The organism is Flexivirga sp., from assembly GCF_035551235.1.
Lineage (GTDB): Bacteria > Actinomycetota > Actinomycetes > Actinomycetales > Dermatophilaceae > Flexivirga.
Genome location: NZ_DASZNO010000021.1, coordinates 226338 through 284008 on the forward strand (window position 1 = coordinate 226338; position 57671 = coordinate 284008).

Annotated in this window: 52 protein-coding genes and 1 riboswitch (2 of these 53 cut by a window edge); of the genes, 12 read left to right on the forward strand and 40 right to left on the reverse strand. The window is 68.4% G+C overall.

Annotated features, from left to right (window positions below):
* The 14 genes from VG502_RS06310 to iolC form a co-directional block, all read right to left on the reverse strand.
* Positions 1-52, reverse strand: partial view of a hypothetical protein gene (locus VG502_RS06310; protein WP_325549175.1) — the beginning only. It extends 95 nt beyond the left edge of the window; the window shows 52 of its 147 coding nt (coding positions 1-52); it begins with the start codon at positions 50-52; the stop codon falls past the left edge of the window.
* A gap of 144 nt (positions 53-196) precedes the next feature.
* Positions 197-547, reverse strand: coding sequence for a DUF3817 domain-containing protein (locus tag VG502_RS06315; RefSeq protein WP_325549176.1), 351 nt, complete (start codon positions 545-547; stop codon positions 197-199).
* 64 nt (positions 548-611) lie between these two features.
* Positions 612-2732, reverse strand: a complete 2121-nt coding sequence (gene uvrB / locus VG502_RS06320) for an excinuclease ABC subunit UvrB (RefSeq protein ID WP_325549177.1) — start codon at positions 2730-2732, stop codon at positions 612-614.
* Positions 2733-2791: 59 nt separating this feature from the next.
* Complete coding sequence (locus VG502_RS06325; protein WP_325549178.1) at positions 2792-3802, reverse strand: sugar phosphate isomerase/epimerase family protein; 1011 nt, start codon at positions 3800-3802, stop codon at positions 2792-2794.
* 166 nt (positions 3803-3968) lie between these two features.
* On the reverse strand, positions 3969-4241 hold the full coding sequence (locus VG502_RS06330; RefSeq protein ID WP_325549179.1) for an acylphosphatase: 273 nt from the start codon (positions 4239-4241) through the stop codon (positions 3969-3971).
* Positions 4242-4309: 68 nt separating this feature from the next.
* Entirely contained in the window at positions 4310-5737 is a 1428-nt protein-coding gene (locus VG502_RS06335) for a sugar porter family MFS transporter (RefSeq protein WP_325549180.1), read from the reverse strand.
* 19 nt (positions 5738-5756) lie between these two features.
* Positions 5757-6119, reverse strand: a complete 363-nt coding sequence (locus tag VG502_RS06340; RefSeq protein WP_325549181.1) for a universal stress protein — start codon at positions 6117-6119, stop codon at positions 5757-5759.
* A gap of 177 nt (positions 6120-6296) precedes the next feature.
* Positions 6297-7304, reverse strand: coding sequence for a Gfo/Idh/MocA family protein (locus tag VG502_RS06345; protein WP_325549182.1), 1008 nt, complete (start codon positions 7302-7304; stop codon positions 6297-6299).
* An 11-nt stretch (positions 7305-7315) separates the two neighbouring features.
* Positions 7316-8320, reverse strand: coding sequence for a Gfo/Idh/MocA family protein (locus VG502_RS06350; protein WP_325549183.1), 1005 nt, complete (start codon positions 8318-8320; stop codon positions 7316-7318).
* Between the two features lie 22 nt (positions 8321-8342).
* Positions 8343-9290, reverse strand: coding sequence for a TIM barrel protein (locus VG502_RS06355; RefSeq protein ID WP_325549184.1), 948 nt, complete (start codon positions 9288-9290; stop codon positions 8343-8345).
* Between the two features lie 18 nt (positions 9291-9308).
* Positions 9309-10808 carry a CoA-acylating methylmalonate-semialdehyde dehydrogenase gene (locus tag VG502_RS06360; RefSeq protein ID WP_325549185.1) on the reverse strand — a complete coding sequence of 500 codons (1500 nt, stop codon included), beginning with the start codon at positions 10806-10808 and terminating at the stop codon, positions 9309-9311.
* Positions 10805-11746, reverse strand: coding sequence for a 5-deoxy-glucuronate isomerase (iolB, locus tag VG502_RS06365; protein ID WP_325549186.1), 942 nt, complete (start codon positions 11744-11746; stop codon positions 10805-10807). Before iolB ends, VG502_RS06360 begins: the two co-directional genes overlap by 4 nt.
* Positions 11743-12627 carry a Cgl0159 family (beta/alpha)8-fold protein gene (locus tag VG502_RS06370; RefSeq protein ID WP_325549340.1) on the reverse strand — a complete coding sequence of 295 codons (885 nt, stop codon included), beginning with the start codon at positions 12625-12627 and terminating at the stop codon, positions 11743-11745. The genes iolB and VG502_RS06370 overlap by 4 nt, the downstream gene beginning before the upstream one ends.
* The gene (iolC, locus tag VG502_RS06375) at positions 12627-13586 is read right to left on the reverse strand and encodes a 5-dehydro-2-deoxygluconokinase (protein ID WP_325549187.1); all 960 of its coding nucleotides are present in this window, start codon (positions 13584-13586) and stop codon (positions 12627-12629) included. Before iolC ends, VG502_RS06370 begins: the two co-directional genes overlap by 1 nt.
* Positions 13587-13753: 167 nt before the next feature.
* On the opposite strand from iolC, the gene VG502_RS06380 reads away from it, so the two are divergent.
* On the forward strand, positions 13754-14497 hold the full coding sequence (locus tag VG502_RS06380) for a GntR family transcriptional regulator (protein WP_325549188.1): 744 nt from the start codon (positions 13754-13756) through the stop codon (positions 14495-14497).
* Between the two features lie 19 nt (positions 14498-14516).
* Here VG502_RS06380 and VG502_RS06385 read toward each other — a convergent pair whose 3' ends face one another.
* From VG502_RS06385 to iolD, 3 genes are all read right to left on the reverse strand, one after another.
* Positions 14517-15386, reverse strand: a complete 870-nt coding sequence (locus tag VG502_RS06385; RefSeq protein WP_325549189.1) for a sugar phosphate isomerase/epimerase family protein — start codon at positions 15384-15386, stop codon at positions 14517-14519.
* 91 nt (positions 15387-15477) lie between these two features.
* On the reverse strand, positions 15478-16212 hold the full coding sequence (locus VG502_RS06390; RefSeq protein ID WP_325549190.1) for a sulfite exporter TauE/SafE family protein: 735 nt from the start codon (positions 16210-16212) through the stop codon (positions 15478-15480).
* 10 nt (positions 16213-16222) lie between these two features.
* Positions 16223-18160, reverse strand: a complete 1938-nt coding sequence (gene iolD / locus VG502_RS06395) for a 3D-(3,5/4)-trihydroxycyclohexane-1,2-dione acylhydrolase (decyclizing) (protein ID WP_325549191.1) — start codon at positions 18158-18160, stop codon at positions 16223-16225.
* 155 nt (positions 18161-18315) lie between these two features.
* Between iolD and VG502_RS06400 the strand changes: the two genes are divergently transcribed.
* From VG502_RS06400 to thiC, 8 genes are all read left to right on the forward strand, one after another.
* Positions 18316-19572, forward strand: coding sequence for a threonine/serine exporter family protein (locus VG502_RS06400; RefSeq protein WP_325549192.1), 1257 nt, complete (start codon positions 18316-18318; stop codon positions 19570-19572).
* Positions 19573-19597: 25 nt separating this feature from the next.
* Positions 19598-20350 (forward strand): SDR family NAD(P)-dependent oxidoreductase, encoded by a 753-nt coding sequence (locus tag VG502_RS06405; protein ID WP_325549193.1) that lies wholly within the window; start codon positions 19598-19600, stop codon positions 20348-20350.
* 84 nt (positions 20351-20434) lie between these two features.
* A complete protein-coding gene (locus VG502_RS06410) occupies positions 20435-21607 on the forward strand; it encodes a DUF418 domain-containing protein (RefSeq protein WP_325549194.1) in 1173 nt (390 codons plus the stop codon).
* Positions 21608-21698: 91 nt separating this feature from the next.
* Positions 21699-21811, forward strand: a riboswitch (TPP riboswitch).
* 36 nt (positions 21812-21847) lie between these two features.
* On the forward strand, positions 21848-22945 hold the full coding sequence (thiO, locus tag VG502_RS06415) for a glycine oxidase ThiO (protein WP_325549195.1): 1098 nt from the start codon (positions 21848-21850) through the stop codon (positions 22943-22945).
* Complete coding sequence (gene thiS, locus VG502_RS06420) at positions 22942-23148, forward strand: sulfur carrier protein ThiS (RefSeq protein ID WP_325549196.1); 207 nt, start codon at positions 22942-22944, stop codon at positions 23146-23148. Before thiO ends, thiS begins: the two co-directional genes overlap by 4 nt.
* A gap of 1 nt (position 23149) precedes the next feature.
* Complete coding sequence (thiG, locus tag VG502_RS06425; RefSeq protein WP_325549197.1) at positions 23150-23923, forward strand: thiazole synthase; 774 nt, start codon at positions 23150-23152, stop codon at positions 23921-23923.
* Positions 23920-24561 carry a thiamine phosphate synthase gene (locus tag VG502_RS06430; protein WP_325549198.1) on the forward strand — a complete coding sequence of 214 codons (642 nt, stop codon included), beginning with the start codon at positions 23920-23922 and terminating at the stop codon, positions 24559-24561. Before thiG ends, VG502_RS06430 begins: the two co-directional genes overlap by 4 nt.
* Complete coding sequence (gene thiC, locus VG502_RS06435) at positions 24558-26282, forward strand: phosphomethylpyrimidine synthase ThiC (protein ID WP_325549199.1); 1725 nt, start codon at positions 24558-24560, stop codon at positions 26280-26282. The genes VG502_RS06430 and thiC overlap by 4 nt, the downstream gene beginning before the upstream one ends.
* Positions 26283-26324: 42 nt before the next feature.
* Here the strand turns inward: thiC and VG502_RS06440 are convergent, their stop codons facing one another.
* The 9 genes from VG502_RS06440 to rpsA all read right to left on the reverse strand — a co-directional run bounded on the left by VG502_RS06440 (position 26325) and on the right by rpsA (position 36278).
* On the reverse strand, positions 26325-27374 hold the full coding sequence (locus VG502_RS06440; protein ID WP_325549200.1) for a lipoate-protein ligase LplAB: 1050 nt from the start codon (positions 27372-27374) through the stop codon (positions 26325-26327).
* 20 nt (positions 27375-27394) lie between these two features.
* Positions 27395-28819: an MFS transporter gene (locus VG502_RS06445; protein ID WP_325549201.1), complete on the reverse strand. Its 1425-nt coding sequence runs from the start codon at positions 28817-28819 to the stop codon at positions 27395-27397.
* Positions 28812-29267, reverse strand: a complete 456-nt coding sequence (locus tag VG502_RS06450; protein ID WP_325549202.1) for a MarR family winged helix-turn-helix transcriptional regulator — start codon at positions 29265-29267, stop codon at positions 28812-28814. Before VG502_RS06450 ends, VG502_RS06445 begins: the two co-directional genes overlap by 8 nt.
* Positions 29268-29332: 65 nt before the next feature.
* Positions 29333-30412, reverse strand: coding sequence for an ABC transporter ATP-binding protein (locus VG502_RS06455; protein ID WP_325549203.1), 1080 nt, complete (start codon positions 30410-30412; stop codon positions 29333-29335).
* A 3-nt stretch (positions 30413-30415) separates the two neighbouring features.
* The gene (locus VG502_RS06460) at positions 30416-31735 is read right to left on the reverse strand and encodes an ABC transporter substrate-binding protein (protein WP_325549204.1); all 1320 of its coding nucleotides are present in this window, start codon (positions 31733-31735) and stop codon (positions 30416-30418) included.
* A 23-nt stretch (positions 31736-31758) separates the two neighbouring features.
* Positions 31759-32661, reverse strand: coding sequence for a carbohydrate ABC transporter permease (locus VG502_RS06465; protein ID WP_325549205.1), 903 nt, complete (start codon positions 32659-32661; stop codon positions 31759-31761).
* Positions 32654-33613, reverse strand: coding sequence for a carbohydrate ABC transporter permease (locus tag VG502_RS06470; RefSeq protein WP_325549206.1), 960 nt, complete (start codon positions 33611-33613; stop codon positions 32654-32656). The genes VG502_RS06465 and VG502_RS06470 overlap by 8 nt, the downstream gene beginning before the upstream one ends.
* A 95-nt stretch (positions 33614-33708) precedes the next feature.
* Positions 33709-34650: a dephospho-CoA kinase gene (gene coaE / locus VG502_RS06475; RefSeq protein ID WP_325549207.1), complete on the reverse strand. Its 942-nt coding sequence runs from the start codon at positions 34648-34650 to the stop codon at positions 33709-33711.
* A 134-nt stretch (positions 34651-34784) separates the two neighbouring features.
* A complete protein-coding gene (gene rpsA, locus VG502_RS06480) occupies positions 34785-36278 on the reverse strand; it encodes a 30S ribosomal protein S1 (protein WP_325549208.1) in 1494 nt (497 codons plus the stop codon).
* A 226-nt stretch (positions 36279-36504) separates the two neighbouring features.
* Between rpsA and VG502_RS06485 the strand changes: the two genes are divergently transcribed.
* A complete protein-coding gene (locus VG502_RS06485; protein WP_325549209.1) occupies positions 36505-37311 on the forward strand; it encodes a class I SAM-dependent methyltransferase in 807 nt (268 codons plus the stop codon).
* A 49-nt stretch (positions 37312-37360) separates the two neighbouring features.
* Here VG502_RS06485 and VG502_RS06490 read toward each other — a convergent pair whose 3' ends face one another.
* The 6 genes from VG502_RS06490 to VG502_RS06515 all read right to left on the reverse strand — a co-directional run bounded on the left by VG502_RS06490 (position 37361) and on the right by VG502_RS06515 (position 42982).
* Positions 37361-38785 carry a GntP family permease gene (locus VG502_RS06490; protein WP_325549210.1) on the reverse strand — a complete coding sequence of 475 codons (1425 nt, stop codon included), beginning with the start codon at positions 38783-38785 and terminating at the stop codon, positions 37361-37363.
* A 96-nt stretch (positions 38786-38881) separates the two neighbouring features.
* Positions 38882-39394 carry a LacI family DNA-binding transcriptional regulator gene (locus VG502_RS06495; protein ID WP_325549211.1) on the reverse strand — a complete coding sequence of 171 codons (513 nt, stop codon included), beginning with the start codon at positions 39392-39394 and terminating at the stop codon, positions 38882-38884.
* Positions 39395-39579: 185 nt separating this feature from the next.
* The gene (gene pgfA, locus VG502_RS06500; protein ID WP_325549212.1) at positions 39580-40635 is read right to left on the reverse strand and encodes a cell envelope lipid trafficking protein PgfA; all 1056 of its coding nucleotides are present in this window, start codon (positions 40633-40635) and stop codon (positions 39580-39582) included.
* A 63-nt stretch (positions 40636-40698) separates the two neighbouring features.
* Positions 40699-41283, reverse strand: a complete 585-nt coding sequence (locus VG502_RS06505; RefSeq protein WP_325549213.1) for a D-glycero-alpha-D-manno-heptose-1,7-bisphosphate 7-phosphatase — start codon at positions 41281-41283, stop codon at positions 40699-40701.
* Entirely contained in the window at positions 41274-41897 is a 624-nt protein-coding gene (locus VG502_RS06510) for a D-sedoheptulose-7-phosphate isomerase (protein ID WP_325549214.1), read from the reverse strand. The genes VG502_RS06505 and VG502_RS06510 overlap by 10 nt, the downstream gene beginning before the upstream one ends.
* On the reverse strand, positions 41897-42982 hold the full coding sequence (locus VG502_RS06515) for a GHMP family kinase ATP-binding protein (protein WP_325549215.1): 1086 nt from the start codon (positions 42980-42982) through the stop codon (positions 41897-41899). The genes VG502_RS06510 and VG502_RS06515 overlap by 1 nt, the downstream gene beginning before the upstream one ends.
* A gap of 82 nt (positions 42983-43064) precedes the next feature.
* On the opposite strand from VG502_RS06515, the gene VG502_RS06520 reads away from it, so the two are divergent.
* Positions 43065-44219: an acyltransferase family protein gene (locus tag VG502_RS06520; RefSeq protein WP_325549216.1), complete on the forward strand. Its 1155-nt coding sequence runs from the start codon at positions 43065-43067 to the stop codon at positions 44217-44219.
* Here the strand turns inward: VG502_RS06520 and VG502_RS06525 are convergent.
* From VG502_RS06525 to VG502_RS06535, 3 genes are read right to left on the reverse strand one after another with little or no spacing between them, the layout of a single operon-like run.
* Positions 44113-47805, reverse strand: coding sequence for an alpha-(1->3)-arabinofuranosyltransferase domain-containing protein (locus VG502_RS06525; protein WP_325549217.1), 3693 nt, complete (start codon positions 47803-47805; stop codon positions 44113-44115). The two genes, VG502_RS06520 and VG502_RS06525, sit on opposite strands and share 107 nt — an antisense overlap.
* Complete coding sequence (locus VG502_RS06530; RefSeq protein WP_325549218.1) at positions 47802-48509, reverse strand: class I SAM-dependent methyltransferase; 708 nt, start codon at positions 48507-48509, stop codon at positions 47802-47804. Before VG502_RS06530 ends, VG502_RS06525 begins: the two co-directional genes overlap by 4 nt.
* Positions 48509-49372, reverse strand: a complete 864-nt coding sequence (locus tag VG502_RS06535) for a class I SAM-dependent methyltransferase (protein ID WP_325549219.1) — start codon at positions 49370-49372, stop codon at positions 48509-48511. Before VG502_RS06535 ends, VG502_RS06530 begins: the two co-directional genes overlap by 1 nt.
* A 99-nt stretch (positions 49373-49471) precedes the next feature.
* Here VG502_RS06535 and VG502_RS06540 point away from each other — a divergent pair, with 99 nt between their 5' ends.
* Positions 49472-50743, forward strand: a complete 1272-nt coding sequence (locus tag VG502_RS06540) for a glycosyltransferase family 4 protein (protein ID WP_325549220.1) — start codon at positions 49472-49474, stop codon at positions 50741-50743.
* Positions 50744-50849: 106 nt separating this feature from the next.
* Here the strand turns inward: VG502_RS06540 and VG502_RS06545 are convergent, their stop codons facing one another.
* From VG502_RS06545 to VG502_RS06565, 5 genes are all read right to left on the reverse strand, one after another.
* Complete coding sequence (locus VG502_RS06545; protein ID WP_325549221.1) at positions 50850-51002, reverse strand: hypothetical protein; 153 nt, start codon at positions 51000-51002, stop codon at positions 50850-50852.
* Between the two features lie 127 nt (positions 51003-51129).
* Positions 51130-52899 (reverse strand): MmpA family trehalose lipid delivery protein, encoded by a 1770-nt coding sequence (locus tag VG502_RS06550; protein WP_325549222.1) that lies wholly within the window; start codon positions 52897-52899, stop codon positions 51130-51132.
* On the reverse strand, positions 52899-53966 hold the full coding sequence (locus VG502_RS06555; protein ID WP_325549223.1) for a glycosyltransferase family 4 protein: 1068 nt from the start codon (positions 53964-53966) through the stop codon (positions 52899-52901). The genes VG502_RS06550 and VG502_RS06555 overlap by 1 nt, the downstream gene beginning before the upstream one ends.
* A gap of 68 nt (positions 53967-54034) precedes the next feature.
* Positions 54035-54868, reverse strand: a complete 834-nt coding sequence (locus tag VG502_RS06560; protein ID WP_325549224.1) for a glycosyltransferase family 2 protein — start codon at positions 54866-54868, stop codon at positions 54035-54037.
* Positions 54861-57671, reverse strand: partial view of an alpha-(1->3)-arabinofuranosyltransferase domain-containing protein gene (locus VG502_RS06565; protein WP_325549225.1) — the 3' portion only. 1578 nt of this gene lie beyond the right edge of the window; 2811 of the gene's 4389 nt are visible here — the last part of the coding sequence; its start codon lies off the right edge, out of view; the stop codon is at positions 54861-54863. Before VG502_RS06565 ends, VG502_RS06560 begins: the two co-directional genes overlap by 8 nt.

Below are 57671 nucleotides of genomic sequence, written 5' to 3' on the forward strand. Positions count from 1 at the left end.
GGCTGGAGACGAGCAGGCCCAAGATGATCAGCACAATTCCAAGGACAACCATGACGACTCCTTTGAGTGATGGAAAGGCGAGTATGGCGGCAAAGATGTCAGTCGTTCGACATTTTGCTCGCGATTCACATCACGTTTCAGTCACCCGTCCGAACATTCCTCGACCGGGAAGTGTGGACGGCGGAGCAGCCCGAGTTCAGCCCTGGCGCACGAGTGCACCGCGACGTTCGGCCCGGCGCTCGAACCACACGGTCATGAGCGGCGGGATGCTGCTGAACAGACCGAGCAGTGATTCCTTCGCGGACCACTTGTGGCTCACCGACACGGCGATGAGGCTGACGACATACAGGATGAAGATCGTGCCGTGGATGGGCCCGAAGATACGCACGCCGAGGTCGCCGGTCTGCAGGATCCACTTGAAGAACATGCCGATCAGCAGGCCGATCCAGGACACGGCTTCGGCGAATGCGGTGATCTTGAAGGCCAGGGCGGGCTTGCTGGTGGTGACGCTCGCGGCGGCGGCGTTCTCGTCGAGAGTGGTGACCATGGCGCACATGCTACGTGACGTAGTAGACCCGGCCGATCACCGCATCAGTGGGCCGCGGGAGTTGTCACTTCGTCGCGGCCTGCATCTGCCGTAGCTCCTTCTTGAGGTCGCCCAGCTCGTCGCGCAGCCGCGCCGCCAGCTCGAAGTGCAGGTCGGCAGCCGCCTGGTGCATCTGCTCGGTCAGCTCCTGGATCAGCCCCGCCAGGTCGGACGCGGGCAGACCGGAGATCCGGGCGGCGCCGGCGACCTCGGCATCGCCTGCGACCGCACCGCGCAGGCCGCGCTTGCCACGACCGTCGGACTTACCGCGGGACTGCGCCCGACCGCTGCCCATCAATGCGTCGGTGTCGGCATCCTCGCGCTGCAGCATGTCGGTGATGTCGGCGATCTTCTTGCGCAGCGGTGTCGGGTCGACTCCCGCTTCCTTGTTGTAGGCGATCTGCTTCTCCCGGCGACGCCCGGTCTCGTCGATCGCCTCCTGCATGGAGGGCGTGATCTTGTCGGCATACATGTGCACCTGGCCGGACACGTTGCGTGCCGCGCGACCGATGGTCTGGATGAGCGACCGCGCCGACCGCAGGAAGCCCTCCTTGTCGGCGTCCAGGATGCTGACGAGCGACACCTCGGGTAGGTCGAGGCCCTCACGCAGCAGGTTGATGCCAACGAGCACATCGAACTCGCCGAGTCGCAACTCACGCAGCAGCTCGACGCGGCGCAGGGTGTCGACCTCCGAATGCAGGTAACGGACGCGAACGCCCTTCTCCAGCAGGTAGTCGGTGAGGTCCTCGGCCATCTTCTTGGTGAGCGTGGTGACGAGGACCCGCTCGTCGCGCTCGGTGCGCTGGTTGATCTCGTGCAGCAGGTCGTCGATCTGACCCTTGGTCGGCTTCAGCACGATCTCCGGGTCGACCAGGCCGGTCGGTCGGATCACCTGCTCGACGAAACCGTCGGACTTGGCCAGCTCGTAGTCACCCGGGGTCGCCGACAGGTAGACCGTCTGGCCGATGCGCTCGAGGAACTCCTCCCACTTCAGCGGCCGGTTGTCCATGGCACTGGGCAGCCGGAAGCCGTGGTCGACCAGCATCCGCTTGCGGGACATGTCGCCTTCGTACATCGCACCGATCTGCGGCACCGTCTGGTGCGACTCGTCGATGACGAGCAGGAAGTCCTCGGGGAAGTAGTCGAGCAGGCAGTTGGGGGCCGTGCCCGGGCCGCGGCCGTCGATGTGCCGCGAGTAGTTCTCGATGCCGGAGCAGGCGCCCACCTGGCGCATCATCTCGATGTCGTAGGTCGTGCGCATCCGCAGCCGCTGGGCCTCCAGCAGCTTGCCCTGCTTCTCCAACGTGCCGAGTCGGTCTTCGAGCTCGGCCTCGATCGAGTTGATCGCCCGCTCCATCCGCTCGGGTCCGGCCACGTAGTGCGAGGCGGGGAAGACGTACATCTCCTGCTCCTCGCGCACGATCTCGCCGGTCAGCGGATGGAGGGTGTAGATGCGCTCGATCTCGTCACCGAAGAACTCGATGCGGATCGCCAGCTCCTCGTAGACCGGGATGATCTCGACGGTGTCGCCGCGCACGCGGAAGGTGCCGCGAGTGAAGGCCAGGTCGTTGCGGGTGTATTGCATCTGCACGAACTTGCGCAGCAGGTCGTCCCGATCGATCTGCGCACCGACCTTGAGCGCCTGCATGCGGTCGACGTACTCCTGGGGCGTGCCAAGGCCGTAGATGCACGACACCGAGGCGACCACGATGACGTCGCGGCGGGTCAGCAGCGAGTTGGTCGCACTGTGCCGCAGCCGCTCGACCTCGTCGTTGATCGACGAGTCCTTCTCGATGTAGGTGTCGGTCTGCGGGATGTAGGCCTCGGGCTGGTAGTAGTCGTAGTAGGAGACGAAGTACTCGACCGCGTTGTTGGGCAGCAGCTCCCGGAACTCGTTGGCCAGCTGCGCCGCCAGCGTCTTGTTGGGCGCCATCACCAGCGTGGGGCGCTGCACCTGCTCGATCAGCCATGCGGTCGTCGCGGACTTGCCGGTGCCGGTCGCACCGAGCAGCACGGTGTCCTTGTCCCCCGCCTTCACCCGGCGCGCCAGATCGGCGATGGCCGTGGGCTGGTCACCGCTCGGGGAGTACTCGGAAACGACCTCGAACGGCGCGACACGGCGCTGCAGGTCAGTTGTCGGACGCATACGTCAACGGTAAACGCCACCACCGACAGCGGTTGTTCCCGTGGCCGATCAGGCCCGAGTCAGCGAAGGGACGGTTGCAGTGCCGCGTCGGCGGCCTTGAGTACTTCGGCGGCGACGGCGACGCCCTCGACCCGGTCGAGTTCGGTGTCCTCGTGCTCGATGTTCACCCACATGTCCGGGTCGACGTCATACAGGGCACGCAGGAACCCGGTCCAGTAGCCGACATCGTGACCCTTGCCCAGCGCCACGAAGTCCCAGGCCGACGGCTTCGGCCACTCGTTCGCCCATTCGTCGCCGCCGAGGTTGGTCCGTGGCTCGTCCGGCGAGAGCCGACGGAAGCTGTTGTCCAGGACGCCGTTCAGCGCGACGGTGTCCGGGTTGATCCGGACGTCCTTGGCCGCCGCATGGAAGACGAGCTCGCCGAGCTCCCGCACGACCTGCACGGGGTCCATCTGCTGCCAGAAGAGGTGGGACGCGTCGAGCTCCACACCCACGTTCGTCGCGTGCGTCAGCTCGATCAGCTGGTGGACACTGGCGCAGTTGAAGACGACGTTCTGCGGATGCAGCTCCAGGGCGACCTTGACGCCGTGGGCACGAGCCAGACGGTCGGTCTCCCGCCAGAAGTCGGCAACGATCTGCCACTGGTGGTCGAGGACGTCCAACGCGGCCGAATTCCACGCGTTGACGATCCAGTTCGGCGTCATCGAGCTCGCGGAGTCGCCGGGATTGCCGGACATCGCGACGACCCGGTCCTGGCCCAGGCGTTCGGCGAGCCGGATCGAGCGCCGGACGTCCTCGGCATGCTTGAGACCGATGACCGGGTTCGGGTGGAGTGGGTTGCCGTTGCAGTTGAGACCGGCGATCTGGACGCCCGTGCCCTCGAACACGCCCAGGAAGTCGTCGCGCGCGGCATCACTGACGAGGATCTGGTCGATGTCCGGTACATGTACGGGTGGGAGGAATCCGCCGGTGTTGAGCTCGATGCCGGTCAGTCCGAGATCGGCGATCACGCCGATGGCGTCGGCCAGCGGCCGGTCGTGCAGGATGGCGTTGTAGAGACCGAGCTTCACGAAGTTCTCCTTGTATGTCGTGGGGTTGGATCAGAGCGTCACGGTTGTCGGCGATCATCACCAGACGGCCACCCTGATCTCAGATGTCATCCGCCGGCAGCACTGAGTTGCATTAATGTCTTGTCGATCGAATGTCCGGCAATTCCAGAATCAGTACGTTCCGACGTCAACGGACATCGAAACCCTCGCAGTGCTGTATGGCGCCCTCGCGCACATCGACGTCATCGACGCGGGCATGCCGAGGGCCCTCGTGGCACCAGTCGATCAGTGCGACGACGGCATCGGCGTCACCTTCGAAGTGACCGATGACCTTCCCGTCCGGGGCGTTGCGCACCCAGCCGGCCACCGAAAGGCGCCGGGCCTCCTGCACGCAGGAGGCCCGGAAGAAGACGCCTTGAACGCGCCCACTGATGGTGACGTCGACGGCTCGCGCAGTCATGTCTTCAGGATGCTGCACGAAGCGCCTCCGCGCACAATGACGCCGCACGATGACGGCGCGCTGTGCGGTCAGCGGAAGTCGCCGGCCGAGAACGCCTCCTCGAGTGACTCCAACGAGCGATCGCTGGTGTTGGGCAGGAACTTGCGCAGGAAGGCGATCGCGACAAGGCCGAGCGCGAAGAAGATGAGGAACATGCCCTGTATGCCGGCGGCGCTCACGATGACCGGGAAGAGGAACGTGATGATCGCGTTCACGATCCACAGCACGAGCACGCTGACACCCATCCCGAAACCACGTATGGCGAGCGGGAACAGCTCGGACAGGCACACCCAGACGGGTACGTTGAGTGCGGTCTGCATGAAGAAGACGAACGTCACGCAGAGGACCAGGATCACGTAGGCCTTGGCGGTGCCGTGCGGCAGCACGGTCGCCGCGATCGTGATCAGACCGTGCACGGTCGTGGTCGCCACGAAGCCGAAGATGATCAGCTTGCGGCGCGGCACCCGGTCGATGACCACGAACAGGCACAACGCCGAGCCGACCACCGCGAGCACGCCATTGGCTATGTTGGCGATGATCGCAGCCCGCGACGAGAAGCCTGCGTCCTGCAGCAATTGCGTGCCGTAGTACATGACCGAGTTGATGCCGGTCAGCTGCTGCGCGGCGGCCAGCCCGCATCCGACCAGGACGATGCGTCGGATCCAGGGAACCCCGAGGTCGCTCCAGCCACCTGTCTGGGCGGCCTCCTCCTCCTCCGCGAGGATCTCCACCTCCCGCATCTCCGCTGCGGCCCGGTCCTCGGTGCGCACCTGCATGAGCACGGCCAGTGCGTCATCGGTCCGCCCCTTCGAGATCAGCCACCGGGGCGACTCCGGCATACGGAGCATCCCGACGAAAAGGCAGACGGCGGGTATGGCGCAGACGAGCAGCATGTACCGCCATACACCGTGGTGCTCGCCCCAGAGGTTCGCGATGATCGCGTTGACCACGAACGCGAGCAACTGACCGACGACGATCGCGAGCTCGTTGCGTCCACTGAGCGTGCCGCGCCGCTCGGTCGGCGCCAGCTCGGACAGGTAGACCGGCACGGTCACCGACGCAGCGCCGACCGCCAGGCCGAGCACGAACCGCGACGTCAGCAGCACCGCAAGACCCGGCGCCAACACGCAGCCCAGGGTGCCGACGAAGAACACCACCGCGACCATGGTGAGCGTCCGCTTGCGACCCTGGCGGTCGTTCAGCCGGCCGCCGAGCATCGCTCCGAGGGCGGCTCCGATCAGCAGCGATGCCGTCACCAGCCCTTCGGTGACCGAGGTCAGTCCGAGGTCCTTCTTCATCGGATCCAGCGCGCCGTTGATGACGCCGGTGTCGTACCCGAAGAGCAGCCCACCGAAGGTTGCGACGATGGCGATCAGATCGAGTCGGCGCTGGTGGGGCCCGGGGCGCAAGGCGGGCAGCTCCGGCGCGGTCGGCAGTTGGGCGGGTCTATTGGTCATCGTGCGGTCCTTCACGGGTTCAGGCGTTGGGTCGTTTGACGGCGAGCACGGGCACCTCGGCCTCGAGAATGAGGCGCTGACTGGTGCTGCCGAGGATGAATTTGCCGACCGGGCTGCGACGCGCTACGCCGATGACCAGCCGATCGACGTCGGGACGCGCTCGAAGTGCCTGCAGCACCGTGTCCGCCGGATCGCGATCACCGCGACCCTTGCGCCCGACGACTTCGCAGCTCATGCCCTCCGGGACGACGCCCAGGTCGACCGCACCGAGGGTCAGGTTGACGACGACGAGGCCGGTCTTCCGCTCGGCCGCCTCGCGGACCGCGGCGTCGAACGCACGCGCTCCCTCTTCACTGTCGGGGACGGCAACCATGACTGTCATCAGCGCTCCTCACTGCAGATGCCGGCGCCGCCGCCGGCGTGATGCAGCCCACACAACCGCATGGCTCACCACCATGTCAATAGGTTGTCCGAATGTTCGTACATAACTTCAACGGCGTTCGGGGCATGACGAAGCGCCCCAACCCGTCTGATGAAACAGGTTGGGGCGCAACAGTTCTCAGCCGACGTTGGCGATCTCCACAAGATCGACAGGACGCCGCTCGCGACGCGAGATGTCGCAGGCTTCCGCGATCCGCGCTGCCTGCAGTGCATCCGCGATGGTGCACGGCGACTCCGCCCGACCGCGCGCCACGTCCACGAACCTCGTCAGCTCCGCGCGGTATGCCGGCAGGAAACGTTCCATGAAGGACCATTTCTGCGGTCCGGCCGGCCAGGCGACGCCCGCTTCCGCCGAACGCATCGCCAGGCTGTCGTCGACGCCGACACCGACCGTGCCCGCGCTACCCATGACCTCCATCCGGACGTCATGCCCGCCGCCGTTGTAACGGGTCGCCGACGCGACCACGAGCGTGTCGTCGTCGAGGGTCAGCACCGCCGCGGCGGTGTCGACGTCGTCGGCATCGGTGAAGAAGTCGGCACCCTTGTTGGCGCCGACGCCATACACCCGCGTCACCTCGCCACCGGTGACGAATCGCAAGATGTCGAAGTCGTGCACCGAGCAGTCGCGGAACAGGCCACCCGAGGTCGGCAGGTAGGCAGCCGGCGGGGGCGACTGGTCGTGGGTGTTGACGCGCACGGTATGGACGAAGCCGAGCTCGCCCGCGTCGACCGCTCGCTTCGCCTCCCGGTAACCGGCGTCGAACCTGCGCTGGAAGCCGATCTGAGCGGGCGCGTCGACCGCCCGCTCGAGGCGCACCAGGTCGATCGACTCCTCCAGCGTGCCGGCGACCGGCTTCTCGCAGAAGGTCGGCAGATCGGCCCGGAGCGCCGCGCGCAGCAGCGTCGCGTGGGCCGAGGTCGCAGCCGTGATGACCAGCCCGTCGATTCCGGACGCGATCAGCTCATCCACCGAATCGACTGCGCGCACGTCGAGTTCGGCCGCCACCTGCCGTGCCGTGTCCGGGTGCGCGTCGGCGAGCACGACCTCGTCGACCGCATCCAGCCCGGCGAGGGTGGCGGCGTGGAAGGCACCGATCCGGCCGCTGCCGGCAACACCGATCCGCATGTGTGCTCCTCTCAGCTGTAGAACGCCGGCTGCTCGATCAGGTCGACGGCGATCGGGCCGTCGTCGGTCAGGGCGCGGACCGCCGCGTCGCACACGCAGGCGGCCGCATAGCCGTCCCAACTGGTCGACCCGGTGTGCTCGCCCCGTGCCACCGCCGAGATCCACTCCTGGACCTCGGTGACGAACGCCGCGCCGAATCGCTCGTTGTGATCCATCGTGAGCAGGTGCGAACGACCGATCGCGCCGGTCCGCTCGACCAGCTGTTGATCCGACAGCCGTACCGTGCCGCTCTCGGACACGACCTCGCACTGGATGTCGTACGCGTGCTGGTTGTTGACGAAGATCTCGACGTCGATCCAGACGCCGGACGCACTGCTGAGGATCAGCACCAGCGGGTCCTGCAGGTGCGGGAAGCGGTGGCGGGTCCGCTTCGGCTTGTCCACCCGCACGGAGGCGATCTCCTCGCCGAGCAGCCAACGCATCGTGTCGATGTCATGGATGCCGGTGTCGTTGATCGCCATGTCCCAGGTGTAGCGCTCGGGCACCGTCGGGTTGCGGTGCCGGCTGTGCATGATGAGGGGCTCGCCGATCTCACCGGAGTCGACGATCGCCTTCAGCTGCCGGTATGACGGATCGAACCGGCGCATGAAGCCCACCGTCACCAGCCGGCGACCGGCCTCCTGCTCCGCCTGCAGGATCTCCAGGCACTCCGACGCCGTCGGGGCCAGCGGCTTTTCGCAGAAGACCGGCTTACCGGCCCGGATCGCGGCGAGCACGTCGTCCCGGTGTGCGGGGCCGTAGCTGCAGATCATCACGGCGTCGACCGCGTCCGACGCAATCAGTTCGGCCGAGGACGCGAAGACCTTCGCGCCGATTCCCTCGGCCACACGCTGCGCGTTGCCCGGGTCGATGTCGCTCACCGCGACCACCTCGCCGCTGGCGATCACCGTGCGAATCCGTTCGATGTGCGCCCGGCCCATGCCGCCGGGGCCGATCATGCCGATACGAACAGTCATTTCCATTGTCTCCGTTCGGGATTCAGAGTTGTCCGAGGCCGTGCTGGGCGAGGAACTCGCGGGTGCGGATCGCGTTGGGCAGCGGGTAGGACGGGTCACAGGGGTACATGTCCTCCTCGCAGATGCAGTAGAGCGGCTTGTCGAGATCCGCGAGCGCCCCGATCACCGTCGGCATGTCCGGTTCACCTGCCGGAGGCGCCACCGACGCCTTCTTGCCCACCGCCTCGCCGAAGCTCCAGTCCTCTTCGTGTGCCGCGCGCACGATCGCCGGATCCATCGCCTTGATGTGGACGTACGAGATCCGGTCCGGGTACGTGCGGATCAGGTCGACGTTGTCCCCACCGCCGTAGACGATGTGCCCGGTGTCCAGGCAGAAGCCGACGTATGCCGGGTCGGTCGCCCGGAAGATCCGGTCGATGTCCTCGCGCGTCTCGATGTGGGAGTCGCCGTGCGGGTGCAACACCATCTGCAGCCCGTAGTCCTCTTTCATGATCCGGCCGAGCCGGTTGGCGTTGGCGATGTAGAGATCCCACGCCGCGCCGGTCAGCGTCCGCTCGTCGGTGAATTCGCCGGTGTGCTCGTCACGGAACATCGGCGGCAGGTGGACGACGTACTCCGCACCGACTGCCGCGTGGGTCTCGCCGATCGCGCGGAACGTGCGCTCGGTGTCGGCCCAGGCGTCCTGCTTGTGCAGGATGCCCCACCCGGTGCCGGCGACCACGCGCATTCCGCGCGCATCCATCTCGGCCCGCAGTTGCTTCGGGTCGGTCGGGAAGTAACCGAACGGCCCGGTCTCGAGGACCGAGAAACCGGCCTCGGCCATCTCGTCCAGCGCCGTCTGCCACGGGATCTGCTTCGGGTCGTCCGGGAACCAGACGCCCCACTGGTCGGGGCAGACACCGACGGTCAGCTTGCGGTAGCGCGGGTCCGGGTTCACGGACTTGTCGGTCGCGGAGGGAGAAGTGGTCATGAGTGTGGTCCTTCGAGGTCAGTCGTTCTGGGGGAAGCCGAGGTTGAGCCCGCCGTGGCTGGGGTCGAGCCAACGGGCGGTCACGGCCTTGGTCTTGGTGAAGAAGTGGACGCCGTGCATGCCGTGCGCATGGGTGTCGCCGAACAGGCTGCTCTTCCAGCCCCCGAAGGAGTGGTAGGCCATCGGCGTCGGGATGGGTACGTTGATGCCGACCATGCCGACCTGCACCTCGCTCTGGAAGCGGCGAGCCGCTCCCCCGTCGTTGGTGAAGATCGTCGTGCCGTTGCCGAACGGGTTGTCGTTGATCAGCTGCAGCGCGGCGTCGAAGCCCGGCACTCGCAGCACCGAGAGCACCGGCCCGAAGATCTCGTCCCGGTAGATCGACATCTCAGGTGTGACCTTGTCGAAAAGGGTTGGCAACAGGAAGAATCCGTCGCTGCTGCCGCCGACCCACTCACCGTTTCGGCCGTCCACGACGAGTTCGGCACCGGCCGCCTCCCCCGCCGCGACATACCCGGTGACCTTGTCGAGGTGGTCCTTGGTGACCAGCGGGCCCATGTCGACGCCGTCCTGATTGCCCTCACCGGTGGTGAGCCGCGCCATCCGCTCGGTGATCTTGCCCACCAGTTCGTCGGCGATCGCATCCACCGCCAGCACGGCCGAGATCGCCATACAGCGTTCGCCGGCGGCGCCGAAACCGGCGTTCACGGCGGCGTCCGCCGCGAGGTCGAGGTCCGCGTCGGGAAGGACGAGCATGTGGTTCTTCGCGCCACCCAGTGCCTGCACCCGCTTGCCGGCCTGCACGCCGCGCTCGTAGACGTACCGCGCGATGGGCGTCGAGCCGACGAACGACACCGAGGCGACCTTGGGGTTGTCGAGCAGGGCGTCAACTGCTTCCTTGTCGCCATGGACGACGTTGATGACGCCGTCCGGCAGGCCGGCCTCGGACCACAGCTCGGCGATCTGGTTGACGGCGGTGGGGTCCTTCTCGCTGGGCTTGATGACGACGGCGTTGCCGGTGGCGATGGCGACCGGCACGAACCACAGCGGCACCATGGCCGGGAAGTTGAACGGACTGATGACCGCGGCGACACCCAATGGCTGGCGCAAGGAGTACGCGTCGACCTCGGTGGAGACGTTCTCGTTGAAGCCGCCCTGGGTGATACTGCCGATGCCGCAAGCGAATTCGACGACTTCGAGACCGCGGTTGATCTCGCCGACGGCGTCCGCGAAGGTCTTGCCGTGCTCGGCGACGATGGTGCGCGCGATGTCCTCCTTGTGCGCGTCGAGCAGCTCGCGGAAGCGGAAGAGGATCTTGGTGCGCTTGGCGATGGAGAGGCGGCCCCACTCCTTCGCTGCGGTGGCGGCGGTCTCGACGACTTCGTCGACCAGCTGCTTGTCGGCCAGGTCGAGGGCGCCCGTGACCTCGCCGGTGGCCGGGTTGTAGATCTCGGAGGTGCGGTCGGCGACACCGTCCCAGGGCTTGTTCCCGATCAGGTGGGTGATGCGTGTGGTCATGTCCGTGGGGTTCCTTCGTGGTGGTCGATGGTCTGATGGTCTTCGGAGGGGAACGGCAGCCGTGGGTCCAGCGGCTCGTTCTCCCAGGTATGGCGCACCCAGCCGTGCGCCGGGTCGTCGCAGATGAGCCAGACCCGTTCGGCGCCGGGGCCGGCCATGACATTGAGGTAGTAGAGGTGGTACCCGGGCGGTGCCATCGCCGGGCCGTGCCAGCCGTGTGGCACCAGCACGACGTCCCCACTGCGCACCTGGGCGCGCACGTCGATCGGGCGTGCGTCGGTGCCGGAGATGCAGCAGTAGCCCATCGCGTCGGCGCCCTCGGGCGCACCGGGCACGGGCTCCAGTTCGAAGTAGTAGATCTCCTCCAGCTCCGACTCGACACCGGGCCGGTGCTCGTCGTGCTTGTGCGGAGGGTACGAGCTCCAGTTGCCCGCCGGCGTGATGACTTCGCAGGCGATGATCGAGCTCGCCTGCAACGCGTCCGGTGTGCCGAAGTTCTGCACCTGGCGTGAGCACTGCCCGGCTCCGCGCAGTTCGACCGGCACGTCGGCCGCCCGGACGACGGAGAACGGGACGTCCGCCGTTGCCGGCGCGAAGCACAGCGCGACCCGCACCGTACCGGTGGCACGCACGGTGAGCGTGGTGTTGCGCGGCACGTAGGCGCAGTCCGCCGCACCGGCGAAGACCGAGGCCCGGCCGGTGAGTGTCCCGGCGTCGTTGCCTGCGGTCACCTCGACCGACCCGCCCCCGGACAGCGGCAGCACGATGTACTCGTCCGATCCCGTGTCGACAGTGCGGGATTCGCCCGCGGCGAGTTCTGCGACGAGGAGCCCGGTGTGTCGCCACCTGTCGCCGTCCGGACGGATCGCGACATCGTATTCGTTGTCGGTGGCGGTCCCGGCCGGCCGGACCCAGTCGGCGTCGTCGGAAGCCGTCATGAGCGGATTCCTCCATGCACCAGCTCGGCCGCAACATCCACGGCCCCCGCCACATCGCCGTCCGGCGGGTAGAGCAACGCTCGTCCGATGACCAACCCGGCCGCGGTCGGTGCCTTGAGCGCACGCCCCCAAGTCGCATAGACGTCCTGCGGGTTGCCCGTGGGGTCTCCGCCGAGCAGCAGCACCGGCAGCGTCGTCGATTCGAGCACGCGGTCCATGTCGTCGACGACGGGCACCTTCAGCCAGGTGTATGCCGAGGTCGCGCCGAGCCCGGAGGCCACCTGCATCGACCGGATCACCGAGTCGGGGTCCAGCTGGTTACGCACCCGGCCGTCGACACCGACGGACCAGAACGGCTCCACCATCGCCATCGTCTCGTGCGCGGCGAGCTCGGTGACGTTGCGGGCGCACTGTTCGAGGGTGGCGACCGTGCCCGGGTCGTCCAGGCAGATGCGGGTGAGCATCTTGCCGCCGTCCAGTCCGCGATCGGCGATGTCCTGCGCCGTGTATGCCGTCAGGCGGTCGTCGAGCTCGAACGTCGCACCCTGGAGGCCGCCGCGGTTCATCGAGCCGATGACCAGCTTCTCCTCGAGGAGGCCGGCGAGCAGCAGATCCTCCAGGACGTCGGGAGTCCCGAGCACACCGTCGACCCCCGGACGGGCCAAGGCGATGGCGAGACGTTCGAGCACGTCGGGACGCGATGACATCGCAGTCGGCTCGTCCCGCACGCCGAGCGCGCCACGAGCCATGTGGTCCGCCGCGACGATGAGAATCTTGTCGTCACCGTCCAGCAGGGGCCGCCGTCGGCGCGTCGCCCAGGCGGCTGCGACCGCCGAGGGGTCACGGCGCCGCACGTCGGCGAGATGTGCAGTGTCGATCATCATGAGGCACTCCTGGTGACGAGGAAGTCGTTGAGTTCATTGGGGGTCGGCATCGCCGAGCTGCACTCCAGCCGAGCGGCGACGATGGCGCCCGCGGCATTCGCGCGACTGACGGTTTCGGCGAGCGGGCGGCCTTCGAGCAGGCCGGCACAGAAGGCACCACCGAACGCGTCGCCGGCGCCCAGCCCGTTGACGACGTCGACGGGCGTCGGTGGGATCACGTGGGATTCGTCGGCCGTCGCCACGAGCACGCCCTTCGGACCCTGCTTGACGACCGCGACGCGGATACCGCGCTCGAGCAGTGCGCGTGCGGCGCGCTCCGGCTCGGTCTCTCCGACGGCGACCTCGCACTCCTCCCGGTTGCCGATCGCGATGGTGCACTGCGCCAGGGCCTCCTCGGCCGCCTTCCGTGCGGTCGTCGGTGAGTCCCAGAACATCGCGCGGTAGTCGAGATCGATGACGGTGTGGTCGGCCCGTCCACGCACTTCCCAGGCCCGCAGATGTGCGTCCCTGCTGGGCTGCGTCGACAGGCCGGTGAGGGTGGACCAGTAGATGCGCGCATCACGGACGGCGTCCACGGGAATCTCGTCCGCTTCGATGCACAGATCGGGTGCGACCGGGAATCGGTAGAAGTAGAGCGGAAACTCGTCCGGCGGGAACATCTCGCAGAACGTGACCGGCGTTGGCAACCCCGGCACCGCAGTGACATAGGAGTCGTCGACGCCGAAGCCCTGCAGGCTCCGGTGCACGAACCGGCCGAACGGATCGTCGCCGGTTCGGGTGATCACGGCCGAACGCCATCCCAGTCGCGATGCCGCGACGGCGACGTTGGTCGCGCTGCCACCGAGGAACTTGCCGAAGGTCTCGACGTCCTCGAGGCCGACGCCCACCTGGTGTGGGTAGATGTCGACGCCCACGCGTCCGATGGTCAACACATCGGGGGTTTCGCTCGCGGACATACGTTGTGACCCTTCTCTGAAAGCGGTTGAGGACGTGGTCGGGAACCGATCCGGGGAACGTGTGGACGTTCGCATCGATCCAACCGCGCCGGCATGCATCACGTCAAGTATTTGTCCTGACATTCTTACGTTCGAATTATCGATGAATCGTCCAGTAGGCTGCGCATATGTCAGCTCAACTGTCGATCCAGATCGACCGCAGCAGTCCCGTGCCGCTCTATTACCAACTGGCCGAACAGCTGACCGCGGCGATCGACTCGCAGGTGCTCAAGCCCGGTGACGCCCTCGAGAACGAACTCTCCCTCGCGGAGCGTCTCAACCTGTCACGCCCGACGGTGCGCCGCGCCATCGCCGAGCTCGTCGAGCGCGGGCAACTCGCTCGCCGGCGCGGCATCGGCACCACGGTGGCCAGCCCGATCGTGCATCGGCGCGATGAGCTGACCAGCCTGCACGACGATCTGCAGCGTGCCGGCCGCGATCCCCGCACCGACGTGCTGACGCTCGACACCGCCGCACACGACGAGGAAGTGGCCCAGATCCTGGGCCTGGACGCCGAGACGCCACTGGTCTTCATCGAGCGGCTGCGGTATGCCGGCAACGAGCCGCTCGCGGTGCTGCACAACTGGCTGCAGCCCGCGTTCGCCGACCTCACCGAGGATCAGCTGAAGAGCGACGGCCTCTACGAGATCCTGCGGCATCGCGGGGTGCGCCCGGCCGTGGCGCAGCAGACCATCGGCGCGCGCAGCGCCCGGGCCACGGAGCGCCGCTTGCTCGGCATACCCAAGACGTTGCCCGTGCTGACCATGACGCGCCGCGCGTATGACGCGGACGGCAAGCCGGTGGAGTACGGCGACCACTGCTACCGCGCCGACAGTTACGCCTTTGACATCACCGTGCACGAGCGGCACTGACACCACCGACCCCCAGGAGTCAGCGGCGCGCGATGCGCTCCTGCATGGTCGCGAGCTGGTACTTGCTCACGGCGCGGTTGTCCTCGTCCTCGGCGAACACGCTGCTCACCATGACCGTGTCGTCGCGGTCGTAGAAACCGATCTCCCGCAGACCGTCGAAGAAGTCGTCCCAGTCGACATCCCCGTCGCCGATCTTCAGATGCTGATGCACCCGGGCGGGGCTACCCGGCGGGTTCGTGATGTAGCGCAGGCCGTGGCTGCGGCGGTGATCCATCGAGTCGGCCACGTGCACGAGCCGGAGGCGGTCGCCGGCCGCACGCATGATCTCCCGGAGGTTGCCGCCCATGTGGAAGGTGTGGCAGGCGACATACACCATCCCGATGCGGTCGCTGTTCAGCCCGCGAATCACCCGCAGCGCTTCCAGGCCGTCCTCGACGAAGTCGTCCGGATGCGGATCGATGCGGACATCCAGTCCCTCGCGCTCGATGATCGGCAACAGCTCCTCCATCGAGCGGTAGAAGGCAGCCTCGCTCTCCTCCGCCCGCTCCGGCCGCCCGGAGAACTCCGTATTGATCACCTGGCAGCCGAGATCGACGGTCACCTGGATGATGCGCTTCCAGTTGCGCACCGCAGCCTCGCGCTGCGGCTCGTCCGGCCATGACCAGCGCTGCACCGGAAGCACCGACGCGATGCCGACCCCCGCGTCATCGCACGCCTTGCGCAGCTGTCGGATGAGCGCGTCGTCGGCCTTGGGGTGCCGGAAGAACGGGATCAGGTCGGGGTGTGGGGTCAGCTGGATGTGCTCGTAGCCGCATTCGGCGACGATGCGGGGAAAGTCCAGCAGCCCGGCGTCGTGATGGAACGGCGTCGGGTCGAGCGCGATCTTCATCGGGATGTCCCTTTCGTATGGCGTGCCGACAAGTCTTCCCGCGCGGCTGGTCGACGTCAAGCAATTGTCCGCACATTCATACATATGCCCATCATGCGAACAGCAGGTACGCCCCGGACAGGCCGGCGACGACGAGAACCACACTCTCGAAGAGCGCCTGCGAGATCCGGGACAGCGTCCACCGGCCGACCAACGCACCGACGACGACCGCTGGAATCAGCATGAGACACAGGAGGATTCGCTGCGGCCGAAGCAGCCCGAGGCCAATGCTGATCGGCAGCTTCGTGGCGTTGACACAGGCGAAGAACCACGCGGTGGTGCCGACGAACCGCGCGACCTCGAGGCGGGACCGCAGCAGGTACAGCGACATCACCGGACCGCCCGCGTTGGCCACCATCGTGGTGAATCCGGCGAGCGAACCGAAGCCGACGGCGGCCGGGCGACCGCCGTTCACGGCGTCCCCGCTGCCCGGAGCGAAACGCCGACGCACCTGCAGGAGCGTCATCGCGACGACGACCAGACCGATCAGCGGGCGGAGCCAGTCGGTGGGCGCGAGCGCCAGGAAGGCTGCCCCAGCGCCGATGCCGACCGTGACCGGCAGCAGCAGGCCGCGCAGCGTGGCCCAGTCCGCGTGCCGCCGGTAGATGCACACGGCGAGCACATCGCCGGCCATGAGCAGCACGAGCAGCACACCGATGGACTCACGGACCGGAAGCACCACGGCGTACAGCACGACCGCAAGGGTCGACACACCGGACACGGCCGTCTTGGAGAAGCCGACGATCGCTGCGCCGAGCACCAGGGCGAGAAGTTCGGCGGCGCTCATCGCGGCCCGGTCACAGGTGGTACCGCTGGCCCGTCTTCTCGGTCACGTACTCCGAGCGTGCGGTTTGCGTGCTCTCGAGTGAGCTCACCTCGGCGACCGGCACGTCCCACCAGGCGGTCCCGGGTGGGTTCGGGCCGTAGAGGTCGGTTTCGATGTAGAGCACCGTCGGACCGTCGAGCTCGGTCGCCTTCTCGTAGTTGGTACGAAATTCGTCGATCCCGTTGCACCGCAATACATTCGCACCCCAACTGGCGGCGTTCGCGGCAAGGTCGAACGGCACTTCTTCCCCGTCCAGACGCCCGCTGGCAGCGTTGCGCATCCGGTAACGGGTGCCGAACCGCTGGCTCCCCCGCGACTCACTCAGCGCGCCGATCGAGGCGTACCCGTGGTTCTGCAACAGCACGATGATGACCTTGAGTCGTTCCGCGACGATGGTCGCCAACTCCATCGGCAGCATCTGGTACGTGCCGTCGCCGACGATCGCCACCACCTGTCCCTGGTCGCCCTTCGCCATACGCACACCCATCGCGGCGGGGATCTCGTATCCCATGCAGGAGAAGGCATATTCGAGGTGATACTGCTCGGGCGTGGCGGCCCGCCAGAGGCACTGCAGGTCGCCGGGCATCGAGCCGGCCGCATTGATGACGACGTCGGTCGGCGCCAGCAGTTCGTTGAGCGCACCGAACACCTCGGTCTGCGCAGGCAGTGGCCCATGGCCGAGGTGGTAGCAGTGGTCGACGACCTTCTGCCACTCGGCGTCCCGGCGGCCGACCTCATCACGATAGGCGGCATCGACGGCATACCCGGACAGCGCCGATCCCAGTGCGGTGAGTGCCTCGCGGGCGTCGGCGACCACCAGCTCCGCCGAGTTCTTGGCCGCGTCGAAGCCGAGCACGTTGACGTTGACGAACCGGACCTGCGGATCGGCGAAGATCGTGTGGCTCGCAGTGGTGAAGTCGCTGTAGCGGGTGCCGACACCGATGATCAGGTCGGCGCGCCGGGCGAGTTCGTTGGCCGCGCCGCTGCCGGTCGAACCGACACCACCGACGGCACACTCGTGGTCCCAGTTGATCGCGCCCTTCCCTGCTTGCGTGTCGGCGACGGGAATGCCTGTCGCGGAGGCGAATTCGCGTAGCACCTCGGAGGCTCCCGAGTAGATGACACCGCCACCGGCGACGACGAGCGGACGTCGCGCTGCCCGTATGGCGGCGACCGCGCGCTCCAGCGCTGCGGGCTCCGGCACCGGACGCGCGACATGCCAGGTGCGCTCGGCGAAGAACTCCACCGGCCAGTCGTGGGCCTCCGCCTGCACGTCCTGCGGCAGGCAGAGCACGACCGCACCGGTCTCCGCCGGATCGGTGAGCACCCGCATCGCCGCGAGGGCACTCGGGATGAGCTGCTCGGGACGGTTGATGCGGTCCCAGAACCGCGCCACCGGCTTGAACGCGTCGTTCACCGAGACATCGAGGCTGCGCGGGTCCTCCAGCTGCTGGAGCACCGGATCCGGCCGGCGCGTCGCGAAGATGTCCGACGGCAGCAGCAGGACCGGCAGCCGGTTGGTGGTCGCCAATGCGGCGCCGGTGATCATGTTGGTCGAGCCGGGCCCGATGGAGGCGGTGATTGCCAGCGCCTGCAGTCGGTTCGCCGTCTTGGCGAAGGCCGCCGCCGCGTTCACCGCGCCCTGCTCGTTGCGGGCCATGTAATAGGGCATCTCCCCCGGCGCGGGCTCGGTGTGCGAGGCGCCCAACGGCGCACCCGTCTCCTCCGCCTCGACCTGCGCCTGCAGGAGCGCCTGACCGATGCCGGCTACGTTGCCGTGGCCGAAGATGCCGAATGCTCCTGGGATCAGGCGACGTCGTACGCCGTCGCGCTCGCTGTACTGCGCGGCCAGGAAGCGCACGAGCGCCTGCCCGACCGTCAGGCGCACCGTCTCGCCGGGGCTTGCCATGCTGTGCTCCTCATCCGTCGTCTCACGTGTGCCCATTCAAGCCAGTCACGTTCCGACTGTCAATCAAATGTCTTTACAAATTACGGTTCGGTGATGGATGCGCGGCAGTGGAGCGTATCGGGACCACCGACAGGCGGCCGGGCATCATGGGTCCCATGAGTGCAGCCACGACACGTGAGGTGCTGCTGCGGATGGGCAGCGCACTGCTCGCCGGTGGCGCTCCGGTGCCGGACGTCGAGTGGCAGGTGACACTCCTCGCGCGGCGGTTGGGCGCGCCCGGCGTACGCGTTGCCGCGACGCCGACCGGGATCTTCGCCGGTCTCGGTGTCGACGACGCGGTGGGTTTCGAGCCGGTCACCGGTTCCCTCCGCCTGGAGCAGGTGACCCGCGTGCAGGCCGTCTACGAGCAGCTGATGGGCGGTGCGGTAGGTCCCGATGCGGCGGTGCGCGAGCTCGACGACATCGAGCGGATGCCATCCTCGCGGCCGGTCTGGCTGAGCGATCTGGCACTCGTGCCGATCGGCACCGGTATCTGCGCGATCCTGCAACCGACTTGGCGGGATCTGGTGACCGCGGCCGCGAGCTCGCTCGTGGTGATGGTCCTGATGATCGTCAGTCGGCGGTTCGCGCTGGTCCGGACGCTGCTGCCGCTGCTCGCGTCGTTCGCGGTCGCGGTGCTGGTGCTGCTGGTCGCGCAGCACTGGCCGTTGGAGGGAACGTTGCGCACCATGGTCGCGTCCTTCGCGGTGCTGCTGCCCGGGTCGGTGATCGTCACGGGTATGTCGGAGATCGCCTCGGGGGCTGCGGTGGCCGGCAGCTCGCGACTCGTCTCCGGAATGATGCAACTCGTCCTCTTCGCGGTCGGGCTCTTCTCGGCCGTGTCGGTCACCGGACTGCAGTTGGACGCACTGACCAATGTGCGTGCGCAGGACCTGGGGCCCCTTGCGCCATACATCGGCGTGCTGGTGATCGGGTGCGGCATCGTCATCAATGTCGCGGCATCCCGTGCCGCCATACCGTGGATCCTGCTGGTGCTCGCGCTGACCTTCGCGACGCAGTCCGCGGTGCAGGCGCTGTCCGGGCTGGTCCTCGGCGCGCTCGCCGGTGCGACCGTCGCCGGCCTCGCCGCGGCCGTCGTCCACCGGCTGTCCGGCCGGCCGCTGCGGTTGGTGGTCTTCCTACCCGCATTCTGGCTGCTCGTGCCTGGCAGTCTCGGGCTGCTCAGCACGACCGAGATCGCCACCGGACACGGCGGACTCGACGCGGTGACCGTCGCCATCGGGTCGGTCGTCGCGGTCGCCGCCGGCACCCTGATCGGCAGCGCCGCCGGCCGCGCCATCGACCGGTTCCTGGACCCGGAAGAAGCACCGGACATCGAGCCGATCGAACTCACCGACGTCGACCGGCTCTGATCATCGGGGCATTAGCGTGGGTCACATGACACGACGCATCCTCATCACCGGTGGCGGCACCGGCATCGGCAAGGCCATCGCGCACCGCATGCTCGTCGAGGATCCGGAGCTGATCCTGGTCGGTCGTCGCACTCAGGTCCTCACGGCCGCCGCCGACGAACTGCGCGAGGTGGACGAGCTGGCGAACGTCACGACGCACAGTTGCGATCTCACCGACGTCGAGGCGGTCCGATCCCTCGCCGACGAGATCGCCGCGGGCGGCAGCCTCGACGTGCTGGTGGCCAACGCGGGCGGCAACTACGGAGTCGGCGGTGGCGACGACCTCGAGGACGTCGCGCGATCGTGGCGCGCGGACTTCGACGGGAACGTGCTGTCCACGGTCCTGCTCGCCCACGCGCTCCTGCCGCATCTCTCCCGCCCCGGCGGTCGCATCGTCGCCATGAGTTCGATCGCCGCCCTCCGGGGCTCCGGTTCGTATGGCGCAGCCAAGGCCGCCGTCAACGCGTGGATGCTGGACCTGGCGAATTCCGTTGCAGCAGAAGGCATCACCGTCAACACCGTCGCACCTGGATTTGTCCCGGACACCGAGTTCTGGGCCGAGCGTCTCGCCGCGAACCCGGAGCTCGCGGCGAGCCGCACGTCCGTCATACCGGCCGGTCGTCCCGGCACACCGGACGAGATCGCCGAAGCCGTTGCCTACCTCGCGTCACCGGAAGCCGGCTGGACGACGGGTCAGATCCTCCAGGTCAACGGTGGAACGTTGCTCGGTCGCGGGTGACCGCCGCGGGGGTGGAGTTACCTCCACCCCACCAGTCGGGTTGGCACCATTGGGGACTCGACCGGCCGGCCCGAGCCTGGAGGCATGAACTCATCAACCGTCACCTCCACCACTCGAACGGCCGCCCCCGTCGCTCGCTCCGAGCGCAGCCTGGCCCCGGATCTCGCCCGGGGTTTCATGTTGCTGTTCATCGCCCTTGCGAATGCTGGCAATTGGGCGTTCGCCGGAAGTCCCGGACTTGATCCGGATCCCACGGGATGGTTCGCGAAGGTCTGGAATTTCGTCGACCTTCTGCTGATCGATGCCCGCGCCTACCCCGTCTTCGCGCTGATGTTCGGCTATGGCCTGGTCCAGCTCGCCCACCGCCAACGCGGCCGGGGCGCCGACCCACGCCGGATCCTCGTCCGCCGCAATGCCGCTCTGGTCGTGCTCGGCGCCGTCCACGGGACGTTGCTCTACTTCGGCGACTTCCTCGGTGCCTACGGCATCGTCGGTCTCGTCGCCACCTTCCTGTTGGTCCGTCGGTCCGAGCGGTTCCATCGGATCGTGTTGGTGCTGTGGGGAATCCAACTTGTCAGCGTTGCCTGGTTCGCGTTCCGTGCCGTGACCGGAAACGGTGGCTCGGCGGGCTTCGTGAACTCCCCCACGGACTCCCTGGCCGCGTCGTCATACGGCTCGTCCCTGATGCACCGGCTCGCGGAATGGCCCGCCCACACGCTCCAGGTCCTGCCGTTCATCGTCATCGTCTGGCTCGGCATGTGGGCCGCCAGCAAGGGCATCCTCGAGCACCCCGAACGGCACCGGAAACTGCTGCGCCTGACCGCCGCCGGTGGTCTCGGGATCGCGGTCGCGGCGGGTCTGCCCTACGCGCTCGCCGGCGCCGGCGTCCTGCACGCCTCACCCGACACCATCGACCGGTTCGCCGCCCTGACGAACATCGCCGGCGAGTATGCCGGTCCCGGGTATGTCGCACTCTTCGGGCTACTCGCGATCCGGCTGCGCCGGTCGCAGCCGGTGACCGGTGCGATCGCGGCGCTCGGACAGCGATCACTGTCCGGCTACCTCTTCCAATCAGTCTGCTGGATGGCGGTTTTCGCTCCGTTCGCCCTCGACTGGGGACACTCGGACGCACACGCGGTGCTGGTCGCGTTGACCGTGTGGCTGGTCTCGGTCGCTGCCGCCGCGATCATGCAACGACGTCGCTATGCGGGCCCGGCTGAGCGCCTGTTGCGCAAGTTCGTCTACGGATCCGTGTAGCGGGTGCCGGTCGCTCAGCCGCGACACCCGGATGCATCCCGGAGGGGAGCGTGCAGGGGTTGTGCGATCGGGAGATCGTGCTACGGTCTCCACCGTCCTTCGCGGGAGTCCGGGGTACCGGGCTGAGAGGGGGCTGACACCGCCCCGACCGTCACCAGACTTGATCCGGATCATGCCGGCGCAAGGAGAAGCCATGGTCGCATTTCCCCCGTTGTCCCTTCGGACTCGATACACCCTTCCGTGACCCGGGTCGCCGTCCTCGGTGGCGGCATCGTGGGTCTCGGCGTTGCCTGGTCCCTGGCCCGGCGCGGCCTGCACGTCGTTCTCGTCGACACCGAGTTACCCGGCCGCAGCTCGACGGTCGCGGCCGGGATGATCTCGGCTGCGGCCGAACTCGACCACGGCGAGCCCGACCTCTGGGAGCTGACCTCCCGGTCGCAGGGCCGGTGGCCCGAATTCGCCGCCGAACTGGAGCGTTGCAGCGGTGCACCCGTGCACCTGCGTCGGACCGGGACCCTCCTCGTGGCCATGGACCACGACGAGGAAGCCCGACTGGACCGCCGGCTGAGCCTGCTGGCCGACGCCGGAGTGGCCGCGGAACTCCTCGATCGCGCCGAGCTGCGGCGCCGCGAGCCCGCGCTCGCAACCACCGTCCACAGCGCCGCGTGGCTACCGAACGACTTCTGTGTCGAACGCAACCGTGTCCTGGGTGCATTGCGCACCGCGGCGGCACGAGCGGGTGTCGAGATCGTGCAGGCTGTCGGGCGGCTGCAACACGTCGACGGACGTGTCGCCGGCATCGACGTTCCGGGCAGGGCGATCTCGGCGGATCACACCGTGCTCAGCGCCGGCTGGCGAACTGCAGCCGCCGGTCCGGGAGTGCTTCCTGACACCCTGAGCGGCCCGGACGGCGTCCGACCGGTGAAGGGCGAACTGCTCGATCTCGAGGTCGCCGTGCCTGCGATCAGCGCCACGATCCGCACTCGTGTCGATCGGGTTCCGGTCTATCTCGTGCCCCACGACGACCATCACCTGACAGTGGGCGCCACCTCCGAGGAGGTGGGCGCGGACACCACCGCGACCGTGCGCGCAGCGCACGATCTGCTCGTTGCGGCGACCACGGTCGTCCCCGAGTTGCGCGATGCTGCGATCGTCGCCCACCGGGTCGGCCTGCGCCCGGCACTGGCCGACAACCGCCCCCTACTGGGCGACTCACCCCTGCCCGGACTCACCGTCGCCACCGGGCACTACCGGCACGGCTTCCTACTGGCTCCCCTCACCGCCGAGATCGTCGGCGACAACGTGGTCCACGCCCTCTCTCAAGGAGAACTGTCATGACACAGACATATCGATTGAACGGCGACACCCGGTCCTGGCAACCCGAGATCACGGTCCGGCAGGCGGTCACCGCCGCGGGACTCGAGGGCACCTGGTTCGCGGTCGCCCTCAACGGCGCAGTGGTGCCTGCCTCGCAGTGGGCCGGGACGGAGATCCCGCTCAACGGCGAACTCGACATCATCCAACCCTGTCAGGGAGGCTGAAATGCCAAGCACCACATGGGAACTCGCCGGTCGTGAGCTGACCAGTCGCCTGCTGCTGGGGTCTGGTGGCATCTCGACGGCACGTACCTTCGCCGACTGCATCGAAGCCACGGGCACGCAGATCGTCACCGTTTCGATGAGGCGGTCCGGAGCTGCGGTCGTCAGCGGACTGTTGCCGACCATCCAGGCATCCGGGGTGCACGTGCTGCCCAACACCGCCGGATGCCGCACCGCGCGCGAAGCGGTGCTGACGGCCCAGCTCGCCCGTGAGGCCCTGCAGACCGACTGGGTCAAGCTCGAGGTGATCGCGGACGACCGGACGCTGCTGCCCGACTGTGTCGAGCTCCTCGATGCGGCGGCGCAGCTCGTTCGCGACGGCTTCCGGGTTCTGCCCTACACCTCGGACGATCTCGTCGTCGCCCGTCGGCTGGCCGATCTCGGCTGCGCGGCAGTGATGCCACTGGGATCACCGATCGGCTCCGGTCTCGGCATCCGCAACCCGCACGCGATCGAACTCATCTGCGACGAGATCGGCGTACCCGTCCTGCTCGATGCTGGCATCGGCACGGCGTCCGATGCGGCACTCGCCATGGAGCTCGGCTGCTCGGCCGTCCTGCTGGCGACGGCGGTGACCAGAGCCGAGCAACCCGCCCTCATGGCTGCGGCGATGCGTGATGCGGTGGCCGCCGGATACGCCGCACGGTGCGCCGGCCGGATCCCGAAAAGCACTCTGGCGCGGGCGTCCTCACCGTCCGTCGGCATGGTCGGGCAATGACTGCGCTGATCGCGCCGCCTCCGGTGCCCCGGCTGCTGCTGATCACCGATCGGACGCAGACCGGTGGCCGGCCGCTCGAGGACGTCGTCGCGGCGTGTGTCTCGGCCGGCATCTCGCACGTGCTGTTGCGTGAGCGCGACCTGTCACCGGCAGCGTATGACGACCTGCTCGACCGTCTGCGCGCAAATGTCGACGACGACACCGTCATCCTCACCCGCACCCCGCGACCGGACAGTGTCGGCTGCCACCTCGCGCAGGACACACCGTGGCCCGCTCGGCCCGGCGCGCTGACCGGCCGATCCGTGCACGATGCGGGCGCCGTCCGCCGGGCCCGGGCCGAAGGAGCCGCCTTCGCGATCGTCGGCCCCTACGCACCCACGGCCTCCAAACCCGGATACGGCCCGGCGCTCGGCACGGACGGGGTTCGTGCTCTGGCAGTGCACGCCGGCGGACTCCCGCTGCTCGCGGTCGGCGGGGTCCGGCCGGCCGACCTCGACCTGCTGGCCACGGCCGGAGCCTTCGGTGCAGCTGTCATGGGCGCCCTGATGCGCGCGCCGAACCCGCACTCGCTGGCACGCGAATACCTTTCCGCCGCAAGCACATTCATGACCTCAACCAACCTCAAGGAGGAACAATGACCCAGGAACCAGGACGTCGCAAGGTCCATCAGGAGATCGGATCCGACATCCGCGTCCCCTTCACCGAAGTCACCCTCAGCCCCACTCCCAGCACGGGCGAGCCGAACCCGCCGTTCCGGCTCTACGACACCTCCGGCCCGGGCAGCGATCCGCAGCACGGGCTGCCCCCGCTACGCGCCGGATGGATCGACGATCGCGGCGACACGACCACGTACCAGGCCCGGGCCCGGTCACTTGCGGACGACGGACGCGCAGCACTCCGACGTGGCGAGTCCTCGCAGGAGTGGCTGGGCGCACGTCGCGAGCCGCGGCGTGCGACCTCCGGGCGGACGGTGACCCAGCTGCACTACGCACGAGCGGGTCAGGTCACCGCCGAGATGCGCTTCGTCGCCGCGCGGGAGGGCTGCGACGTCGAGTTGGTGCGCAGCGAGATCGCCGCGGGACGCGCGATCATCCCGGCGAACGTGAACCACCCGGAGAGCGAGCCGATGATCATCGGCCGCAGCTTCCTGGTCAAGGTGAACGCCAACATCGGCAACTCCGCCGTGACCAGTTCCATCGCCGAGGAGGTCGAGAAGCTCACCTGGGCGACCAAGTGGGGCGCCGACACGGTGATGGACCTGTCGACCGGCGACGACATACACACCACCCGCGAGTGGATCATGCGCAACTCGCCGGTGCCGATCGGCACCGTCCCGATCTATCAGGCGCTGGAGAAGGTCGACGGCCGCGCGGAAGCGCTCACCTGGGAGATCTTCCGCGACACCGTGATCGAGCAGTGCGAGCAGGGCGTCGACTACATGACCATCCACGCCGGTGTGCTGCTGCGCTACGTCCCGCTCACCGCCGAGCGCATCACCGGCATCGTCTCCCGCGGCGGCTCGATCATGGCTGGCTGGTGCCTGGCCGGGCACCGGGAGAACTTCCTCTACGAGCACTTCGACGACCTCTGCGAGATCTTCGCGCAGTACGACGTGGCCTTCAGCCTGGGCGACGGGCTCCGGCCGGGCTGCACCGCCGACGCCAACGACGAGGCGCAGCTCAGCGAGTTGCGTACCCTCGCCGAACTGACCGAGCGCGCGTGGGAGCACGACGTGCAGGTGATGGTCGAGGGCCCCGGCCACGTCCCGCTGCACTTGGTCGCCGAAAACGTGCGGTTGCAACAGGATTGGTGCCACGGTGCGCCGTTCTACACGCTCGGCCCGCTCACCACGGACATCGCGCCGGGCTACGACCACATCACGTCGGCGATCGGCGCGGCGACCATCGGCGCCCACGGCACCGCCATGCTCTGCTACGTCACGCCGAAGGAGCATCTCGGGCTGCCGAATCGTGATGACGTGAAGACGGGGGTCATCACCTACAAGCTCGCCGCACACGCCGCCGACATCGCCAAGGGTCACCCGAACGCGCGGGACTGGGACGACGCGTTGTCCAAGGCACGCTTCGAGTTCCGCTGGGTGGATCAGTTCAACCTGTCCCTCGACCCGGACACGGCTCGCGCGTTCCACGACGAGTCGCTCCCGGCCGACGCCGCGAAGACCTCGCACTTCTGCTCGATGTGCGGGCCGAAGTTCTGCTCGATGCGGATCAGCCAGGACATCCGCGACCGGGAGGCGGCGAAGGCCGGCATGGACGAGATGTCCCGCACCTTCGTCGAACTGGGCTCGTCGGTCTATGTGGAGCCGGCAGCGGTTGCCGACCGACCCGCCCTCCGGTGACCCGGTGGCGGCGCGCATCACGGCTGCGGCCCGTGCGCGCCGTCACGGCACCCGGTGGGTCCACTCCGGGGTGCCGAACTTCTCGTCCACCAGGCGACGTGCTTCGACCAGCTCGGCATCGGTGTATGACGACAGGCTGCTGCGGTAGCGGGCCAGGAACGACTTCGTGAACGTGTCCAGGATCTGCTGCCGCGGCAGGCCGGTCTGCGAACGCATCGGATCGACACGCTTGTTCGCGCTCTTGGTGCCCTTGTCGGACATCTTCTCCCGGCCGATGCGCAACACCTCGAGCATCTTGTCGGCGTCGATGTCATAGGCCATCGTGACGTGGTGCAGCACGGCTCCGTCGGCGAAGCGCTTCTGGGCGGCACCGGCGATCTTGCCCTTGTCGGAGGCGATGTCGTTCAGCGGCACGTAGTGCGCGTTGATGCCGACCTCGGCCAGCGCACCCATCACCCACTCGTCCAGGAAGGCGTACGACCGCTCGAAGCTCAGGCCCTCGACCATGGACGTCGGGACCACGAGCGAGTAGGTGATGCAGTTGCCCGGCTCCATGAACATCGCGCCGCCGCCGGAGATGCGGCGTACGACGTCGATGCCGTGCCTCGTCGCGCCGTCGGCGTCGATCTCGTTGCGGTAGCTCTGGAACGACCCGATCACCACCAGCGGTGAGTCCCAGTCCCAGAAGCGCAGGGTGGGCGGCCGAGTGCCGGCCGCGACCTCGTGCGCGATGACCTCGTCGAGGGCGACGTGCTCGACCGGCGGCAGCACCGTCGCAGGTATGACGTCGAACGTGTGGTCATCCCACCCGGTCGCCTTGCCCAACGCCCGGCGAACGGCCACACCGACCGCGTCGGCGTTGAACCCGATGAGGCTCACCTGCGGATCCAGGGCGCCGTTGATCGCTCCGGCCAGCTGGTCGACGGAGGCCTCAGCCGGCATACCCGTCAGTGCGGCGTCGATGTCCTCCAGTGCATCGTCCGGCTCGAGGAAGAAGTCGCCGGAGACGGAAACCTTTGCCAACCGGCCAGATTCGACTTCGACGTCGACCGCCACGAGCTTGCCGCCAGGGACCTTGTATTCACCGCGCATGTCTCCACACTAGAACGCGGTCAGGAACCGCCCAGCTCGGCCGCGACGCGGTCGCCCGATCGCAGCGCGACTCCCCCGGTGACCACGAAGGCGAGCACCACGAGCAGCGCGGCGCAGCCGGCCATCACCGCCCACGACGGATGGGTCGCCCCGGCGAAGCCGTGCGCCATCGAGCCGTTCAGCCGCCCGTAAGCGATCGCGGGCAGGACCGCGACACCGAGCGAACCCCCGACCTGCCGACTGGTCGACGCGATGGCCGCGGCCACGCCCGCCTGAGCACGCGGCATACCGGACATGGCCGCATTGGTGATCGGTGCGTTGAGCATCCCGAAGCCGATGCCGAAGAACATGTAGGCGACGCCGAGGTAGACCAGGCTGGTGTCGTTGCCCAGCGACAGCAGCAGGATCGCACTCAGCCCGATACCGAGGCCGGCGACGGCCATCGGCACGCGTGCTCCGTGGTCGCCGACGATCCGACCGGAGACCGGCCCGAACAGCGCGACAGGCACGGCCATCGGCAAAGTCATCAATCCGGCCTGCAGCGCGGACAACCCCCGAACCTCCTGCAAGTACAGGGTATTCAGGAAGAGGAAGCCTGCCATCGCGCAGAATCCGACCACTGCCGCGAGCACGGCACCGCTGAACGGGATGCTGCGGAAGAAGCGCGGGTCGAGCAGTGGCTCGTCCCGGCGCAGCTCCCAGCCGACGAGCGCGGCCGTCGCCACCACCGACACGGCGAAGCAGCCGAGCACCGCGACCGACGTCCAGCCGAGGGACTCGCCCTCGATGATCGCGAACGTCACGCTCACCAGCATCACGACGACGAGCAGTTGCGCAACCGGGTCGAGCCGGCGCACCTGCTCGGCCCGCGACTCGGGCACATAGCGCCCTGCGAGTATGACGGCCGCCAGCACCACGGGGACGTTCAACCAGAAGATGGCTCGCCACCCGACACCCTCGACGAGGGCGCCGCCGATGACCGGACCCAGCGCCATACTCAGTCCGATCACGCCGCCCCACATGCCGATGGCCTGTGCGCGTTCGCGCGGATCACGAAAAGTGTTGGTGATGATGGACATTGCGACCGGATTCAGCATCGAGCCGCCGATCGCCTGCAGGCTGCGCGCGCCGATCAGGAAGCCGGGATCGGGTGCGAGCGAGCAGCAGATCGACCCCAGGCCGAACAGGAGGAGCCCGGTCCGGAAGACGCGGCGACGACCCAGCCGGTCGCCCATCGAACCCGAGAGCATCAGCAGGCTGGCGAGGATCAGGGTGTAGGCGTCGACCACCCACTGCAGTTGCGACCCGCTGGCGCCCAGCTCACGGTTGATCGAGGGCAGGGCGAGATTGACCGCGGTGGAGTCGATCGCCACGATGAACAGGCTCATGCAGCAGATCGCCAGCACGGCGCGCCGGCGCCCGAGGCTCAGGACGGCGTCACTCATGACGGGACGCTCCGCCACGGTCGCTCGACGCCCGCATCTTGTCGATCAGCCGGGTCAGCTCCCGCAGCTCCGCGGCCGTCAGCGACGCAACCGGAGGCGGCACCACGTCGGTCACCGAGCGCAAGCCCTCCAGCACCGCGCGGCCGCTGTCGGTGATGCCGACCAGCTTGCGCCGGCCATCGGTGGGATCGGCGGTGCGGTCGACGTACTTGCGCGCGACCAGGTCACCGACGAGGCCGGACACCGCCGGTGCGTCGATGCCCATCAGCTCGGCGATCTCACCCTGCGACCGCGGCCCGTCCTCGACACGTCGCAGCACGCGGTAGCCACTCCACGGCATGCCGTCGGTGCGGTCGTGCAGGAGGTCCCGGGACAACCACTTGTGGTCCATCACCAGGGCGTGCAGGTTGAGCCACACTGCCACTGGTGTCGTTTTCGTTGTCGTCATACAACTATTGTAAACATACAATGGTTGTCATTGCACAACTAATTTTCGGGTGTCGGTGCGGAGAGTCAGAGCCGCTCGCCGGATTCCGCGTCGAAGACGTGGACCTCCTCCACGGCCGGCGTCACGCGCACGACGTCACCCTCGGCCGGCCGGTGCTTCTTGTCGGTGCGCACGGTGAGTCGGAGGCCGCCGGCATCGACGCCCTCCGGCCTGCCGTAGACGAAGACCTCGGCACCGAGCGACTCCACCAGCTCCACCTTCAGCGGTATGCCGTCCTTGCCCAGCGCGTCCCCGATCGTCCACGACTCCGGACGTATGCCGACGGTGACGCGCTTCGCCGAACCCCCGCGGTCGCGCTCCAACGGCACTGTCGCACCATGGAATTCGGCTCGCCCATCGCGCACCGTCGCGTCGATCAGATTGATCGCCGGTGACCCGATGAAGCCGGCGACGAAGGTGTTGACCGGATGGTCGTAGAGCGCCTCCGGCGTGTCCACCTGCTGCAGCACTCCGTCGCGCAGCACCGCCACCCGGTGGCCCATCGTCATGGCTTCGGTCTGGTCGTGCGTGACGTAGACCGTCGTGACTCCGAGTCGCCGCTGCAACGCGGCGATCTGCGCGCGGGTCGAGACACGCAGTTTGGCGTCGAGGTTGGACAGTGGCTCGTCCATGCAGAAGACCTTCGGGTTCCGCACGATCGCCCGACCCATCGCCACCCGCTGCCGCTGGCCGCCGGACAGTTGACCCGGCTTGCGGTCCAGCAACTTCTCCAGCTCGAGGATCTGGGCGGCTTCCAGCACGCGTGCATGCGCATCGGCCTTGCTCACGCCGGCGTTGCGCAGGGCGAACGCCATGTTCTCCTCCGCCGACATGTTCGGGTAGAGCGCGTAGCTCTGGAAGACCATCGCGACGTCCCGGTCCCGAGGACGGACGCCCTTCTGGTCGTGACCGTCGATGAGGATCCGGCCGCCGTCGACCGGCTCGAGGCCGGCGAGCATCCGCAGGGTCGTCGATTTCCCACAGCCGGACGGCCCGACGAGCACCAGGAATTCGCCGTCGTCGATGTCCAGCGTGACGCCGTCCACCGAGGGCTGCGTGTTGCCCTTGTGACGCCGGGTCGCGGCGTCGAAATATACCGAAGCCATCTCTCAGGCCTTGAGCTTCGGCTTCACCTGCGTCTCGTACGCCTTGGTGATGGTCTTGTCCAGACCCGCCATGGTCGTCTTGACGTCCGAACCCGCGATGATCTTGTCCAGCGCCGCGCCGATCGTCGCACCGCCGTTCGGCACGAACACGCGGGCGTTGTCCTGCGGCCGGGTTCTGGGCAACTGGTCGACGGCGACCTTGAAGTTCGGGTTCTTCTTCAGGTAGGCCACCTCCTCGGGCAGCTTCAGCGCCGACTTGCGCACCGGCATGTAGCCGGTCGCCTGGGTGAAGGTCACGGTGCTCTTGGCGTTGGTCAGGAACTCCAGGAACTTCGCCGCGTTCGCCTTGCGCGCCGCGGAGATGCCCTCCGGGATCGCCAGGCCGGCGCCGCCCGTCGGGCAGCATTTGACCCCGCCCGGAGCCGGGACGAAGCCCACGCCCAGCTCGAAGGGCAGGTCCTTGAAGCCGCCGAGGTCACCGGTGGATTCCAACAGCACGCCGCCGAGGCCGGCGCCGAAGTCGCTCGCGGAGTCGGCCGACGTCTTCACCCAGCCCTTCTTGCCCCAGTCGGACAGCACGGTCGCGGCCTTGAGCGTCTTCGGGTCGCTGAAGGTGGTCTTCCAGCCCTTGGAGTAGCCCCCGCCGTACGACCAGGCGATGGACTGGAAGGTCCAGTCCAGGTAGTCCGCGCCGTCGTCGAGGATCAGCGCATGCTTGCCGCCGCCCAGCGCCGCCTGCAGCTTCGGCGCCCACTGGGTGAACTCGTCCCAGGACCTCGGCGAACGGTCCGGCAGGCCGGCCTTCTTGAAGGCGTCCTTGTTGTAGTAGAAGAGCACCGTCGAGCGCGCATAGGGAATCGCGTAGTGCTTGCCGAGGTACTTGTAGTCGCCATACAGACCCTCGACGTAGTCGTCGGTCGACAGGCCCTCCTTCTTGAAGAGCGCGTCGATGTCGGTGAAGCGGTTGTTGATCGCGAAGTTGAACCAGGTGACGTCGGAGGCCACGATCACGTCCGGCAGGTTGCCACCGGCGAGTGCGGCGTTGAACTTCTGCCCGACCTCCTCATAGTCCTTGCCGGCGTCGGTCAGCTTGACCTTGAGCTTGGGGTTGGCCTTCTCGAACTCCGCGATGATCTTCTTCTCGGTGTCGGTCGAGGTCCCCGGGTGATTGCTCCAGAAGTCGATCGTGTTGGAGTCTCCGCCGCCGCCCTTGCCGCTCTTCCCGGAGGACTCCGAGCCGGTCCCGGCACAGGCTGCCAGGCCGGTGGCGGCTACGGCGCCACCTGCTGCACCGAAAAATCCGCGGCGAGTCAAACCAGACATGTGATGCTCCTTCGTGTGAAGTTTCAGCCCTTAACCGCACCCGCGGTGAGGCCCTTGATCATGTGACGTTGCAACGCGAGGAAGACGATGAGCACCGGCAGCATGGCCAGCACGGTGGCCGCCATCACCGGCCCCCACTGGGTGATGCCGTCGTTGTTCTGCAGGTGGGTCAGTCCGATGGGGAGCGTGCCGCTGCGGCTGTCGTCGGACATCAGGAACGGCCAGAGGTATTCGTTCCACTCGTTGACCACGGTGATGATCGAGAAGGCGATCAGCGTCGGCCAGGACATCGGCAGGACGACCCGCCAGAGCAGCTTCAGCGGCCCGGCACCGTCGAGTCGGGCCGCCTCGATGATCTCGCCGGGCACCGACAGGAACTGGTTGCGCATCAGGAACGTGCCGAAGGCGACGCCCGCGAGCGGGATGATGATGCCCTGGTAGGTGTTGCGCCAGCCGAGCTGGCTGACCAGTGCGTAGTTGGAGATCACGGTGATCTGGTTGGGCACCATCAGCGCCGCGATGATGATCACGAACAGCAGGTTGCGCCCCGGGAAACGCAACAGCGACAACGCATACGCGCTGAGCACGCCGAGCACGATCTTCGCGATCGACAGGATCGCAGTGATGATCACCGAGTTGCGGAAGTAGTCCCAGAACGGGATCGAGGTCGTGGCCGAGTGGTAGCCGTCCGACGTCGGATGCGCCGGCCACCACTGCGCCGGCTGGGTGTAGATGTCCGGTCGCTGCTTGAACGACGTGACCACGATCCAGAAGAGCGGTGCGGCGACCAGCAGGAAGACCAGCACGATGCCGATGTAGCCACCGACCTTCATGCCGAGGCCGCCGAAGCCGGCCGCCTCCGCGTTGTGTGCGCCGGTCGGCTTCTCGTCGGTGTCGACCCCGGTCAGCGCGGTGGTGTCAGTCACGGTGCATCCCCCGATCCATGACTCGGACCTGGATCACCGTGATGATCAACAGGATCACGAACATGATGGTCGCGATCGTCGCGCCATACCCGGCCTTGCTGTTGACGAAGGTCTCCCGATAGACCTGGTAGACCAACGTCGTCGTGCCGTAACCCTGCGGGCCTCCCCTGGTCTCCACGTTGATGATGTCGAAGACCTGGACCGAGTTGAGCAGCACCGTGATCGACAGGAAGAACGTCGTCGGCCGCAGCTGCGGCAACAGCACCTTGTAGAACCGTCGCCACGCCGACGCGCCGTCGATCTCGGCGGCCTCGTCGAGATCGGCGCGTCGCCCCTGGAGCGCGGCGAGATAGATGACGAAGGTGTAGCCGAGGTTCTTCCACACATAGGTCGTGGTGACCATGACCAGGGCCCAGCCGGGCCGCTGGTAGAAGTCCGGCACCTGGATCCCGACCCGATGGAACAGGTCGCGCAGCATGCCGAAGTTCGGGTCGAACACGAACTGGAAGGCGATGCCGACCGCGGCTCCGGAGATGACGAACGGCGCGAAGATCGCCGACCGCACCAGGTTCCGCCCACGCAGCTTCTGGTCCAGCAGGATCGCCAGTGCCAGACCGAGCGCCATCGAGATGCCGACCGCGCACACCGTGAAGATCAGCGTGTTGCGCAGCACCTCATGCGAATTCGAGTCGTGCCACCAGGTCTTGTAGTTGTCGAAACCGATGTAATGCGCGACGGGCGCGGCGATGTTCCAGTCGGTGAACGACAGCCGGAAGTTGTCGAGCAACGGCCGGTAGGTGAAGATCACCAGCAGGACGAGGTTCGGCAGCAACAGCGCAGCTGCGAGCAGCCACTCGCCATACGGCCGGCCACTGCGACGTGGCGGCGGGCCGACAGGAGCCGGCGGACCCGATCGCGGCGCCGCGGCAGCGGTGTCGGGTGGTGCGGTCACGACCGCACAGCTTCATCGACGATGGACAACACGGCTGAACACTAGTGTGCGCACAGCCGACACGGGGGAAACTTTCCCGTGCGTCCACCGAACTGTTACTTCGTTACGTGCCGAAGCTGTAGCAGCACCGGAGCCTCTGGATCGCAGGAGGCGAATGCCAGGCGGTTCGTGCCCGTCGACTTCGGCAGCGGGACGAAACCTGCTGCGCGCAGCGCAGGTCGCACGGCCGACCGCGCGGGATCGTGGTCCGTGCTCAGCACCAGCCCGACGGGCTCGCCGGCGGACGATGCCGGACGTGCCCTCACTCGCACATGCTCGCTGAGCCCCGCGATGGCGAACTGACGCCTGAGCCGCTCGCTCGCTCTTCGGATACTGACGTCCATGCGATCGCCCTCGGCACCGGTTGGATCGTCGAGAGCGGGCCGGTCCGCCAGCAGGTTCTCGTTGTATGGCGAAAGGCGTTCCCGCCACAGGGTTTCCACCTGATCGAGCAGCTGCTCGCGGGTGCCGTTGTTGTCCAGGACGACGTCTGCGGCGGCATACCGCTGCTCGTCGGTGGCCTGCGCGGACACCCGTGCCTGCGCGTCGGCGTGCGACATACCGCGGTCGCGCATGATCCGCTCGATGCGCACATCCTCAGCAGCATCGACGATGAGTGTCAGGTGGTAGTCGGCCGCCAGGCCGCCCTCGACCAGCAACGGCATGTCGTGCACCACGATGGCGTCGAGCGGCGCCTGCGCGTGCTGCTGTGCGGTCAACTCCCGGATCCGCGGGTGCGTGATCGCCTCGAGGTCGCGGCGGGCCGCTTCGTCGGCGAAGACGATCGCGCCCAGCGCCGGGCGATTCAACGAACCATCCGGCAGCAGCACGCCGTCGCCGAATCGTGCTGCGACCTCTGCCAATCCGTCGCTGCCACGATCGACCACCGCCCGCGCCAGCGCATCCGCGTCGATGACCACCGCACCCAACTCGGCGAGCCGCGCCGACACCGTCGACTTCCCGGAGCCGATCCCGCCGCTGAGTCCCAGATAGAGCACGGGCGAGAGCCTAGTGCGGCGCCGCCGGGCGAAATCGGCGGACCACCGCGGAACACCGGCAGGTATGACGAAAGCCCCCGGAACCGAGTGGTTCCAGGGGCTTTCGGTTGTTTCAGCTACCGAGCGTCACCCGCTCAGTTGCCGGTGAGCTTCTCGCGCAGTGCAGCCAGCGCCTCGTCGGAGGCCAGCGTGCCCTCTGCCGGAGCGGCGGCCGGGGACGCGGACGCCGCCGGTGCGGCGCTCTCGGACGCGCTCGACTCCGAGGAGTAGGAGGTCGAACCCGCGGTGGCAGCGGTGGCAGCGGCCTCCGCGTCCTCCTTGCGGGCGCGCTCGATCTGCTCCTGGTGCGCCTCGTAGCGGGCGTGCGCCTCGGCGTACTGCTTCTCCCACTTCTCGCGCTGGGTCTCGTAGCCCTCGAGCCACTCGCCCGACTCCGGGTCGAAGCCCTCGGGGTACTTGTAGTTGCCCTGCTCGTCGTACTCCGCGGCCATGCCGTAGAGCGTCGGGTCGAACTCGGTCGCGGCAGCGGCCTCGTCGTTGGCCTGCTTCAGGCTCAGCGAGATGCGGCGACGCTCGAGGTCGATGTCGATGACCTTGACGAAGATCTCCTGGCCGACCTGGACGACCTGCTCCGGCAACTCCACGTGGCGCTCGGCCAGCTCGGAGATGTGGACCAGACCCTCGATGCCGTCCTCGACGCGGACGAACGCACCGAACGGCACCAGCTTGGTGACCTTGCCCGGCACGACCTGGCCGATGGCGTGGGTGCGGGCGAAGTGCTGCCACGGGTCTTCCTGGGTCGCCTTCAGGGACAGCGAGACACGCTCGCGGTCCATGTCGACGTCCAGCACCTCGACCGTGACCTCGTCGCCGACCTCGACGACCTCGGACGGGTGGTCGATGTGCTTCCAGGACAGCTCGGAGACGTGAACCAGACCGTCGACGCCACCGAGGTCGACGAACGCACCGAAGTTGACGATGCTGCTGACCACACCGGAACGGACCTGGCCCTTCTGCAGCTCCTTGAGGAAGGTCGTGCGGACCTCCGACTGGGTCTGCTCGAGCCAGGCGCGACGCGACAGGACCACGTTGTTGCGGTTCTTGTCGAGCTCGATGATCTTGGCCTCGATCTCCTTGCCGACGTACGGCTGGAGGTCGCGGACCCGGCGCATCTCGACCAGGGATGCCGGCAGGAAGCCGCGCAGGCCGATGTCCAGGATCAGGCCGCCCTTGACGACCTCGATGACGGTGCCGGTGACGACGCCGTCGTCTTCCTTGATCTGCTCGATGGTCCCCCAGGCGCGCTCGTACTGGGCGCGCTTCTTGGACAGGATGAGGCGGCCTTCCTTGTCCTCCTTCTGGAGAACGAGGGCTTCGACCTCATCGCCGACCGCCACGACCTCATTGGGGTCGACGTCATGCTTGATGGACAGCTCACGCGAGGGGATGACGCCCTCGGTCTTGTAGCCGATGTCGAGGAGGACTTCGTCCCGGTCGACCTTGACGATGACACCGTCAACGATGTCGCCGTCATTGAAGTGCTTGATCGTCGCGTCGATGGCGGCGAGCAGCTCCTCCTCGGATCCGATGTCGTTGATCGCGACCTGGGAGGTGGTGGTGGCAGTCATGTAGTAGGAAACCTTCGGTGGACATTAGATATGGACAGTGTGTTGGAATGACGTCGAGTCACTGGCCGAAGCCGGAAACATCGCGGCAAACGCCGGAGGGACCTCGTCGTCACCGACGGTGCCGAGAAGAGAACCCCTGACACGCACATGCGTGCGCGTGTTGATCCTATCGGCCCGTCCACAGCTGGGTCAAAAGGGGTCGAGCCGAAGGAGTGGAGCGGACCGGATGGACGTTTTCGGAGTCGGGCGGCGAGCCGCAGTCAACGCCGAGACGCAGGCCGCGAACCGCGCCTGGTGGGACGACGAGGCGGTCGCATACTACGCCGAGCATGGTGAGTTCCTGCAAGATGACGAACTCGTCTGGGGCCCGGAGGGCCTCACCGAGGCAGAGCTCGGCCTGCTCGGGCCGCTCGCCGGGCGCGACGTCCTGGAGATCGGCGGCGGCGCGGCCCAGGGTGGCCGGTTCGCGGCCCGTCAGGGCGCCCGGGTGGTGTCGACGGACCTGTCCGCCGGGATGCTGCGCCAGGCGACGGCCATCGACACCCGCGCCGATGCGCTACTCCCCCTCGCCCAGTGCGACGCCACCGCACTCCCCTTCGCATCGACATCCTTCGACGTCGTCTTCACGGCATACGGTGCCGTGCCGTTCGTCGCCGACAGCGCGGCGATCATGCGCGAGGCGGCGCGCGTGCTGCGCCCCGGTGGCCGTTTCGTCTTCTCCACCACACATCCGGTCCGGTGGGCGTTCCCGGACGCACCTGGGCCCGAGGGGCTGGTGGCGGACCGGTCGTACTTCGACCGCACCCCGTATGTCGAGGAGGGCGACGACGGTACGGCGACCTACGTCGAGCACCATCGCACCCTCGGCGACCGGATCCGCGAACTCGCGGCGGCCGGGCTCACCCTCGTCGACCTCGTCGAGCCGGAGTGGCCCGATCGCAACCAGCAGGTGTGGGGCGGCTGGTCCCCCACCCGTGGCCGGGTCCTGCCGGGGACGGCGATCTTCGTCGCCGACAAGCCCGTTCACGACTGAGATCTGATCCTCGGCGTCGGAGCCGGGTTGCTTCTCGGACCGTCCGGGGTCAGACGAAGATGGACAGCACGAGCACGCAGCAGAACGCGACCACACTGACCAGCGTCTGCACGGCCGTGTGCGTCTTCGTCGCGTCCCCCATCGACATACCGAAGGACTCCTTGACCAGCCAGAAGCCGGCATGGTTGACGTAGTTCAGCCCGACGGAGCCGGCACCGATCGCGACGACGACCAGCGACGCCTCCCACGATCCGGAATGCGTGAGCAGCGGCGCGACGATGCCGGTGGCGGAGACGATCCCGACGGTCGCCGAGCCCGTCGACACCGACAGCAGCAGAGCCAGCAGCCACCCGAGCACGACCACGCTGACATTCATCGTGCTGGTCGCCGATGCGATGGCATCACCGATCCCGGAGCTCTTCAGGACGCCGTTGAACGCACCTCCTCCGCCGATGATCAGCAGGATCCCGACGACCGCTTGCAGGCTCTGCGAGACCGAGCGTCGCAGGTCCTCACCGTCCCGCCCGGCGAGGAAGCCGAGCGCCACCAGTGCGTAGAGGAAACCGATCAGCATGGCAACGACGGGAGTGCCGACCAGTGTTGCGGCCTTGAGCACTCCGGAGCCCTCCGGCAGCCAGATCTCCGCAAAAGTACGGAACAGCATGAGTGCGACCGGCACCAGGATGGCCACGATCGCCGGCGCGGTCCGCACCTTCCGGTCCCGGCCGGAACCACCCACCGAGCCCGCGGGCACTCCGGCACCGGACAGCTTTCCCGTCGTCTCGGCGCGTGTGAACTGCTCGACCAGGGCGGCGTCCGGCTCGATCACGACGCGGTGTGCCATGAATCGTGCGAACAGCGGACCGGAGATCAGCACTGTCGGAACGGCGCAGATGAATCCGATCAGGATGGTCTTGCCCAGGTCCGCGTGCAGGCCGTCGACGGCGACCAGCGGTCCCGGGTGCGGCGGAACCATGCCGTGCAGCGTGGCAAGTGCCGCAACCGTGGGGATCATCAGCAAGGTGTATGGCGACGAGACCTCCGGCCGCTGCTCCTTGATCTGCTGCGCCACGCTGAACACCAGCGGGAGCAGCACGATCAGCCCGACCTCGAAGAACATCGGGATGCCGATCACGAATGCGGCAGCCGCCATGGCGAACGGCAGCATGCGCACACTGGATCTGCTGACGATCGAGCGCGCGATGCGATCGGTCGCACCCGAATCGGCCATCAGCCGGCCCAGCATCGTGCCGAGCGCCAGGGTCATGCCCACGTCGCCGAGGATGCCGCCCGCTCCGTCCTCCAATGACGACGCGATCTTGTCCGGGCCCTCGCCGGCCGCCACACCGACGAGGACGGACACCACCAGCAATGCGACGAACGGATGCAATTTGACCCGGGAGTTGATCAGCGCGATGAGAAGCGCGATCGCTACCACGAGCAGGGCGAGCAGATACCAACTGTGCAACGACACAGGGACTCCTGAGGGGACGAGGGCAACCGATCGCGGTTCCGGAATCGATTCCGGAACAGTATGGCGACGATCACATAGCCCGTCAATCGGCCCCGGTCAGCCCGGTCGTGCCGTGCTCCGCTCGCCCAGCTGTTCGAGCAACCGGGTCATCGCCAGCCGGGTCGCCTGCGCGTCGGCAGTGGTGTGAACCAGCGGTATGTCGGCATCCAATTCCGTTGTGCCGTCGGCACTTTCGGCACTCTCGACCAAGCACGCGCCATCGATGGACATCCCGCCCAGTTGCGCACTCGCGTCACTGCGATCGAGGGAGGCACGCGAACCGACCAGTAATTGGTAACCGGCATCAGCCGCGCATTGTGCGGCGACGCGGAGCACCTCACCGATCGCGGGGAGCTCGAGCGGGACGAAGAGCGCCACGACGTCATACCGCCCGGTGCGTAGCGCACGCGCCGACCGGTTCGGCTGGTAACCCATCGAGGACGCGACATCCAGGATGCGCTCCCGGGTGGCTGCTCCCACCTCGTCCTGTCCGGACAGGGCACGGGAGGCGGTTGCCTTGCCGACCCCCGCAGCGCGGGCGACGTCCGCGAGCGAAATTCGTTTCACCATCCCACCTCCTCTCGCCGGTCAGCACGATCGTAGGAGGCCACCCGCGGAGCCGTCGGCCGAACCCGGACACCGCGATCGTCGGTGCGCCGGCACCGAAAGACGGCTTCCTCGCCGAGTGACGGCGCGAAAGCACTGTCACTCGGCGAGGAAGCCGTCAGTCGTGGGCCTTGCGGCCGTGTCGCCGGTCAGTCCCTGCCGTGGCGCCGCAGTACGTCGGCCGACGTCGCGTCGTCATCCGCGTTGTCGTCGAGCAGCCCCGAGACACCGCCCCGGGTGTCGTCGTCGTACTCGTAGTCGTCGTCGTAGTCGGCGTCGTTGTTGCGGCGACCCATCAGCACTGCCATCAGTGCACCACCGATGAGTAGCAGGATGCCGAGGATGCCCAGCGCCCACGGCGCGATCTTCAGGGCCTTCAGCTGCGAGGCCTTGCCCTTGTATTCGTCGACGTTGGACTTGACCGTCGCGTCGTCGAAGACCGAGGTGGTCCGCAGCACCTGCACCGACTTGTTGTTCTTGGGGTTGGTCAGCCACTGCTTCTGGCCCTCGCTCACCTTGATGAACGCGCCGGTCTGCGGCTCGACCCAGATGATGCGGTCGTTGGAGTAGGAGAACTTGGCGTGCACCCCGGGACTGCTCTTGGCGCCACCGAAGAGGAAACCGGGGCTGTCCATGGTGGGTTCGTTGGTCATGCTCTGCCGCGGCACGGTGCCCTCGTAGCGGTAGACCTCGAGGCCGTCGATCTTGTCGGTGCCGGCGTACTTCATGTTCATCGTCTTCTCGGTGGGGCCATCCCAGTAGGGGTAGGTGGTCTTCTTCGCACCGAACGGGAACTTGACGGTGTAGCCCTTGTGCTCGACGGCCTTTTCGTTCTCCGAGTCACCGCTCCACTTCACAACCTTGCCGGTGTGCCGGTCGACGGCGAACTTCTCGGTGAAGCCCTGCTGTGCAACCTTGGTCTCGGGGATCTTGGAGTACTGCCACTTGCTGAAGATGACGGCGTTGTGACCGAACTTCTTGCTCTCGTCCTTCTGGGCGACAGCGCCGATGGTCGTCGTCAGCGTGGTGTGCTGAAACTTCAAGGTGCCGGCATCGAAGAGATAGGCGTTCTTGTCGACAGCGACCTGCTTGGTGTTCTGATCGATCGGAATGACAGCCAACTTGTCAAACGCGTAGAACTTCAGCAGGAGAGCCATGGTCACGAAGAACGCGCCAAATCCGATGACGATCGCGGATTTCCGCACTGGTCTGACCTCCGGTTGTGAGCTGGAACCTACCGGACAGTAGCAGCATCCGTGCGAGTTGTGTCACACGCGGGATGCGTGGTCTCGAATCAATTTCTCGACGACCACCTGCAGAGACGACCCTGCACCGTCGACCTTCTGTGCGCTAAGCCCCGCCGACGCCGCCGCCTCCAGGTCGGTGAGCTGATCGCCCAGCAGCACACAGCGGTCCGGTGCCGCCCACGGAGCACGGCGCAGCGCCTCACGGACCAGACCGCCACGCGGTTTCCGGCAGCCGCACGTGTCCTTCTCGTGCGGGCACACCTGTATGGCGTCCACGCGCGCCCCACCGATGGCCAGCCCGGCCAGCAGCGCACGATGGACGTCCAGCAGCTCCGCACGACTCAGCTCCCCCGTCGCCATACCGCGCTGGTTGGTGATCAGCACGACGGCGCAGCCGGCGTGCTGTAGCGCGGCCACGGCCTGCGCCGCCCCCGGCAGCAGCACCAGGTCGGCAGGATCGCTGACATAACCGGGGCGGTGCACGTTGAGCGTGCCGTCCCGGTCCAGCAGCACCAGGTCGTACGGCGCCCCGGTCGAGCCGGCCGGGCGAGGGATCGGCGCGCGGCACTCGCCGAGCAGCTCGGCGTCGCTGAGAGTCACTGACACACGACGTCGACCGCCTCGCACCACACGTGCGTCCAGAGCATGTGCGCCTCCTGGATCCGCGGGGTCTCCTCGGACGGCACCGCCAGGACGTGATCGGCCCGGCCGGCCAGCCCGCGTCCCTGCTCACCGGTCAGCACGATGGTCAGCATCTTCTGCTCGCGGGCGACGTCCAGGGCCCGCAGGATGTTCTTGCTCGCACCGCTGGTGCTCATCGCCAGCAGCACGTCGCCCGGGCGCCCGAGGGCGGCGATGCCACGCGCGAACGTCTCGTCATACGCGTAGTCGTTCGCGACGGCGGTGATCGAGCTGAGCGACTCGGCGAGGTTGACCGCGGGCAGCGGTGCGCGGTCCAGGATGCACTTGCCGATGAACTCCGCGGCGACGTGACTGGCGATCGCCGCGCTGCCGCCGTTGCCGGCGACCAGCAGCGTGCCCCCCTCGACGAGCGCGTCGAGCAGGGCGGTGCCCGCGGCATCGACCTGTGCGACGAGCTCGGGCTCGGCGAGCGAACGCGACAGCGCCGCCCAGGCCGCCAGGCCCTGCTGCTGGCGATCGCTCACGGCCGGCCCGCGGCGTTCCGGCGCTACTTCGTGCAGCGCATGTCCGGTCGGCATCAGTGCTGTCCTCTCCAGGTGGTGACGCCCTGCTGGCTGAAGGTGATCTCGGAGATCGTCAGCCCCAGTGCGAGAAGTTCCTGCGCGACGATGTGTCGCCGTTCGAATTCGCAGACGAAGACGAGGTGTCCGCCGCCGCCCGCACCGGTGACCTTGCCGCCGAGAGCTCCGGCGTTGAGCGCCGTCGTGACGGCCTGGTCGATCAACGGTGTCGAGATGCGGTCGGACATCTTGCGTTTCTGCGACCACGCCTCGCCGAGCAGGCGGCCGAACCGGTCGACCTCGCCGCGCACCAGCGCGACCTTCATCCGCTCGGCGAGTGCCTTCTGCGCGCGCAGGCCCTCCAACGCCTCGGCGTTGCCGGTCTCGTAGCGCGAGCGCTGGTCCTCGATGATGTGGTCGCTCACCCGCGTGTTGCCGGTGAACGCGAGCAGCATGTTGTGCTCCAGCTCGTGCACCGTGTCATCGCGCACCCGCAGCGGATTGACGATGACCTCGTCGGCGCGGAACTCGATGTAGTTGAAGCCACCGAACGCCGCGGCGTACTGGTCCTGCGAGCCGCCGGGGATGCCCAGGTCGTCACGTTCGAGGCGGTAGGCCAGTTCGGCCACGTCGTATGGCGTGAGGTCGAGACCGCAGTGCTGCGCGACCAGCCCGATCACCGAGACCATCACCGCACTGGACGAGCCCAGTCCCGAACCCGGGGGTGCCTGGGTGTGCAGGAAGAGGTCGAAACCTCCGGACGGGCGGGCGCCCTCGATGCCGCGGATGCGGTCGATGGCCGCCTTGGGCAGGTCGAGATTGCCGTCATACTCGACCGGCTCGTCGATGTTGAAGCCGATCGAGGTGCCGTAGTCGAGCGATCGCACGGTGACCTGTCCGTCGGTGCGCGGGCGCAGCGTGCTGAACGCGAACGACGAGATCGTCGCGGACAGGACGGCGCCGCCCTCCCGCTCCGGGAACGGCGTGACATCGGTGCCGCCACCCGCGAACGAGATCCGCAGCGGTGCGCGGGCACGCAGCACCGGCCGGCTGTGGTCGATCGCCGTGTCGGCCGGCAGCAACAGATCATCGCGTGCGGTCATGGAATCCTCGGGCCCGTCGGAAGGTGCGTGCTGGTGAAATCTACTGCAGAGTAGCTACCGACGACTCGCAGAGGGAGAAACGATGGGGCGCTACCGGCTGATCGACGGCCTGCGCGGGCTGGCCGCCCTCCTGGTACTGCTCTCGCACGTCGGTTTCTGGACCGGAGCGGACGGCCTCGACGTGTCCGGCGGACTGCTCGCACGCGGCGACAGCGGGGTCGCCGTCTTCTTCGCGATCAGTGGATTCCTGCTGCTGCGGCCGTGGATCGCGGCGGGTTCCGGTGTCGCCGCTCCCCAGGCGGTCGGTGTGTATGCCGTGCGCCGCGCCGCCCGAATCGTGCCGGCCTATCTGATCGCGCTCGTCGCGGTCCTGCTGGTCGCGGGGGCTGCGGGTGCGGTGGGCAGTTCCGATGGTGTCGGTGGCGTCGGCAAGGTCCTCGCGCATCTGCTGCTGGTGCAGGGGTATGTCGACACCTCCTACCAGTCGTTCAGCCAGACCTGGAGCCTCACGACCGAGGCGACGTTCTACCTGCTGGTGCCGGTTATCGGCACCTGGCTCGGGCGGCTGCTGCACCGGCGGTCGGCGCGGACGCTGTATGGCGTGCTGGGCGCCGTCGGAGTGGCCGGTGTCGCCATACAAGGAGCGGTGGGGGCGTGGACCGAGCACAGCCCGACGACGCACGCCGGTGTGCTGGGCACGAGCGTGCTCGGACACGCGGCATGGTTCGCGGCGGGCGCGGCGGTTGCGGTGGCAGTCCAGAGCGGTGACCTCGAGCGGCTCCGCGAGATCGGTGTCGGGACCTGGCTGGGCTCAGCGGCGCTGGTCTACGTGATCGCGTCGAGCGGGCTCGCCGGGCCACGCGACCTGCACGCGCCGACCGTCGCCGAGGCGATGTGCAAGGAGTTCCTCTACACACTGCTCGCCGCGCTGCTGCTCCTCGCGGCGGTCCGCGGGCCGTCGGATGCGCGATGGACGGCGATCGCGCAGTCCTCGATCAATCGCCGGCTCGGGGACATCTCGTACGGCGTCTTCCTCTGGCACGTGCTCGTGCTGCAGGTGATCTATCTGGCGTCCGGTTGGGCGCTGTTCACCGGGCCGTTCAGCGCCGTGCTCTTCGCGGTGCTGGTCTTCAGCGTGATGGCCGCGGCGGCGTCGAGGTCGCTGGTGGAGCAGCCGGTGCTGCGGTGGGTGCACCGGCGAACACGCACCCCGCGCGTGCCAGCGCGCTCAGCGTGACGGTGCCGAGCAGCTGACCGGCGACGGCGCCGAAGGACTGGGCGTCGACGACGCCGAAGAACGCGAGAGCCACCGCGGCCGCGAGCAGCGCACCGCCCGCTAGGTGTCGCAACCAGCGCACGGGCACCGCCGCGGCGACGAGTCCGGCCAGCAGCCCCGCCGGCCCGGCGGCCAGGAACCCGACCAGCACCGCTGCGACCGCTCCGATGACTCCCCATGCGGGTTGAGCGCCGCCCCTCGCGGGTTGAGTAGGGCGGAGGAGCGAAGCGGAGGAGCCCGTATCGAAACCGCAAGTAGCCAGGGTCTCGATACGCGGTTTCCCCCGCTTCGCTCCTCCAACCCCTACTCGACCCGCTTTGTGGCGGCGACATACGTACGCCGTGACCAGGAAGGTCAGCAGCAGAGCGAGTGCGACGAGGCCACCACCGAGCAGCCCGAGCCGCTGCGGCGTCGTCGGTTCGAAGCTCATGGTGATCGTGTCGGCACCGGTGCCGGTGACCCGGAAGCCCTGCCGCCAGCCGTCGACCTCGACCGCCTGCAGCGCGTGCCCGTCGCGATCTGTCGCGTGCCAGCCCGCATTGAAGCCTTCGCTCAGCGAGAAGACTCCGGGTGCACCGGCACTGACACGGACCACCCGCTTGCCGGAGTCGCCGGTGACGGAGGTGACCTCGCGGCTTGTGCTCGCCGGTGACGAGGCCTTGCCGAACGTCGCGAATTGCGGTGTCAGACCTGGCTTTCCGGCAACGGAGATGGTTGACCCCCGCGGTTTCGATACGGGCTCGTTCCTCGCCCTACTCAACCCGCTTGAGCCGCAGGTGGTGGCTTCGACGAGGGCACCCTTCGTTGCGCGACCGGAATCGTTGATTCGCAACGGGATTCGAGTTGCCCTGCCGTCACCGGAGCGAACCGTCACGGTCCCGGCTGCGCCACATCCGGTGGACACGGAGTCTCCGGCGGAGCGCAGCCAGACCGTTCCCGACAGCGACCCGCCCCCGGTCAGGTGGATCTGCCGGGCGATGCGCGCGCCGTCCTCGGGCAGCCGGTGGAGCAACAGAGCCTGCGAGCTGAGGTCGACATGCTGCGGCACGTCGATCACCGAACCGAGGGTCGTGCCCGGGATCGTCATACCGACGATGCCGAGCACCGGGTCGATCGCGTCGCCGGGTGCCCGGAGCCGCACCTCGACCGTGCCGGCCCGGGTCGCCGGGATCGGCACGGTGAGCTCGCTGCGACCGTGCACTGCCACCGAGACCTGCTTGTCGCCCACGCGCACCTGCACGCGGTCGGGCAACGTCGCGTGCTGCGCAGGCCCGGCGAGCTGCAGCCGGATCTGCCGGACCGTGCGGCCCGGCAGCCGGCCGCGCAGCCACGCCGTGCGCTCGTGATCACCGGTCAACCACGCGGTCGATGCGTCGTCGTCGAACGCAGCGGCGGGTCCGTCGCGAACATCGAGATGGTTCTTGGCGAACGGGTCGGCAGCCGAGGACGAGACGTCCACGCGACTCCACCCGATCCACTCGCGCGCCGGCTGTCGTGCCGGATCGTCAGCGGGTAGAAGGTCTTTCGCGCCGATGCGCGTCGGCGTCCGGTCATCCCTGGTCAGCACCGGGCTGTAGGCCAGAGCGGTCGGCACGCCGTTGTTGTAGGACCGCCACGGCATGGTGTCGGTGACCACGTCGGCGTGCCCAGAGATCGCGCCGTCCAACCGAGACCACTGCTGCGCCGACAGGAGCCCGGTCGCGTAGAGCGCGAACATCGCCTCCGGTCCCCCGGCGACGGTCAGCGGTGTTGCGCCGTAGACGGTCGCACCCGAGGTCTTCGCGTCTCCTGCACCCGCGGCCGTCACGTCATACACGGTGAGCGCGGAGCGCCCCGTGCCGTAGGTCGCGGCCACCCGGAATCCCGGTGAGTGCGCCAGCGTCCGCTGCACCTGCTGCCACGGCTGGGCTCTGACCGAGGTCGCCAGATTGCGCCGCAGCACGACCCGGTCGATGCCGAGCCGCACGAGCCCGGCCGCGAGACCGGGTTGCGGCTCCCCCGACGCCGCGAGCTCGTCGGCCACGTCGAGGATCCGCGTCGAGCCCGGTATGCCGAGGGGCGCTGCCGCGCGGGTCACCACGGGTGACTTCGCGAGCGCCGAGAGCGGCTCGTCGGTCGTGCTCCCCCAGGTGTAGGTCGAGGTGCGCGAGTTGGGCAGCAGCATCGTGGAGCCGCCGGATTCCTGTGCGGCCCGGTCGATCTCGTGCGCGACCTGCGTCCACTGCGTCGGTATGGCGCCATACGCGTCCGAGGCCCCGAGCCGTCCCTGCCAGATAGGTGTCGCGGCGACGGCAACGGCGAGGGCCAGGACCGCGGGCACGAAGCGGTCCCGCGCCAGCCGGGACACACTCACGCGCTGCAGCACCGCGGTGAAGCCGATCACCAGCGGCACGCGCAGGATGGGGTCGGCCTTGTGGATGTTGCGCAGTGGCGCCAGCGAACCGTCGAGGAGCCCCCGCACCTGCTCGCTGATCGGGCTTCCGACCGTGCCGCCGTGCCCGAGCACCATGAAGAGCGTCGCACCGACCGCACACAGCAGGGTCCAGCGCGCGAGATGTCCCCGCTGCCGCAGCAGTCCCCAGCAGCCGACGGCCGCCACGACACCGGTCGCCAGGATCGCCGTCACGGACTGGGCGAGCACCCAGCCGCCTTGCCAGACAGGGTGACTCGCGCTGTCCAGGATGTAGGCGATCCAGTCGTCGGCGCCGCGCAACACATTGGGCACCGACGTGACGGCCGTCGTGATCGACGCCGTCTCGATGTAGTCCAGGAACGGGTAGGCGTAGCGCCCCATCACCAGCAGCGGCAGCAACCACCACAACGCACCGAGCACCACCGCGGCGAGCCACGGCACCAACCGCCGCCGCCCGACCGGATGCGTCAGCAGGAACGCGAACGGCAGCGCGAGCACGATCCCGGACGCGGTGGCGTTCACCCCGCCGAGAGCGGCCGTCAGGGTGCCCGCGAGCGCGAGGACGCGCACGAGTTCGGCACGAGGCAGGTCACGCCGGACCAGCGGCAGGACCGCGATCACCAGCCACGGCGCGAGCGCCATCGGCCACGCCTCGATCGAGATCACCGGCAGCACGGTGAGCATGCGGGGCGCGAGGGCGTATGCCGCACCACCCACCAGCGCCGGCACCGATCCGGCCACCCCGAGCCGGCGCAGCAACTGCTGCATGCCGAGGAACGACACGACCAGCAGCACCGTCCACCAGACCCGTTGGGTCGCCCACTGCGGCACGGCCAGCGAGCGGCATACGCCGAAGACCGGACCCATCGGGAAGAGGTAGCCGTAGGCCTGGTTCTGCAGTTCGCCGAGGCCGGCATGGTTGTTCCAGGCGTCCAGCGAGCGCCCGAGATAGCGCCAGGGGGTCAGCGTGAGGTCGATCTTGGTGTCCGGCTGGGTACGCCCGGGCGAGACCAGCCAGGGCAGCACCGCCAGGACCGCCAGCAGCAACAGCAGCTGCAGGCGCTCGATCGCACCTCGACCGAACAGCGCCTGCGCCCCGGTGGACTGCCGGCCCACCGTGTCCGGCTCGGTCATCGGCGACGCAGGATCAGCAACAGGTTCCAGGTGACGATCTCGCGCACCCCCGGCACCCGCAGCACGACCCGGGCCGCATCCGGCAGGTAGCGCGGTCGGGCCGCGAGCACCTCCACGTCGGGATTGCTCTCGGCCCACTGCAGGCCCTGCTTCACGCTGACGCGGAACAGGGTCCGGTCGATGGTGTTCTTGGGCGCGTGCCCGTGCTTGCGGGTGTAGCGACGGACCGCGCGCTCGCCGCCGAGCCAGTGCCACGGTGACGTCTCGTGGCCGCCCCATGGGGACAGCCAGTTGGTGTAGGAGAGATAGACCAGCCCGCCCGGTCGCACGACACGCACCATCTCGTCGGCCGCCTTCTCCGGCGCACGCACGTGCTCCCACAGGTTGCTGCTGAACACCACGTCGACGCTCGCGTCGGCGAATGGCAGCGCCTCGGCGGACGCAACCACACCGCCGTCGCGCACCGAGGACACCGTCGCGTCATGGTCGATGGGCACGTATGTCGCCCCCGCCGCGCGGAATTCGTGCGCGAACTCCGCGGGCCCCGCGCCGACATCCAGCACGCGCGCGCCCTCCAGGTCGGTGATCTCGGCGAGCATCTCGCGCGAGTCGCGCGCGAGCGTGCCGTAGAAGACCTCCGGCTCGGTCTGCTCCACCAGGAACGCACGGAAGAGGCGTGCCGACCTGCCGATGCCGCGGTCCATCAGGACGCCTTCCGTGCGGTCAGGTGCAGGGTCGGCCGCAGCGTCGGCCGCGCCGCGCGTGCGGCGAGCACCAGTGGTGCCGTGGCAAGTCCGGCGGCCAGCACCGAGCGTTGGGCGAGCACGCCGTGCGGCCGGGGGCGGGGCCGGGCCAAGCGGGTCATGCTGGCGACGTCGGTGACCAGGCTGTCCAGGGCAGGTCGAGTCACGCGCACATCGGTCAACCCTACGGAGGTCGCCGCCCGACGCAGGCTTTCGGCGCTGAAGAACCGCACATGGGTCGGGTCCTCGAGCATCCACCACGCACGGCCGTAGGCCCGCAGCCCGTCACTGTCCCCCGCGGGGGTCAGGAACTGCACGGCGCCACCGGGGGCCACCAGCTCGGCGGCATGCTGCAGGGTGCGCATCGGATCGCGCACGTGCTCGAGCACGTGGATGCCGTAGACCAGCTCCACCCGGTCCTCGGCAGGGGCAAGTTCCTCGATCGCGGCCGTGTGCAGGTGCCCGCGCTCACGGACCAGCGGGTCGACGGCCACCTCGAGTTGGTCCGGGTCGGTGCCGGCGACGGTCGCGCCGGCATCCAGGAACCGCCGCAGCAGGGCGCCCGATCCGTAGCCGACCTCGAACACCGAGCGGGGCGCGCCGTCGCGGGTCAGCAGTCGGTGGGTCAGCGCGAGCCGCCACGCGTCCAGGGTCGGCTCGCCGCCATACGCACGATCGCGGTGATCGGCAGGCGCAGCAGCCAGATCACGGGTCAGGTGACCGCAGTCGTCGCAGCGTTGCAGGGTGCCCCCGCCGCGCAGCGGCAGCGCCCGGGTGGGGTTCCGACAGATTTCACAGATCGCACGGGCCACCTCGCCGGACACACCAAACCTCCAGTTACCAACGGGTAGCATTCCGCGCTACTCTACCCGTGCCGGTCCGGATGTGGCCGGTGCCACACACCCCGACCGACTGGAGTCCATGTGCGCTCTCGTTCCGACGAGGCAGGCCCGCCGATGCGGGTGCTCTATCTTTCGTGGCGGGATCGGGACAACCCGGAGGCGGGTGGCGCGGAGACCTTCACCGAGCGCACCGCCGAGGTGCTCACCGAGCTCGGGCACGAGGTCACCATCTTCACCAGCCGCTTCCCCGGCGCCGAGCGCACCACGCAGCACGGCAAGGTCGGCGTCGTCCGGCAGGGTGGCCGCTTCAGCTGTTACATCGCGGGCCTGCTGTATGCCGCCCGCCACCGCGACGACTTCGACATCGTCATCGACGTCCAGAACGGCGTGCCGTTCTGGGCACCGCTGCTGGCTCGCCGGCCGGTCGTCAATGTGATGCACCACGTGCACCGCGACCAATGGCACGTGATCTTCGGCCCGAAACTTGCTCGGTTCGGCTGGTTCCTGGAGTCGCAGGTCGCACCGCGCGTCTACCGCAAGAGCCGTTATGTGACGGTCTCGCAGGCCAGCCGGGACGACCTGGTGGAGCTGGGTATCGACCGTGACCGCATCGACGTCGTCTACTCCGGCAACGACCGACCGGCCCAGCTGGAGCACGGGATCATGCACCCGCACAGCAACACCCCGGTCCTGACCGTGCTCGGCCGGCTCGTCCCGCACAAGCAAGTCGAGACCGCGATCGACATCCTCGCCGACCTGCAGGACCTGCACCCCGAGCTGCGCCTGGACATCATCGGTGCCGGCTACTGGCACGAGGAGCTGGTGCGGTACGCCACCCGGCGCGGTGTGCTCGACCGGGTGGACTTCCACGGTTTCGTCGACGACGCCACCAAGCACCGGCTGCTGGGACGGTCCTGGCTGATGTTGATGCCCTCACACAAGGAGGGCTGGGGGCTGACCATCGTCGAAGCCGGGCTGCACGAGACACCGGCCCTGGCGTTCGCGCACGCCGGTGGACCGACCGAGTCGATCCTGCACGGGGAGACCGGGCTGCTGGCGCACACACCGGACGAGATGCGCGAGCAGGTCGCGGTGCTGTTGCGCGACGACGAGCTGCGCACCGCCTTCGGCCGGGCCGCTCGGCGGCACGCGCTGAGCTTCGACTGGAGCAGCAGCGGCAAGGCGCTGGAACTGACCCTGAAATCGGTCCTGGGACGTGCGCCGCGCCCAGAGCAGCCCACCGCACGCGCACCACGGCTGCGGTCGGTGCACGAGATCCTCGCCGCCCGGCGTCATACCGACGCAGCGGACGCCGGCCGGGTCGACGAGGCGCCCGTCGCCGCCAACTTCTGAGCCGCCAACTTCTGAGCCGCGCCATACGCACGGGAACGGGGCGGTCATCCTCAACTGAGGATGACCGCCCCGTTCGGCGTTCGTGGTCGGTTTGTCGACGAGAGGTCTACTGGTTGTAGCTGATCGTCGAGGAGAACTTCTGCGGCTGCGTGACGGAGCCCTGCTGGGCGATCAGGCCGAAGATCGCCACAGTTGCGAGAACGGCACCGGCGACGACTCCACCCACGTTGTAGAGCAGCTTCTTGTTCGTGTCGGTCATGCTTACCTCTCGATTGAACGCGGTCAGCGCCTATGTTACCCATGAGTCAGCGCCTGTGTGCAATACGGCGCGTGCCGTGTCGGCAAGAGTGTCAGCAAGCGGCCGCGATGCCGCCGCAAGCTCGAGCTCACGGTGCTTGTTCAGCATCACCTTCGATATCACCTTCGATGCCGCGCTTCCGATCCCTTGCGGAATTCGCGGCGACGACGACGACGGCGAACCCGGCGAGCACCCAGCCGGTGTAGCGACCCGGCCCGCTGCTGGCCGGGGCACGAACCCCGGCTGTGCCCAGATCGTAGAGCCGCAGGTCCGCGGCGGACGCGACCGGTGATCTGCTGGTGACCTGCCGTATGTCGCCGGTCATCGGCTGGTCGGTCTGCACCAGGACGTAACGCACTCCTCCGTCGCGCAGGGCGGACACCAGGCCCGAGCCCGAGTGGAGGGCGGTGGTGATGCGGTGTGCGTCGGGGCTCTCCCCCGGGACCACGGTGCCGCCGAGCAGGGGTAGGTCGTCGTTGACCAGGACCTCGCGATCGAGCAGTCGTTGCCAGGGGTCGAGCACGACGACGTCGTGGTCGAAGGAGTACTGCCGATAGAGCGCCCACGGGAACACCGCGACGCCTCCCGCCGGCGACGCGTCGATGCGTTCCGCCATACCGGTGTATGACGCGGGGTAGTCGACTGCCCGCCACTGACCGCCGGCACCCCAGGCCAGCCCGGTCAGGGTCACCACCGGCCAGCATGCGACCACGCCGGCGATCGTGAGTGCGGCCACGCGCTGGGCACCGGAGGCGACTCCGGCCGCGTGCACGCGCTCCACCAGGCGCCCCGCGAGGACCGCGACCAGCAACACCCAGAGGCCGACGAACTTCTGCGCGTCCCGCAGCAGCCCACCACCAGGGAGGTCGGTCACCACGACGGTCATCAGTTGCCGTCCCCCGGGCACGGCACTGGCCGCGGCGAGGACGAGCCCGACGACGCCCGCGACGGTCAGACCCGACAGGCCGGCTCCTGCGCGCCATACCCGCTCCCGCACGGCGAGGGCCACGGCAGCCACGACGACCAGCAGAGCCAGGCCGGAGACGACCAGCGACTGACGCTCGGAGAACCAGACACCCTCGTTCCAGATACCTCCGCCGGTCACGAGCGACCCCAGCACGCCCCATGGCGTGTCGGCCTTCGCCATGAACGCCTCGACCCCGACCCGGGAGGTGCCCTGGGAAGGCGCGAGGAACAGGTAGGCGAACCACCACGTGGCGCTGGCGAGCACGAAAATGCCCAGTGCCCAACCGAATTCGCCGACCCGACGGCGCGTCGACGTCTGGTTTCCTGAGCGCATGGCGAGGACTGAGAGAACCACGATCAGCCCGAGGACCGCGCCGGTGGAACCGGTCGCGGCGCTGAGCAGCAGCCAGCACGCGAGCCGGGTCCGTGCCCGCGGCTCGTCCCGGCGCACCGCGGCAGCTCCCGCCACCAGGAAGGGCACGCACGCGTAACCGAGCAGGTAGCCCCAGTGCCCGATCGCGAGTCGTTCGGCGACATACGGGTTCCACGCGGCCACCAGCGCTGCCGACGCGGCGCCGAGCCGGCTGCGCATGAGCGCTCCGACACCGGCGCCGACCAGCACGAAAACCGCCAGCAGCAAAGCTTTTTCGACCACCCAGCCCGGTGCCAGGTGCGACAGCAGCGCCACGACGAAATCGTTCGGCACCGCACGCGGCACCGAACCGTCGACTCCCATCGTCCGGTCACTCAGCGCCAGCCGAGGCACGAAGACCAGGTCGTAGTGCAGCAGGTAGCCCGGCGCCAGCGACGGCCCGAGAGCGACGAGACCGCACAGCAGGCCGACGATGGCGCCCACGCTGCGGCCCCCGACCCGACCGGATCGCCCGATCATCAGCGTGCCTGGGTCTCGATGTCGGCGAATGCCGCTCCCATTCGGGCGCATTGGGTGACCAGATCGTGCTCGGCAACCATCCGCTCACGATTGGCGGCGCCGATACGCACCCGCCGGTCGCGGTCGGTCAACTGCCCCACCAGGGCGGCCGCGATCGCCTCCACATCGTCGTCGACCAGGTCGTTGGGTGGCAGCACCGCCTCGTCGTTGGTGCCGCATCGCGTCGTCACCACCGGTATGCCGCAGGCCTGCGCCTCCAGATAGGCCAGGCCCAGCTGCTCGGTCCACTTCCAGGTCGGTCGTGGCGCGGTGCAGAAGACCGCGGCGTTCGCCAGCAGGTCGGCCACGCCGTGTGCGTCCAGTTGTCCGGCCAGCTGCACGCCGGCGGCCGGGTCGGCGGCCGCGCGCTCCACCAGCCCGCGCAGCGGCCCGTTGCCGGCCACCACCAGGCGCGCCTCGGGCACCGAGGCGCGCACGAGGCGCATCGCGTCGAGCACCCGGTCGATCCCCTTGTTCGGGGCCAGCGGGGAGCAGAAGACGACGACCGGTTCGTGGGTCGGCTCGGCGGCGGGCGCGAACACCGCGGTGTCGACTCCGGGCTTCACCACGCGGATCTTGTGGTCCTCGAAACCGTTGTCCAGCATGTGATTTCGCGCCGCGTCGATGGTGCAGAGGTAGAGGTCGGCGTTGCGTGCCGAGTCCAGCGCCTGCTTGTAGGGCGGCACCTTGTAGAGCGGCTGGTTCGGCAGGTTCTCCCAGGTGATCACGGCCTGCAGCACCTTGCTGCCGCGTCGCCACCTGCTCGCCTGACCGGTCACCAGCGAGCACAGCTCGAGCGTCGTCACCCAGTCGTATGACGCAGGGTCCTGCCGCTGCAGCCCGTTGACCCAGGCGAGCGCGCCCGCCTCGACGAAGCGCTTGACCGGCCGCCGGTAGGTGCTCGGCACCCAGGTGATGTCACCCACCGGCTCCTGCGCGGCGAGCGCGGTCACGTCGGTGTCCGGCATCCGGCTCATCCAGTAAAGCTCGCGCCGCGGTCGCTGGTCCGGCAGCGACACCCACAGCATGCGCCTCACCCCACGAAGTTCTCCCCCGCTGCGCTCCTCCGATACTTCGCGGGGACCCCGCTCCTCGTTCACGGGGCTGCTGTCCTCGCACGGTCCCGTCGGCCGCGGCGCGCGCCCGCGGCATACCCGACGACCTCCAGGCTGCGCAGCACCACCATGCCGGCGGCGTGCATCGGGTCACGGGTCAGCAGCCGCCAGTTCGCGGCGTACGACTTCAGGACCGCGCGGCCCTGCGCGCCGACCGCCCCGTCGTGCTGGCCGGCGAAGGTGGGGATGCTGCGTCCGTAGTAGTACCGCTTGCGCAACACATCTGCCACGGTCAGCCGGCCCTCGTCGTGGTCGACCACGATGGGCGCGAGCTCGATGCCACGACCCTCGGCACGCATCCGCAGCCGCAGGTCCGCGTCCTCCGGGCCGGACATCTCCAGGTGGAAGCCGCCCTCACCCAGCAGGTAGTCGCGCTGCACCAGCCGCGGATTGTGCAGCCACGGCTGATTGAGGTAGCACTCGCGTTCCAGCGCCCGGCAGGCGGTCCAGAAGCCGTCGCCGATGGTGCGTTCGGGCAGGGCGACCCCGGTGGCGCCGCTGCTCGTGGCGGTCCGCACCGCCAGCTCGATACTGCGCGGGGGCAGCACCATGTCGCTGTCCAGCCATAGCACCCATTGACCCTCCGCGTGCGCGATGCCGAGGTTGCGTTGCGCGGAGCGTTCCGGGCCACCGGTCACCGCGACATTGGCGAGTTCGGTTGCGATTTCGAGCGTTTCGTCGTCACTGTGATTGTCGACGACGATCAGCTCGACGCGTGGATAGGTCTGGTCGAGCACCGATTGCAGGCACGCGCGGATGGTGCGCGCGTTGTTGCGGGTCGGCACGACCACGGACACGAGCGGGTCGTCAGTCACCGTCGGTCATCCCTTCGTCATGGCCGCCGCCCCGCAGCACTCCCACCAGTCCGATGACGAGTCCGGCACCGGCCAGCCAGTGCGGCCACATGCTGCGTGCGACACCGTCGGCGCTGAGCGTGCCCCGGGTGTCGCCGAGCACCAGCAGGTAGACGCCCATGGCGATCAGCAGCAGTGCCGCGCCGGCCAGCTGGAACCACCAGGTCGGGAGCGCGCGTCGCCACCGCAATGCCGCGACGACCGCGGCACCCGCCACCAGTCCGGCCCAGCCCACGAAGAACCCGGCCACCAGCACCAGGCCGATCTCGAGCGCCATCCGCGGGACGTGCAGCGGTGCGATGCGCGTAGTCAGCCGGCGTGGGCCCGCGCCAGCCGCAGACCGTTTCGGCCGCGGCCGGCGTTCCCAGGTGTCCGTCATGCCGCTGGTGTGCTCCGCCGAACCCTCCGCAGCGGCGGCGGCCTCCTCGGACGGTGTGCCCTCGTCGGCCTCACCGTCGTCCGAATCCCCATCCTGATCCTCACGCCGCCCGGGACGTCGTACCTTGCCCACGAACGCGACCACGACGAGCGCGACGGCCAGCAGGATGACCACGATGCTGACGCCCAGCGCGATGTTGGCACGGACCTGCGGGCTGTAGGTGATGTGAACGGTGTACTTGCCCGCCTTCGGCAGTGCCCAGCCGGCCGAGTAACCGTCGAAGGTCTGCGGCGCACCGAGGTCCTTGCCGTTGGCGGTGGCGTGCCAGCCGTCGGCGATGCTCTGGCCCAGCACGACGGCTGACGGACCGGTCGTCCTGACCTGCAGGGTCTTGTGCGTGCTGGAGTCGTCGGTGACCCGTGCCGATTGCTGCGGGTGGGTCGCCTCGGCCGCCGCGCGTCGGGTGTCCTTGAGATACAGGTTGTCCAGGGTGAAGCCGTTGACCGGCTCGATGCGATGCGTGCCCTTGCCGAGGTCCAGCGTGCCGCACATGGTCCATTTCCCGCCCTGGTCGGCGGTGCCCTGCAGTGCTTTGGTCGTCGGGCGCATCTGCACGGGCCAGCCGTCCACCGTCGCGACCTGGATGCACCGGGGGTCGGATGCACCCGCGTCCTCGATCGGTCCGAGGTCGCGATGCTTCACCTGCAGGCCGGTGTCGATCGTGGTGAACCTCGGCGGCGTACCGCTCTTGCTCCCGGTGATCGAGTCGATCGTCATCCGGATCTTCTTGCCGCGCACGGCCTGACCGTTCATCTGCGGTATGGCGATCCGCGTCGTGCCATCCCTCGTGAGGGCGGCGGTGGCGACCTTCTTCCCGTCCACGGTGAAGGTGACGCGCTTGGCGTAGGCGTTGCGCGGGTTCGACTCGTCGCCGTCCGCCGGTCGCTGGGTGACCGACACCGACGTGATGTCCCGCTCGGGCCCGTCCAGCTGCCACCACGCGCCGTCCAACTGCCCGCCGGGTTGCCATGCGGTCGATGTCTTGCCGTCCGCGGCCAGCGAGGCGCGTGTGCCCGCGACGCGGAAGTAGAAATCGGACGACGTCGCGCTGACCGAGGGCGAGAGGCCGGCGACCCGGTCGTAGATGGGTTCGAAGTCCCCCGCGACGCGGACTGCCGCCGTCCCGGCGAACGTCCGGGCGTCGGGCAGGCTGATGACGCGGCGCAGCTGCGTCTGGGCGTCGTCGTCCGTGTCCGCGGTCCCCTGCTGCCGGGTCAGCAGCACGTTCAATGGCGTCCTGTCGAAGCGCGCACGCTCGCTCGCGTTCAGGCGCTGGTAGAGGTTGTCGAACGTCAGCGGCGTACGCGCCGCGCGCACGGCAGCTGGTCCGGGCAGCTGTATGTCGGAGAGGCCGACCAGGTTGTAGCCGTGCCCTCGGGTCGAGTCGATCGTGACGGTGACGCGACGGCCGGACGCGTTGCCCATCGGGAAGTCGGCATACCCGGTCGAGGGGACCCGGCGAGTGACGGTCTTGCCGCCGGCGCGGACGGTCACCTTGTCGATCTTCACCTTCCCGACCCGGGCCTGGGCGATCCGGATGGTGCCGAGCTTCTCCGTCGTGGGCTCGGTGATCGTGAGGCGGTTCCCGGGCGCGCGGTTGAAGTCACCGAACAGCCAGGCGGTCGAGGGATCCCCGTCGACGGCGTTCTCGGGCACGGCATACGGCAGGTCGAAGAAGGCGCCGCCCTGCGAGGTCGCGGTCACCCGCGGACCCGAGCGCTCCAGGACGGTCTGGTCCTGGGGGTTGTCGCCGAGCGTCCGGCTCACCCGCAGCTTCTGGTCGGCGGCGAGGAGCGGGCCCTGGTTGCTCGCCAGGCGGTTGGGGACGGCGTTTCGGCGCTCGTTGGTGTCGGTCAGCACCAGTGCGTGGTCGCCGCCCAGGCTGCCGGCCAGCTGCCGGGGTGACAGGTCCTGCGCATAGCGGAAGCTCGGGCTGCCGCCCAGGAGGTCGGCGCCGACCATCGCCGGCACCGACCATCCGTCGCCGGCGACGACCAGCGAGTTGCTCGTCCGCTCGACCCGCACGCTGCTGCCGGCGCCCTTCACCGCATAGCGCTGCAGCGGCGGTAGCTGGCTCTCGTCCCCGGAGCTGTCCGGCGACCGCACGAACTCGCCGGGCAGTCCGTAATTGGCCACTCCGCGCAGGCCCTTGTCGCCCGCGGCGATCGAGGACACCACGCCGGGGCGCACGCCGCCGGCGTCCTCCCAGTTGGTGTCGTGCCGCATCAGCACGGTGTCCGCGCCCAGATAACGCGCGTAGGTCGACACCGTCCCGTCCGGCAGGAGGGCGTTCTGCAGGGTGGAGTCCAGCGAGGCGAGGAAGTT

Excerpts from the sequence above, each read along its gene's own strand:
- VG502_RS06515 (WP_325549215.1), bottom strand. The coding sequence starts at position 42,982 with ATGACCGCACGCGATGATCTGTTGCTGCCGGCCGACACGGCGATCGAC.
- VG502_RS06545 (WP_325549221.1), bottom strand. The coding sequence starts at position 51,002 with ATGACCGACACGAACAAGAAGCTGCTCTACAACGTGGGTGGAGTCGTC.
- VG502_RS06530 (WP_325549218.1), bottom strand. The coding sequence starts at position 48,509 with ATGGACCGCGGCATCGGCAGGTCGGCACGCCTCTTCCGTGCGTTCCTG.
- VG502_RS06455 (WP_325549203.1), bottom strand. The coding sequence starts at position 30,412 with ATGGCTTCGGTATATTTCGACGCCGCGACCCGGCGTCACAAGGGCAAC.
- uvrB (WP_325549177.1), bottom strand. The coding sequence starts at position 2,732 with ATGCGTCCGACAACTGACCTGCAGCGCCGTGTCGCGCCGTTCGAGGTC.
- iolB (WP_325549186.1), bottom strand. The coding sequence starts at position 11,746 with ATGACGGCTTCCGACGACGCCGACTGGGTCCGGCCGGCCGGGACCGCC.
- VG502_RS06335 (WP_325549180.1), bottom strand. The coding sequence starts at position 5,737 with ATGACCAATAGACCCGCCCAACTGCCGACCGCGCCGGAGCTGCCCGCC.
- VG502_RS06355 (WP_325549184.1), bottom strand. The coding sequence starts at position 9,290 with ATGACCACTTCTCCCTCCGCGACCGACAAGTCCGTGAACCCGGACCCG.
- VG502_RS06550 (WP_325549222.1), bottom strand. The coding sequence starts at position 52,899 with ATGATCGGGCGATCCGGTCGGGTCGGGGGCCGCAGCGTGGGCGCCATC.
- VG502_RS06510 (WP_325549214.1), bottom strand. The coding sequence starts at position 41,897 with ATGCCGACCGGACATGCGCTGCACGAAGTAGCGCCGGAACGCCGCGGG.
- VG502_RS06440 (WP_325549200.1), bottom strand. The coding sequence starts at position 27,374 with ATGCGCGGTGAATACAAGGTCCCTGGCGGCAAGCTCGTGGCGGTCGAC.
- thiC (WP_325549199.1), top strand. The coding sequence starts at position 24,558 with ATGACCCAGGAACCAGGACGTCGCAAGGTCCATCAGGAGATCGGATCC.
- VG502_RS06380 (WP_325549188.1), top strand. The coding sequence starts at position 13,754 with ATGTCAGCTCAACTGTCGATCCAGATCGACCGCAGCAGTCCCGTGCCG.
- VG502_RS06555 (WP_325549223.1), bottom strand. The coding sequence starts at position 53,966 with ATGCTGTGGGTGTCGCTGCCGGACCAGCGACCGCGGCGCGAGCTTTAC.
- VG502_RS06410 (WP_325549194.1), top strand. The coding sequence starts at position 20,435 with ATGAACTCATCAACCGTCACCTCCACCACTCGAACGGCCGCCCCCGTC.
- VG502_RS06495 (WP_325549211.1), bottom strand. The coding sequence starts at position 39,394 with ATGGTGAAACGAATTTCGCTCGCGGACGTCGCCCGCGCTGCGGGGGTC.
- VG502_RS06450 (WP_325549202.1), bottom strand. The coding sequence starts at position 29,267 with ATGACGACAACGAAAACGACACCAGTGGCAGTGTGGCTCAACCTGCAC.
- VG502_RS06385 (WP_325549189.1), bottom strand. The coding sequence starts at position 15,386 with ATGAAGATCGCGCTCGACCCGACGCCGTTCCATCACGACGCCGGGCTG.
- VG502_RS06525 (WP_325549217.1), bottom strand. The coding sequence starts at position 47,805 with ATGACCGAGCCGGACACGGTGGGCCGGCAGTCCACCGGGGCGCAGGCG.
- VG502_RS06350 (WP_325549183.1), bottom strand. The coding sequence starts at position 8,320 with ATGACTGTTCGTATCGGCATGATCGGCCCCGGCGGCATGGGCCGGGCG.
- VG502_RS06340 (WP_325549181.1), bottom strand. The coding sequence starts at position 6,119 with ATGACAGTCATGGTTGCCGTCCCCGACAGTGAAGAGGGAGCGCGTGCG.
- thiS (WP_325549196.1), top strand. The coding sequence starts at position 22,942 with ATGACACAGACATATCGATTGAACGGCGACACCCGGTCCTGGCAACCC.
- thiG (WP_325549197.1), top strand. The coding sequence starts at position 23,150 with ATGCCAAGCACCACATGGGAACTCGCCGGTCGTGAGCTGACCAGTCGC.
- iolC (WP_325549187.1), bottom strand. The coding sequence starts at position 13,586 with ATGTCCGCGAGCGAAACCCCCGATGTGTTGACCATCGGACGCGTGGGC.
- VG502_RS06485 (WP_325549209.1), top strand. The coding sequence starts at position 36,505 with ATGGACGTTTTCGGAGTCGGGCGGCGAGCCGCAGTCAACGCCGAGACG.
- VG502_RS06460 (WP_325549204.1), bottom strand. The coding sequence starts at position 31,735 with ATGTCTGGTTTGACTCGCCGCGGATTTTTCGGTGCAGCAGGTGGCGCC.
- rpsA (WP_325549208.1), bottom strand. The coding sequence starts at position 36,278 with ATGACTGCCACCACCACCTCCCAGGTCGCGATCAACGACATCGGATCC.
- VG502_RS06345 (WP_325549182.1), bottom strand. The coding sequence starts at position 7,304 with ATGCGGATCGGTGTTGCCGGCAGCGGCCGGATCGGTGCCTTCCACGCC.
- VG502_RS06360 (WP_325549185.1), bottom strand. The coding sequence starts at position 10,808 with ATGACCACACGCATCACCCACCTGATCGGGAACAAGCCCTGGGACGGT.
- VG502_RS06315 (WP_325549176.1), bottom strand. The coding sequence starts at position 547 with ATGGTCACCACTCTCGACGAGAACGCCGCCGCCGCGAGCGTCACCACC.
- iolD (WP_325549191.1), bottom strand. The coding sequence starts at position 18,160 with ATGGCAAGCCCCGGCGAGACGGTGCGCCTGACGGTCGGGCAGGCGCTC.
- VG502_RS06390 (WP_325549190.1), bottom strand. The coding sequence starts at position 16,212 with ATGAGCGCCGCCGAACTTCTCGCCCTGGTGCTCGGCGCAGCGATCGTC.
- VG502_RS06330 (WP_325549179.1), bottom strand. The coding sequence starts at position 4,241 with ATGACTGCGCGAGCCGTCGACGTCACCATCAGTGGGCGCGTTCAAGGC.
- VG502_RS06370 (WP_325549340.1), bottom strand. The coding sequence starts at position 12,627 with ATGATCGACACTGCACATCTCGCCGACGTGCGGCGCCGTGACCCCTCG.
- VG502_RS06400 (WP_325549192.1), top strand. The coding sequence starts at position 18,316 with ATGAGTGCAGCCACGACACGTGAGGTGCTGCTGCGGATGGGCAGCGCA.
- VG502_RS06520 (WP_325549216.1), top strand. The coding sequence starts at position 43,065 with ATGGGGCGCTACCGGCTGATCGACGGCCTGCGCGGGCTGGCCGCCCTC.
- VG502_RS06445 (WP_325549201.1), bottom strand. The coding sequence starts at position 28,819 with ATGAGTGACGCCGTCCTGAGCCTCGGGCGCCGGCGCGCCGTGCTGGCG.
- VG502_RS06430 (WP_325549198.1), top strand. The coding sequence starts at position 23,920 with ATGACTGCGCTGATCGCGCCGCCTCCGGTGCCCCGGCTGCTGCTGATC.
- VG502_RS06405 (WP_325549193.1), top strand. The coding sequence starts at position 19,598 with ATGACACGACGCATCCTCATCACCGGTGGCGGCACCGGCATCGGCAAG.